This is a genomic window from Gimesia sp. (assembly GCF_040219335.1).
Lineage (GTDB): Bacteria > Planctomycetota > Planctomycetia > Planctomycetales > Planctomycetaceae > Gimesia.
On sequence record NZ_JAVJSQ010000038.1, the window covers coordinates 1 to 57671 of the forward strand.

34 protein-coding genes and 2 pseudogenes (1 of these 36 running past the window's edge) are annotated in these 57671 nt (G+C 51.6%); 12 read left to right on the forward strand and 24 right to left on the reverse strand.

Annotation, left to right across the window (positions count from 1 at the left end; all coding sequences use genetic code 11):
• The coding region (locus RID21_RS28075; protein ID WP_350194747.1) for a matrixin family metalloprotease at positions 1 to 283 on the forward strand (283 nt) is incomplete at its 5' end.
• 192 nt (positions 284 to 475) lie between these two features.
• On the opposite strand, the gene RID21_RS28080 is transcribed toward RID21_RS28075, so the two are convergent.
• Complete coding sequence (locus RID21_RS28080; protein ID WP_350194749.1) at positions 476 to 1177, reverse strand: 3-keto-disaccharide hydrolase; 702 nt, start codon at positions 1175 to 1177, stop codon at positions 476 to 478.
• Positions 1178 to 1322: 145 nt separating this feature from the next.
• Positions 1323 to 3089: an arylsulfatase gene (locus RID21_RS28085; protein ID WP_350194751.1), complete on the reverse strand. Its 1767-nt coding sequence runs from the start codon at positions 3087 to 3089 to the stop codon at positions 1323 to 1325.
• A gap of 279 nt (positions 3090 to 3368) precedes the next feature.
• On the opposite strand from RID21_RS28085, the gene RID21_RS28090 reads away from it, so the two are divergent.
• From RID21_RS28090 to RID21_RS28100, 3 genes are all read left to right on the forward strand, one after another.
• Positions 3369 to 4694 carry an MFS transporter gene (locus tag RID21_RS28090; protein WP_350194753.1) on the forward strand — a complete coding sequence of 442 codons (1326 nt, stop codon included), beginning with the start codon at positions 3369 to 3371 and terminating at the stop codon, positions 4692 to 4694.
• Positions 4695 to 4917: 223 nt separating this feature from the next.
• Positions 4918 to 7128 carry a sulfatase-like hydrolase/transferase gene (locus RID21_RS28095; RefSeq protein WP_350194755.1) on the forward strand — a complete coding sequence of 737 codons (2211 nt, stop codon included), beginning with the start codon at positions 4918 to 4920 and terminating at the stop codon, positions 7126 to 7128.
• 79 nt (positions 7129 to 7207) lie between these two features.
• A complete protein-coding gene (locus tag RID21_RS28100; RefSeq protein WP_350194757.1) occupies positions 7208 to 10516 on the forward strand; it encodes a DUF4838 domain-containing protein in 3309 nt (1102 codons plus the stop codon).
• Positions 10517 to 10527: 11 nt separating this feature from the next.
• On the opposite strand, the gene RID21_RS28105 is transcribed toward RID21_RS28100, so the two are convergent.
• Both RID21_RS28105 and RID21_RS28110 read right to left on the reverse strand, forming a co-directional pair.
• The gene (locus RID21_RS28105; protein WP_350194759.1) at positions 10528 to 11856 is read right to left on the reverse strand and encodes a sulfatase family protein; all 1329 of its coding nucleotides are present in this window, start codon (positions 11854 to 11856) and stop codon (positions 10528 to 10530) included.
• 11 nt (positions 11857 to 11867) lie between these two features.
• Positions 11868 to 13829 (reverse strand): alpha/beta hydrolase family protein, encoded by a 1962-nt coding sequence (locus RID21_RS28110; protein ID WP_350194761.1) that lies wholly within the window; start codon positions 13827 to 13829, stop codon positions 11868 to 11870.
• A gap of 270 nt (positions 13830 to 14099) precedes the next feature.
• Between RID21_RS28110 and RID21_RS28115 the strand changes: the two genes are divergently transcribed.
• From RID21_RS28115 to RID21_RS28135, 5 genes are all read left to right on the forward strand, one after another.
• Entirely contained in the window at positions 14100 to 16844 is a 2745-nt protein-coding gene (locus RID21_RS28115) for a sulfatase-like hydrolase/transferase (protein ID WP_350194763.1), read from the forward strand.
• Positions 16845 to 17082: 238 nt separating this feature from the next.
• Positions 17083 to 18723: a DUF1549 domain-containing protein gene (locus RID21_RS28120; RefSeq protein ID WP_350194765.1), complete on the forward strand. Its 1641-nt coding sequence runs from the start codon at positions 17083 to 17085 to the stop codon at positions 18721 to 18723.
• A 43-nt stretch (positions 18724 to 18766) separates the two neighbouring features.
• Complete coding sequence (locus RID21_RS28125; protein ID WP_145185782.1) at positions 18767 to 20026, forward strand: DUF1501 domain-containing protein; 1260 nt, start codon at positions 18767 to 18769, stop codon at positions 20024 to 20026.
• Positions 20023 to 21081: a WD40 repeat domain-containing protein gene (locus RID21_RS28130; protein ID WP_350194767.1), complete on the forward strand. Its 1059-nt coding sequence runs from the start codon at positions 20023 to 20025 to the stop codon at positions 21079 to 21081. Before RID21_RS28125 ends, RID21_RS28130 begins: the two co-directional genes overlap by 4 nt.
• Before the next feature lie 116 nt (positions 21082 to 21197).
• The gene (locus tag RID21_RS28135) at positions 21198 to 23567 is read left to right on the forward strand and encodes an alpha/beta hydrolase family protein (protein ID WP_350194769.1); all 2370 of its coding nucleotides are present in this window, start codon (positions 21198 to 21200) and stop codon (positions 23565 to 23567) included.
• 18 nt (positions 23568 to 23585) lie between these two features.
• On the opposite strand, the gene RID21_RS28140 is transcribed toward RID21_RS28135, so the two are convergent.
• Positions 23586 to 25604, reverse strand: coding sequence for a CehA/McbA family metallohydrolase (locus RID21_RS28140; protein ID WP_350194771.1), 2019 nt, complete (start codon positions 25602 to 25604; stop codon positions 23586 to 23588).
• Positions 25605 to 26113: 509 nt separating this feature from the next.
• Between RID21_RS28140 and RID21_RS28145 the strand changes: the two genes are divergently transcribed.
• Positions 26114 to 28387, forward strand: coding sequence for a peroxidase family protein (locus tag RID21_RS28145; protein ID WP_350194773.1), 2274 nt, complete (start codon positions 26114 to 26116; stop codon positions 28385 to 28387).
• A 138-nt stretch (positions 28388 to 28525) separates the two neighbouring features.
• Here the strand turns inward: RID21_RS28145 and zigA are convergent, their stop codons facing one another.
• The 13 genes from zigA to RID21_RS28210 all read right to left on the reverse strand — a co-directional run bounded on the left by zigA (position 28526) and on the right by RID21_RS28210 (position 46831).
• Positions 28526 to 29770, reverse strand: a complete 1245-nt coding sequence (zigA, locus tag RID21_RS28150) for a zinc metallochaperone GTPase ZigA (protein WP_350194775.1) — start codon at positions 29768 to 29770, stop codon at positions 28526 to 28528.
• A 163-nt stretch (positions 29771 to 29933) separates the two neighbouring features.
• Positions 29934 to 31472 carry a permease gene (locus RID21_RS28155; protein WP_350194777.1) on the reverse strand — a complete coding sequence of 513 codons (1539 nt, stop codon included), beginning with the start codon at positions 31470 to 31472 and terminating at the stop codon, positions 29934 to 29936.
• Between the two features lie 52 nt (positions 31473 to 31524).
• Positions 31525 to 31803: a hypothetical protein gene (locus tag RID21_RS28160; protein WP_350194779.1), complete on the reverse strand. Its 279-nt coding sequence runs from the start codon at positions 31801 to 31803 to the stop codon at positions 31525 to 31527.
• Between the two features lie 242 nt (positions 31804 to 32045).
• Positions 32046 to 33026, reverse strand: a complete 981-nt coding sequence (locus tag RID21_RS28165) for an AAA family ATPase (protein ID WP_350194781.1) — start codon at positions 33024 to 33026, stop codon at positions 32046 to 32048.
• A gap of 35 nt (positions 33027 to 33061) precedes the next feature.
• Positions 33062 to 35401, reverse strand: a complete 2340-nt coding sequence (locus RID21_RS28170) for a transglutaminase-like domain-containing protein (protein ID WP_350194783.1) — start codon at positions 35399 to 35401, stop codon at positions 33062 to 33064.
• Positions 35391 to 36677 carry a DUF58 domain-containing protein gene (locus RID21_RS28175; RefSeq protein ID WP_350194785.1) on the reverse strand — a complete coding sequence of 429 codons (1287 nt, stop codon included), beginning with the start codon at positions 36675 to 36677 and terminating at the stop codon, positions 35391 to 35393. Before RID21_RS28175 ends, RID21_RS28170 begins: the two co-directional genes overlap by 11 nt.
• Before the next feature lie 516 nt (positions 36678 to 37193).
• Positions 37194 to 38162, reverse strand: a complete 969-nt coding sequence (locus RID21_RS28180) for a DUF1559 domain-containing protein (protein WP_350194787.1) — start codon at positions 38160 to 38162, stop codon at positions 37194 to 37196.
• 301 nt (positions 38163 to 38463) lie between these two features.
• Entirely contained in the window at positions 38464 to 42903 is a 4440-nt protein-coding gene (locus RID21_RS28185; protein WP_350194789.1) for a cobaltochelatase subunit CobN, read from the reverse strand.
• Between the two features lie 35 nt (positions 42904 to 42938).
• Entirely contained in the window at positions 42939 to 43361 is a 423-nt protein-coding gene (locus RID21_RS28190) for a DUF2149 domain-containing protein (protein ID WP_350194791.1), read from the reverse strand.
• Complete coding sequence (locus RID21_RS28195; protein ID WP_350194793.1) at positions 43354 to 44016, reverse strand: MotA/TolQ/ExbB proton channel family protein; 663 nt, start codon at positions 44014 to 44016, stop codon at positions 43354 to 43356. Before RID21_RS28195 ends, RID21_RS28190 begins: the two co-directional genes overlap by 8 nt.
• Positions 44017 to 44052: 36 nt before the next feature.
• Positions 44053 to 44808 (reverse strand): hypothetical protein, encoded by a 756-nt coding sequence (locus tag RID21_RS28200; RefSeq protein ID WP_350194795.1) that lies wholly within the window; start codon positions 44806 to 44808, stop codon positions 44053 to 44055.
• 328 nt (positions 44809 to 45136) lie between these two features.
• Entirely contained in the window at positions 45137 to 45781 is a 645-nt protein-coding gene (locus RID21_RS28205; RefSeq protein ID WP_350194797.1) for a class I SAM-dependent methyltransferase, read from the reverse strand.
• A gap of 297 nt (positions 45782 to 46078) precedes the next feature.
• Complete coding sequence (locus RID21_RS28210) at positions 46079 to 46831, reverse strand: siderophore-interacting protein (RefSeq protein WP_350194799.1); 753 nt, start codon at positions 46829 to 46831, stop codon at positions 46079 to 46081.
• A 608-nt stretch (positions 46832 to 47439) separates the two neighbouring features.
• Here RID21_RS28210 and RID21_RS28215 point away from each other — a divergent pair.
• Positions 47440 to 48048: pseudogene (locus tag RID21_RS28215) on the forward strand (integrase core domain-containing protein); the annotation flags it as partial.
• A 702-nt stretch (positions 48049 to 48750) separates the two neighbouring features.
• Here RID21_RS28215 and RID21_RS28220 read toward each other — a convergent pair.
• Positions 48751 to 50205: pseudogene (locus RID21_RS28220) on the reverse strand (ISNCY family transposase).
• Positions 50206 to 50570: 365 nt separating this feature from the next.
• On the opposite strand from RID21_RS28220, the gene RID21_RS28225 reads away from it, so the two are divergent.
• Entirely contained in the window at positions 50571 to 51299 is a 729-nt protein-coding gene (locus RID21_RS28225) for a carboxylesterase family protein (protein WP_350194801.1), read from the forward strand.
• Between the two features lie 42 nt (positions 51300 to 51341).
• On the opposite strand, the gene RID21_RS28230 is transcribed toward RID21_RS28225, so the two are convergent.
• The 5 genes from RID21_RS28230 to RID21_RS28250 form a co-directional block, all read right to left on the reverse strand.
• Positions 51342 to 53126: an ArnT family glycosyltransferase gene (locus tag RID21_RS28230; RefSeq protein ID WP_350194803.1), complete on the reverse strand. Its 1785-nt coding sequence runs from the start codon at positions 53124 to 53126 to the stop codon at positions 51342 to 51344.
• Entirely contained in the window at positions 53126 to 54415 is a 1290-nt protein-coding gene (locus RID21_RS28235) for a hypothetical protein (RefSeq protein WP_350194805.1), read from the reverse strand. The genes RID21_RS28230 and RID21_RS28235 overlap by 1 nt, the downstream gene beginning before the upstream one ends.
• Positions 54416 to 54417: 2 nt before the next feature.
• Positions 54418 to 55716: a 3-keto-alpha-glucoside-1,2-lyase-like domain-containing protein gene (locus tag RID21_RS28240; RefSeq protein ID WP_350194807.1), complete on the reverse strand. Its 1299-nt coding sequence runs from the start codon at positions 55714 to 55716 to the stop codon at positions 54418 to 54420.
• A gap of 154 nt (positions 55717 to 55870) precedes the next feature.
• A complete protein-coding gene (locus RID21_RS28245; RefSeq protein WP_350194809.1) occupies positions 55871 to 56992 on the reverse strand; it encodes a DUF1559 domain-containing protein in 1122 nt (373 codons plus the stop codon).
• A 121-nt stretch (positions 56993 to 57113) separates the two neighbouring features.
• Positions 57114 to 57671: the 3' portion of a hypothetical protein gene (locus RID21_RS28250; protein WP_350194817.1), read on the reverse strand. The gene runs 159 nt beyond the window's last position; only the last 558 of its 717 coding nucleotides appear in the window; its start codon lies off the right edge, out of view; its stop codon occupies positions 57114 to 57116.

The following is a 57671-nucleotide window of genomic DNA, read 5'->3' on the forward strand; positions in this document are numbered from 1 at the left end:
TTACGGCTGGTTCGTCGATGGGACGCCGCTGGACAGCAGCGAGTTCACACTGCTGGACGGCAGCCTGCTGGCCGGTTCCGGCAGCGACGCCTTTGGTCAGATGGATCTGCTGACAGTCGTAATGCACGAGCTGGGTCACACACTGGGTCTGGAAGACCTGGACTCAGACGGTACCCTGATGAGCGAGTCGCTGGACGTCTCCGAACGTCGCCTGCCGAGTGCAGACGATCTCGACGACTTCTTCAGCGGCATCGCCGGCGGAGACAACCCGCTGCTGGACTAAATAAACCAGTCCAGCTGCAAACAGTCCCGACAGGCCCCCGGAAACTCAGGTTTCCGGGGGCTATTTTTATTGGGAGTAAAGTCTGATAGAAGATGCCGTAAACAGAGGTACTATCTTTGACTGGGGACACTAAAACAGCCACCTGAGTTCCTACCCAGATGGCTGTTCTGAAATATCAATTGTTCTTATGAACTATTTCAGTTCTTTGATTTTGATGTTTCGCCAGCTGACCTGTTTGCCAACTTTTTCAGGATGGTTACCAACACCATGTACCTGCAGGGCGATAAAGCCTTCAGAAGTGAGACCATCTTTGAGATCTGCAGCAGGGACGCCGTTGATCCAGGTCTTGATGGAATCCCCTTTGCAGACAATACGGTAGTGATTCCATTCATTCTGTTTGAATGCTTTCTGTGCCGCTTTGTTATCAGCCAGGTTGTTCAACCAGCCACGACGTGCTTCATCATAAATTCCGCCTGACCAGGCACGATCAGAGGGGTCGATTTCTACCTGGTAGCCGTGCACACGACCGGCGGGAATATTTTTCTTCTTCTCTTTGCCGTCCTCTCCGTTATAGACAATAGTTCTGTCTTCATCATGGACATTGCTGCGAATCTGGATCCCTGAGTTCAACAGCGGATCAACTTTGAAATCGACTTCGAGTTCAAAGTCTCCATAATTTCTGTCGGTACACAGAAAACTGTTGGGGGTTTTGGGGACCGAAGTGCCGACGATCGTGCCATCGACGACTTCATATTTGGCCGTACCACCTTTTTGGACCCAGCCGTCAAGAGTTTTACCATCAAACAGTGGTTTGAAGCCCTTGTCTTCAGCATAGGTGGTGATATTCATCAGGATTGCGAGGCAAAACGCAGAGAGTGTCAGTTGAACTTTCATAGTTTATCCATCAGGTTAAGTTTTTTAAAATTGCCAGAAAACGGTTGTCAGGCAGCATTATGACTGAGAGAACGGGAGGATACCAGTCATAAAACAGAGTTTCCTTCCGCGTCCGAGTCAATCAGCGTCGATAGATCAAGCTCTGCTAATCGATGCGGTTTAGAATCAGCAGACGAAAGTCCATCACCTGCTCACCAGGGATCTCAAGTGCCCGCAGGGTCAACTCACCAGTCCCTTTGGAAAGCTGGATGTTCCCTAAGACCAGTGGCTGAAAATCCTTGACCAGGGACTCTGATCGTTGCGCCCGGTCCTGTTCTGCACCAACGAGAGGAGGATCGTGCGCTTCAGTAATCTTGCCTGTCAGGCGACTGTCTTTGAAGCTCAGTTCGACGGTCGAACCGACATCACCTGCCGGGCAGGTATAATAGAGTATCGCCTCGTATGTGCCTGCCTGATCCACTTCTGCATCCCAGGTGATGCTGTCTTGTGGGCTGGTCCAGTTGTAAAAGAAGCTGCAGTTGGGATGCCGGGACGAACGTTTGATCTCACCGTGAGAAATGGCATCACGGGCAGGCAGTTGAGTCGATTTCGCGCCGCCATACCCAATCAGGAAAGGACGGCTATCTTGGGGATAGCCGTCAGGCCAGACTGACTTTTTCCAGTCTTTGACTGCCTGTTTGAGCTTCTGAGTAACTTCAGGCCGTTCACCGGCGATGTCTTTCCGCTGGCCGGGATCCTGAGTCATGTCATAGAGTTGTCCTTTCTCAGAGAGCCGATACTGATCGGTACGGACACTGACTCGCTGACGCAGGCTGGAGAAGATCATCCGGTTCGGCCAGGAATTGGCGTTCCCCATGATCAACGGTTTGAGGCTCACGCCGTCAATCGGCTTTGGTTCGGGACGTTTAATCCCAGCCAGATCGGTCAAGGTTGGCAGGAGATCAATCGCACCAGCGACCTGGTTCACCTGACGTCCTGCGGGGATATGTCCGGTCCAGCGGATCACAAACGGAGAGCGCACACCGCCTTCATCCAGCGAACCTTTCTTGCCTTTCATGTCCCCGTTCCAGCGAAAACCGTTGGGGCCATTATCGGAGAAGTAGAGCACGATGGTCTCATCTTGGATTCCGAGTTGATTCAGTTTCTTCAAGACGCGTCCGACGTTCCAGTCCACATTTTCACACATGGCCAGCGCAGCGCGGAGATGATCTGACTGTTCTTTCTCCGGGTCGCGATGATGCATCTTCAGCTTTTTCTCTGAAAAACGATCCCAGTATTCGTCAGGGACCTGCATGGGGGAGTGAGGAGTGCAGTAAGGCAGATAGGTAAAGAACGGTTTGTCGCGTTTTACCTGCTGATCGATGAAGGCAATCGCTTTGCTGGTGAGGTCATCGGTAATGTATCCCTCACCTTTCACAAACGTACCATTGTGATCGAGCATGGGGCTGAAGTAGTGTCCCCAGTGTCCTGAAGTGAATCCGTAATACTCATCAAAGCCTTTGGCATTGGGATGATTCGGATATTGAGTGCCGTTATGCCATTTGCCAAAAGCGCCGGTCGCATAGCCGGCTGCCTTGAACGCCTGGGCCACCGTAAATTCATCGGAATTGAAGCGTTCTTCCCCTTTGGAAACTCCGGTCGTCCCGGTGCGGGCGTGGTAGCGTCCGGTGAGAAAGGCAGCACGAGTGGGGGCACAGACCGCGCCTACATAAAAGTGATTAAACCGCACACCCTCTTTTACGAGCGAATCAATATTCGGAGTATGCAGATTCGTGTTGCCATTATGACTGACATCTCCCCAGCCCTGGTCATCTGCAAGGAAGACAACAATATTGGGATGTTTCTGATCGTTTGCCAGAAGGTTACCGGTCAGCAGGCAGGCCAGCAGACCGAGTGTAAGAATTGGTTTCATATTAGTTGCTCTTGAATAAGGAACGCTGAAGCAAGTCTATACGCTGAAGCAAGTCTATGTGGTTGGAATTCATGGTAGCGGATTTCATCTGGCAGTTCACGTATGTGGAGAAGGAAAACTGACAACGGGCTTTTTGATAAGAAGGTTTTTTAATTGCTTTCTCGAACCCACTTGTGCCATCATGAAGAGGCATGAATTGCGCTCACCCTGATTTGGTACTGATAACAGAGGCTACGGGAAGAAATACTCAGCCTCTGGAGTGGAGTGAAAATACCACTGATGGATTCTCCAGCAGACAGCCTCTCCCTGAATGATTCTAAACCGACACGGGTGCGTTATCTGGTACTGGCTGGTTTAAGCAGTGGTTTTCTACTGGCCTATCTGCCACGCGCGGGACTGGCTCCTCTGGCGACTACGATTCAGCAAGATCTCAGTCTGGATGATCTGCAGATGGGACGCGTGCTGGCTGCTTTTTATGCCGGTTATTTCCTGTTTCAGATTCCGGGAGGCATACTGGGACAAAAGCTGGGGAATCGGCTGGCGTTACCTTTGCTCCAGTTGACAGCAGGCATTGCGAATCTGTTAACAGCCCTGGCAGCTTCATTCGGACTGATCTGGTTTTCACGTCTGTTGCTGGGACTGGCCCAGGCCGGTATGGTTCCCTGTTCGGCACAAGTGATTAAGAACTGGATTCCCGAAGCGAAACGCGGTACAGCCAGTTCTCTGATGGGCAGTTTTATGTCCGTGGGGAGTATCATCGCCACAGGGGCGACTGCCGCATTGGTTGATCCGTTGGGTTGGCGTCTGCCCCTGGTATTGTTCAGCCTGTTCTCTGTCAGCTGGATGTTCCTTTTTTTTCTGTTGTTCCGCGATCGTCCCCAGGATCACCCAAAGACGAATCATGCTGAAGTGGAACTGATTAACGCAGCTGACAGGAATGCCGTCTCAGAAAACAAGGCAACAAGCTCAACGCCGATTCGTCAGTTATTCATGCGAATGGTCTCGAATACGAGTCTCTGGCTGTTCTGCCTGCAGTCCGTCTTCCGGGCGTTTGGATACGCATTCTTCATTACCTGGTTGCCCGCTTACCTGCAGCAGTCCAGTGGAGCTTCTGTGCAGAAAGCGGGACTGCTGGCGATGCTGCCGCTGACAAGTATCGTGTTGGGGACCCTCGCGGGAGGCCGTCTGATCGATCTGATTTATCAATGGACGGGCAATAAATACTTCAGCCGTTCGCTGCTCAGTGCCGGGTCCGCGCTGATCTGTGCCGTTTGTATTCTGCTGGCCAGTCAGGTCCCTGCTGAAGATGCCGTCTATCTGATTTCCTGCGGAACGTTTCTCTCCGGCATGGGGAATCCGGCGATCTGGGTGACGTCAATGGATCTGGGAGGCAAGCATACATCGGTCATTATCGCGATAGTGAATATGGCAGGCGTCGTGGGTGGCTATCTCTCACCCATCGCCGTCGGCGCCTTATTCACTTACATCAAAGCAATGCCGGTACCGGAGTGGAATCTGGTACTGTACCTCTTTGCTGGAATCTATCTGGGCGCAACCTTGAGCTGGGCATTGATTAATCCCCGTAATTCCCTGTCTGAAATCTGAGGACTGAGTTTCAGAGATAGTGAACGTTGTTTAAGAAGGGAAAGTCCCCTCAGGAAATTCCAGCTCAACTGTCGCCTTTGCCTGCTTGTCCGGTTAAACTAAGGGGACCACTTATTTCATTCCGGTAGATTATCTCCCCGTAAAATTTCTGAAACTGAGCCCGGTTTGTCTGCAACACGATCAAACCTCACATGCTCCCTGTGACTCTGGCGCGAGTCTGGAAATGAACCTCATGATTGGGAAATTCAAAAGTTTACTCCTGCTGACTGCTCTGCTTTTACTCTCCCTGGGAAAATCGGAAGCAGCTGAGCGACCGAACATTGTCTTTTTCTTCGCCGATGATCAAACCACCAGCACGGTTGGCTGTTACGGCAATCAGGTGATCCAGACACCCAACATTGATGAACTTGCCAAACGAGGCACTCGTTTTGAAAAAGCATACGTGAGCCAGCCAATCTGCTGGGTCAGTCGGACGACAATTCTGACCGGATTAACGGGACGCAGTTACGGAACTCCCTCGAATCCGGAACAGGCACGGCCCGACGCGGTGCAGACGCTGTATACAGATCTGCTGCGAGAGCAGGGCTATCGAACCGGTTTCTATGGGAAATGGCATGCGAAGATGCCAAAAGATTTCAAACGGGAAGGGCACTTTGATGAGTTCGAAGCGATCAGCCGCAATCCTTACTACAAGAAGCAACCGGATGGCAGCCTGCGGCATGAGACCGAATTAATCGTTGATCGTGGAATCGAATTCGTCAAATCGCAGCCCAAGGGGAAACCATTCGCATTGAATCTGTGGTTCAATGCCTGTCACGCTGAAGACAGTGACCGACGGCCCGGAATTGGACACTTTCCCTGGCCGCGTGCTGTCGATGGTATGTATGAAGACATTGAAATCGCGCCCCCTCGTCTGGGAGATCCCGAGATCTTCAATGCACAACCGAATTTCCTGCAGACCACGATCAACCGGGAACGTTATTTCTGGCGCTGGAATACGCCTCAGAAATATCAGACAAACATGCGGGCTTACTACCGCATGGTCAGCGGTATCGACGGAGCAATCGGTCGGTTCCGGAAAGCACTGGATGAAGCCGGGCTCGCTGATAACACAATTATCGTATATTCAGCTGATAACGGCTACTACATGGCCAATCGGGGTTTTGCCGGAAAGTGGTCACACTATGAAAATGCTCTCCAGGTACCACTGATTGTCATGGATCCGCGTGTTCCGAAAGAAGAACAGGGCAAAGTGACTGACGCATTGGCGCTGAATCTTGACCTGCCCGCAACGTTTCTGGACTGGGCCGGTGTGGACGTTCCCAAACGATACCAGGGACAAAGTCTCCAGCCCGTCGTGAAGGGAACGAAACCAGCCGACTGGAGGGCTGAAACATTCCATGAACATTTCGCAGTACGCAATCGAATTCCAGCCTTCGAAGGAATTCGTGACGGAAACCTGAAATATGTACGCTACTTTGACCACGATAACTACGAGTTTCTGCATGACCTAGAAGCAGATCCAGATGAACTGATCAATCTGGTGGGAAATCCCGAGTATGCAGAGAAGCTTCAGGCACTCAGAGATCGCACGACAGAGCGAGTCAAAGAGCTGGGAGGCCCTTTGGATCCACTGCGCGGTGGATTTCGGGATTCCACGGTTCCCTATCCGGTGGCTTCTGCAGCCGTTGGTGCCCGCGCGGATAAGGATGGTTTTGTTAGCGTCTTCGACGGCAAAACCCTACGGCACTGGACCGGCGATCCACAATACTGGTCTGTTGAACAAGGGGCTCTGACGGGTAAAACGGATGGTTCTCTGAAGATGAATCGTTTCATTACCTGGAAAGATTCCACGATTCGTAACTTTGACTTACGAGTCAAAGTGAAAGTGACGGAGGGGGGCAACAGCGGGATTCAGTATCGGGGAACCTCTCGTCCCGATCTCGGACTGGATATCGTAACCGGCTATCAATGTGATGTGGTGGCCAACAATCCGAATTACAATGGTATGCTCTATGAGGAGAAGGGACGCCGAATTCTCTCGCATACAGGCGAAAAAGTCATCATCGCACCTGATGGTCAGCCCTGGGTGGTTGGTAAGATGCCCGTCAAAACGTTTGCTCCCGATGAATGGCATGATTTCCGAGTGCTGGTACGCGGCAATCATCACGAGCACTGGATTGATGGTCACAAGACTGCGGACCTGATCGACCTCGATCCCAAAGGTCGGGCACTGGAAGGTGTGCTGGCCGTTCAGGTGCACGTCGGACCGAAGATGAAAATTCAATACAAGGATTTCAAAATCAAGCATCTGCCAGACAATCTGCCTTTAGAGCAGGCTCAGGATCATCCGATTCCCGCAGATGCTTACGGTGTTCGCCCCCAGGGACGCCTGCCCAAGAACTGGAAGCCGCCGGTTTATGGCAAACAGTAATCGGCTACCCGCTGTTTCTGAAAGAGTGCTCGCTACGGTTTGACAACTGATCCCACCTTAGACAGTGATGGAGTTCACAATGCGGATTTCACTTCTGCTGGCTGGCGTACTGTGGTGTTTCACTTTCGTGCTGGATACGGGAACCGCTGCGGAACAGTATCTGGTCAGGGAAGGGCAGGCAGAAGCAGAAATCGTAATTGATCCTGCAGCTCAGCGCAGCACGCGTCTGGCTGCCCAGGAACTTCAGAATTATCTGAAAAAGATTTCGGGAGCAAAACTAAAAATCGTCACTGAGACGACCGCTAATGTGCCGGTCAAAGTTTTGATCGGATCGAGTAAAGAAGCAGAAAAGCGGGGACTCACAGCTGCCGGGTTGAAAGCAGGAGCCTACCGGATCGTTGCCGGCGATAACTGGCTCGCAATGATTGGCGATGATACCAATTTCGTGCCGATTGAACCCTGGCCCCGTAATCATCGTGATCTAGCCAGTGGTAAAGTACAGGCGGCCTGGAATGCGATTACCGGTGAGCACTGGGGATATCCCCATTCACAACTCTACAAGCATTACACCGGTTCAACCGGTCTGTTTGGAACGCCTGACGAGCAACTGGTTGATAAAGCAGGTCAGGTCAATGTGTGGGGCTTTGACGAAAGAGGTTCCTTCAACGCGGTCTGCGGATATTTGCGGCGACTGGGCGTGCGCTGGTATCTGCCCGGAGAACTGGGCGAAATCGTTCCCCGCCAGAAAACGATTCCACTACCAGTGATCGACGAAACGATACAGCCCGATTTTCCACTGCGGACGATTAACTTCCGTTTTGGTGTCTATGGCCGCGATGCTGCTCTGTGGGCGATGCGACTGGGAGTACGACAGCCCTATGGTCGTCAGGCTGCCCATGGGCTGGATCATATGACGCACAATGCAGAGACGCTCGAAAAGCATCCTGAATGGTTTGCCCTTTATGGCGGAAAACGTGATACCCAACCGGGGAAACGTCTGAATCAGCTATGTTATTCGAATGAGGAACTGTTCCTGCAGACCGTGCGCTATGTGCGGGCTCAGTTTGATCATTTCGATATGGATGTTGTATCGGTGATGCCTCCCGATGGTTATACCGCGATCTGTCAATGTGAGCATTGTGCAGGCAAGGATACTCCCGAACGAGGTTACCGCGGCGCATTTTCCGATTATGTCTGGGAGTTTGTGAATCGAGTGGCCAGAGAGGTTCGTAAAACGCATCCGGATCGCAAAATCTCCAATTGTGCCTATGGAACTTATACGCAGCCTCCTGAAAAGATCGACCGTTTCGAACCCAACGTGCAGGTGATTATTGTGGGGGGAAGAAGACCGACGTCTGCAGACCGGGAAGAACTCCGCCAGTTGCGTGACGCCTGGGTAAAAAAGACAGCGAACCCGATCATTATCTTCGAAAACTATCCCTTTACCGGACGGGGCTTCTATCTGCCGGCCTTTATTCCTCACGTACTGGGGGAGAGCGTCAACGAGACCAAAGGGATTTCTAAAGGAGAAGACATCTGGCTCACGATGGATTTTGGCGAGAATGCGATCGGCTATAACCACTTTCTGATTTACTTCACCGCGCGGATGTACTGGGGGGGGAAAGACCAGGATGTCGATTCCCTGTTCAATGAATACTGTGAGCTGTTTTACGGACCTGCTGCTCAGGAAATGCGCACCTTCTTTCTATACTGTGAAGAACACTGGCGCGAGATGGAGCAAGAGGCCGAAAAGGCCAGTCGCGCACTGGAGCTGTTTTCTGTCGCGAAAGCGAAAGTGAAAAGTGACTCAGTGTATGGGCGTCGGATGGCACTCATCGATAATTTCCTCAACGGATTGAGAAATAAAAGTAATCAACTGGCACAGAAACGGGGGCCGGTTCCTGTTTTAAGGCTGGTGGGTGATCCCCGAGGCGAAATTGTAATTGATGGGCAACTCGATGATCCACTCTGGCAAAACTGCCCAACCGCTTCGACAGGAAGCCTGCGTGAACTGCAGACCGGACGCTTGCCCGTTTATGGAACTTCGATTAAATCACGCTGGGTGGGTCATGATCTCTATTTTGCGATCCGTTGTGAGGAAGCACCGGGCGAGCAGCCCCGCAGTACAACAACAAAAAATGAAGATCAGGCAATCTGGTTTGGTGATGCGATCGAAATTCTGCTCAGCACCGAGTCACATAGTTATTATCAACTGGCCATCAACCCTGCCGGGGTGCTGATTGACCTCGATCGAGGGGCTGATAAGGGAGACTGGTTCCGCTGGGATTCACAGGCTGAGGTCGCGACCCAGATCAAAGACGGCTACTGGACTGCTGAGGTGCGGATTCCCGTTGTGCAGGATGAAAACGATCCCCTGCATCAGGTAATCGGACATCGTCCTACAGTGAGCCTTCCCTGGCACATCAATGTCTGTCGTCAACGTATACGAGACAATGGTTCTGAATACTCGGCATTCGCGCCCACCGGAACTTCCGGGTTTCATCAGCCGATGAAATTCGCTTACTTTTATCGGGGACTGTCACACCAGTTCGAAGCCGACCCGAGTGTGACAGACTACCTGATTACAAGCAAAAAGGCAGAGACGCTGATGCGGCGTCGTAAGTACCAGGCCGCACACGACCTGTTTATGGCCCTGTCTGCAGAGAATAATGTCACGGACCTGCAGAAATCTGTGGCACTCCAGCAGGCGGCGGAATGTGCCCGTCACCTGAAACAGGAATCACAAGCGGAATCGCTGGCTGAAAAAATACCACTCGATACCGTGGCGAAGACAGTGCGGATGCAGAACCTGCTGGCACAGCGAAACTATGCTGAGTTGATTCAGCAGTTCCAATCTGAGAATTTTCAGACCTGGCCATTCAGTCAAGTCGGAGAAGCCGCTCTGGCGCGGGGAATGGCCCGTTTACGAATGAAGCAGGGAGAGGCTGCTGAGACCGATCTGACACTGGCGTTGAATTATACCCCGGATCCACGCATCCAATCGCAAATCCTCCTGTTGCTGGGAGAAAACAGAGAACACAATCTGGCGGATGAAGCTGGGGCTCTGAAGGCGTATCGTCAGAACTACGAGGGCGCAGGACGAGTAGGTTCAGCAGATCAGTTCCGCTCAATTGAGGGAGCGGCTCGAATTCTCACGAAACAGGGGAAATACGACGACGCATTACAGGCGCTGGAAAAAGCCGAGATCGATCAACTCAAAGGATTCTGGCGCCATGAAATGCAACTTGCGAAGGGACACACGCTGGCTGCTGCGGGTAAAAAGCAGGCCGCGGAGCAGATTTACCAGAGTGTGTTGCAGGACAAGACCTCATCTTCAGGACACCGCCAGCAGGCTGAGGAACAACTCAAACAACTGGGGGCACCCTGATTCTAAAGTGATCAAGGGGTTGGCTTTAAAGGTCCCTGCATCTTCTCAAGCGTGTCTTGTAAGGAAGCATAGTTGCGTTTTGCTTTTCCTGATAAAGCATCTGTTTTCAGGGGAGACTTCTCCAGCGGGTCCTGTTTGAGATCGAAAAAGCGGCCGTCATCGTAGAGTTTCCAGTTCAGCGAGCGAACACACCGTTTACCCCGGTGTTCAATAAAGATCCAATCGCGACGATCTTTTCCGGAAGCACCCTCGAGAACTTCAGCAAAACTGACTCCATCCCGGGGAACGCCATCATTCTTGAGTCCGGCGACATCCGCGACCGTCGGCAGGTAATCGGTCAGGTCGACCATGGTGTTGACTTCCTGACCTGCCTTGATGTGGCCCGGCCAGTTTGCGATCAGGGGGACCCGGGTTCCGGTGTCATCCAGTTTGCCTTTACCGCCGGGGACGATTTTGTTGTTTTGTACCGAAACCACTTTAGGGCGCACCATCTTTCCCTGTTCGTTAACATACAGGTAGCTCGCGGCGGGGGTTCCGTTATCGGTGGTGAAGAGGACCAGGGTATTGTCGCGGACTCCCATTTCATCCAGGGAAGCTACCAGGCGACCTACCATGTCATCCATGGATGTCATCATCTCAGCAAAAGTCAGCCAGTGCCCATCATGTGCGTAAGCGACATGCTTTCCTTTCAGGTCATCAGTCACATCATGACAGAGGGCCATAGGGTAATAGGCAAAAAACGGCTTCCCCTCTTTATGGCTCTCTTTCATGAAGTCAATCAGAAAATCGGTGTAAATATCCGGTCCATATTTGCCCTCAGTGTTTTTCAGCTGCTTGCCATTCTGGTAAATCAGTGGATCATGATAACGGCCCCCTTCATGCCAGCCAAACAGACACCACTTGTCAAAACCGACGCGGCTGGGATGATCCAGGTCGTTTTTCATGAAGCAGAGCTGCCATTTCCCGGCAACTGCAGTCGCATAGCCGGCCTGCTGCATGCGATCGCCAATACAGATTCCCTCAGCAGCGTCTGGAAAGTCTCCCCATTTCGAGCCTGCTTTACCAAACCGGAACGGATAACGGCCGGTCATCAGGCAGACACGCGAGGGGTGACAGACGGGCATCGAGTATGCTTGATTGAACTTAAGCCCTCCCTGGGCCAGCTTATCAATGTGGGGAGTCGGATAGCTCTGTCCCCCGTAACAGCCGATGGCGTCACTGCCCACATCATCTGCCATAATCAGCAGAATGTTGGGTTGGGACTCAGCAGCAGACAGGACAGCCGGGGAAATGAACAGCAGCGCGAACGCCAGTGTATAAACAAACTTCAGGGCAGGCATGGGGAAACTCCTCAGGGGGTAGTAGATATCAATGCTTTCAGATCGGGTAAATCATAATAACGCAATCCAGCATGAACCGCGTTGTGGATGTGCTGGTGTGCATCCGGTGTCTTCATTAACGATCTCCAGGACGGAATTCCGCCCCTGGCAGTTAATTCAGAAATCAGCGCTGGCTCAAGAGCGGCAGCATGAAGTCCCGCCGGGGTAAGTTCTCCCCCGGTAACGAGACGCAGCGACTCCGCCTGTTGTTGGGTTTTCAACCACCGGGCACAGGTCAACAGATCTTCTGTCCGCAAACCCAGCCAGGAACGTCCCAGCATGTAAGCGATGTAATAATCGGCGCCGAAGAACCGCCAGTTGCGGGTTGTGGTTTCGCCTGTGTCACGAACTTCGACGATGAGTACCGGATGCCCTTGGCGATGCAGTTGCCGCGCTTCTTTGACTGCGCTGTTCATTCCCGCTGCGGGAGCCAGCAGGACAGGCGGGGCGGATCCTCCGGGCCAGTACAACGCAGGGAGGACAATACCCGGCTCAGGATGGATGATCAGTCGCAGAGGTTCATCACGGTTCGAGCCAGGCTGCAACTGTTGTGACTTTGCACGTCTGCCATTCGAACCGACGAGTTCAACGCGCGGCTCTGGCAGGTGCTGCAATTTTCGAATTCCAGTTACCTGGCGGACCAGGTCGCGCGTCAGGGGAGATCGCTTCAGGGCCAGTCGCCGTTCTTCAGCCTGATTTACTTCGAGCAGCGAACGGGCCAGAGGCAGTTGTTGTACCTGGCCGCTGGGTGTGACCTGCAATTCCCGATCTGTATAGATCTTGACAGGGGACTCTTCGAAAACGTTGATCTGACGTCCCTGCAACCAGCGTGCAAAGAAACGGGCGGCTCCTTCTCTGAGTCGTTGGCTGAAACCATGTTTTTCATTGGCTTCGATCAGTGAAATCCGTTCCGGATATCCGAGCAGGGTGTAGGCCCGCTTGGCCTGTCTGAAGGCATCCCAAGTGCCTTCAATCGGCACAAAATCATGCGTCGCAGCCAGGATGAGTGTTGGTTTAGGGGCACGACTGAGGATGAAGTCCGGGTGATCAAAACCTTCGCGGATTTGGGCATACAGATTCTGCTCGGCATCACCGGGACCGGGGCTCTCGTTTTTCTCGCGATGGGTGGTCATGAAACAACCGGGGGCTGCAGCCTGGATCCGTTCATCATAGGCCATCAAAAAACTGGTGAGGTTACCTCCTCCGGAATTGCCTGTGCAGCCAATTCGTTGCGCGTCGACATCGGGACGACTGCAGAGATAATCAAGAGCACGGACTGCATCCCAGACCATGTAGCCACCAAGGCTGCGTCCCAGCAGTATCGGCGCGACTCCCAGTTCCTGGTGTTCATGACTGGCACGATGTGCTGGTTTGCCGTCGGAATCGATGATCTGTTTGCGTTCTCCCTGACCGATGGGATCAAAGCAGAGCACTACGAAACCCTGTTTAACCAGCAACTGGTTTGCTTTCTGGTAAGATTCGTACGCTTTCCCGTTTTCACTATGTCCCAGGGGATGCAGGATGGCCGGGAAGGGGCCCGGTCCATCGGGACGATACAGGTTCGCGGTCACATAAAAACCAGGCTGGCTCTCAAAGTAGAGTTTTTCGATCGTGAATCCATCGGCTTCTATCGTGCCGGTAACCATGGGATTCAAAGGAGTCCGTGGCGGCATCTCTCCCAGACACATACGTAATGTCTTTCGCCGTTTCTGCTGATATGCGGTGAAGCGTTCTGGTGAACTCAGTGCCTGCTCGAATTCTGTTCGACGTTCATCGAGTGCCCGATGACTCTGTCCGCGCAACCAGCTGCGCATCATCTGCTGTGTTTTGTCTGCATTGAAATCGGGAGGCAATACGCGATAGGGTTTCTGGGCCAGGCTTTCGCTGCAGATGGAGCTTAGAATGATGACCAGGCTGAGAATAAATGACTTCACGGAAGTTTCCGTTCTGACAGGTTGGACGCTGGGGTAAGTTGGGTCTGACTTCATCCTAACAGCTCACTTTCACTCAAGTCCAGTGTGATTGATGTCCCGCTATGAGAGGACCCGATAATTGAAATCGGTGTCGAGAGTCAGTTGCGCATTTGTGATACCCGGTACCTGATGGCTATAATTAACTTTCAATCTAGTGTGTTACCCGTCTAAGTCAAACCTTTCTATCGACTGTTTTATGTCATCAAAGAGCCACATCAGGGGAGTTAACAGATGCGCTTTTCTGGAATTACCTGCCTTATCCTGGTACAGCTGTTCGTATCAGCTGTCTTAGCAGGAACGCCTCGACCGGATATGGTCATCTTTCTCTCAGACGATCATACCTGGCGTGATTCCTCAGTCTATGGCTCTCCCGATATCAAAACTCCCAATATGGATCGCCTGGCGGCCCAGGGGATGACGTTCAACAACGCGTTTGTTGCTTCTCCCAGTTGTGCCCCCAGTCGCGCCGCGTTGCTCACAGGATTGTATCCTGCCAATAACGGAGCAGAACCGAATCACTCACGGCCACGGGCCGAAATCAAGAAGTTGCCCGCGTACCTGCAGGAACTGGGATACGAGGTCGTCTCATTCGGCAAGGTCGGCCATTATAAACAGACGCCTGAATACGGGTTCGACATCGCCCGTCATTTTCGCTATCACGAAGACATCGCCATTCTCAAAGCCATTGAATGGCTCCAGCAGCGCGAGAGTGAAAGGCCACTCTGTCTGTTTGTCGGTACCAACTGGCCTCACGTACCCTGGCCGGAAGAGATTGGCGACATCGATCCCGCCGCATTGCAGGTACCTCCTCATCATGTGGATACGCCGGTCACGCGAGAGTGGCGGGCGAAATACATGGCCGCCATTCAGACTATGGATCGCGAACTGGGGCAAGTCTATGACGTGGCTCGACAGAAACTGGGAGATGATGTCTTCTTTCTGCATACCAGCGATCATGGCGCACAGTGGCCGTTTGGAAAATGGAATCTGTATGACGAAGGGATTCGCACCCCATTGATTGTCAGCTGGCCGGAGCAGATCAAACCGGGGGTTCGTACAGACGCGATGGCATCCTGGATTGATATTCTTCCGACACTGATCGATGTCGCCGGAGGCACGCCCCCTGACTCCATTGATGGCCGCAGCCTGCTCCCCGTCTTGAAAGGGGAAACAACCACACATCGCGAGGTTATCTTCACCACGCATTCGGGGGACGGTGATAACAATGTCTACCCGATGCGGGCTGCTCGAACGCTGGATGGCTGGAAGTACATCCGTAATCTGCATCCCGAGTTCCGGTTTACCAGTCACGTGACGAATGCACGTGCCAAGAACGGCTATTGGGACAGTTGGGTTCAAAAGGCAATCGCCCATCCCCAGGCACGACAGAAGGTGCGACGTTATCTCGAACGACCGGATGAAGAATTGTACCAGGTCAATACTGATCCCTATGAGCAGCAGAATCGAGTCAATGAACCTGAGCAGGCGGAACGTCTGCGCATGCTGCGAGAACAGGTCGATGACTGGCTGGCGGAAACGGGAGACCAGAAAAATGTCTATGGCCGACCACAGCGGATTGCCGCTGAGGATAAACCGAATGTGATCATGGTCTTCATTGACGACATGGGCTGGTCTGATCTCTCCTGCTTTCAGGGAACTGCTGTCAAAACAGATAATATTGATCGGCTGGCTGCCGAGGGAATCCGATTTACGAATTTTTATGTGAATTCACCCATCTGCTCTCCGTCGCGGGTTGCTTTGACCACAGGACAATATCCTCAGCGCTGGCGAATCAATTCTTATCTGGCGCAACGCAAAAAGAACCGGGAACGCGGGCTGGCGCAGTGGCTGGATCCCAAGGCACCTGTGCTGGCGCGGGAACTGAAGCATGCGGGGTACGCGACAGGGCACTTTGGAAAATGGCACATGGGCGGCCAGCGGGATGTGGGAGAAGCGCCTTTGATCACCCGCTACGGTTTTGATCATAGCCTGACGAACTTTGAAGGCCTCGGCCCACGTGTTTTGCCTCTGAAGGACGCCTATGATGGAAAGCCTCCCCAGAAACATGATCTCGGTTCCGCCAACCTCGGACATGGTCCCATTCGCTGGGAAGATCGTTCCGTCGTAACGGCCGCTTTTGTAAAAGACGCTCTGAACTTTATCGATCAGGCTGAAGCGACGGGCCAGCCTTTCTATCTGAACCTCTGGCCCGATGATGTCCATTCTCCATTCTTTCCGCCCGAAGTCATGCGTGATGCGACGGACGGAAGTAAACGGGCCCTCTATTACGCGGTTCTCAAAGCCATGGATCAGCAGTTGGGGGCATTGTTTGATCGCATACGAAATGACGTGAAACTGAAAAATAATACATTGATTCTGATCGCGTCCGATAATGGTCCTGAAACCGGCGCTGGTCTTGCCAATCCATTGAGGGGGGCCAAGACCTGGCTTTATGAAGGAGGTGTTCGTTCGCCGCTGATCGTCTGGGGGCCGTCGCTGATCAATCCAAAAGCTGCTGGCACAACAAACAATACGTCCGTACTCAGTGCCTTGGATTTAAACCGCTCGCTGTATTCACTAACGGGTACAGAACTCCCACTGGGAGTCCAGCTCGATGGCGAGGATCTGGCTGATACGTTGCTGGGAAAAGAAATACAGAGCAGACAGGCACCGCTGTTCTGGAGACGTCCCCCCGATCGACCGGGGACCAGGAAAGAACCAAATCCGGATCTGGCCGTCCGTGAGGGGAAATGGAAGTTTTACATGAACTACGACCAGACAGGGATTCAGCTCTACGATCTCCAACAGGATGTCTCGGAAACCACGAACCAGGCATCACAACAACCAGATCTGGTCAAACGCTTGCAGCAGGCGGTCAACGACTGGAATTCCAGTCTTCCTGCAGACGCCGGAGATCCCAACTGGCGGCCGAAAAAGAAACCTGCCAAGACAGGAAAGGCAAAGGCCGCAAACTGAATTTTGAGTCTCATTATTCTCTCCAGAATGCCTGTATTGAGTGATGATCTCACGCTTGGAGTGGATCTGCTGAAAAAAGTTAGGATTCATAAGAAAAGATTGAATTGATCGAATTCATCGGCTAGAATCAGACTACCGATCAAGATATGTTCATGCGTCGGTCCCTGCTCGCATCATCCTACCCAAATAGCGTGACCCTATGAGATTACGTTCCTTCCACACAATGGTAGCGTGTCTGGTGTTGTTTCTGTCAGGAATCACATCGACTGTCACTGCCCAGACTCCACTGCATCAGCAGATCGATCAGCTTATTGCTGAAGGAAAGCCGCAGTTTGAAAAACAGGCTGCTCCTCTGGCCGATGATGCCACGTTCCTGAGGCGGGTGACCCTGGACCTGACCGGGACCATTCCCACAGCTGATGAAGTTCGAACCTTTGTCGCGGATTCGTCTCCCGACAAACGCAGCCAGCGGATCGACCAGTTACTTGCCTCACCAGAACACGCCCGACGGTTACAGTATCTGTTCGACACGATGTTGATGGAGCGTCGACCGGGCAAATATGTGAAGACAGCTGAATGGGAAGAATACCTGCGTCAATCTTTTCTGGAGAACCGTCCCTGGGATGAACTGGTTCATGAAATTCTGACTGTCGACGGAACAGATAAGACAACACGACCCGCGGCCCGTTTTCTGTTGGATCGGGAATTAAAATCCGAAGTCGTGACGCGCGATCTGGGCCGTATTTTTCTCGGACGCGATCTGCAATGTGCCCAATGCCATGATCATCCCAACGTGAATGATTACCTGCAGCGACACTACCATGGTCTGGATGCCTTCCTGAGCCGCAGCTATCTCTTCAAAGATCCCAAGACCAAGCAGGCCTCGATCGGTGAAAAAGCCGAAGGCCAGGTCTCCTTTACCTCCGTGTTTACCAAAGAAGAGGGGATGACCGCCCCCCGGGTACTGGATCTTCCCGAAATTCCAGATCCGGCGGACGCGAAAAAAGCGTACAAAGTTAAACCCGCAAAGAATGTGCGTTCGGTCCCTGTTTACAGTCGACGTTTGCAACTGGCGGATGCACTGACCAGTCAAAATAACGGGGCGTTCCAGAAGAACATCGTTAACCGTCTCTGGGCCATGATGATGGGGCAGGGCCTGGTTGAACCACTCGATATGTGGCACTCGGATAATCCTCCGACCCATCCGAAAATCGTGTCGCTTCTGAGTGAAGAGCTAGCGAATCATGAGTTTAATCTGCGGTACGTGATTCGTGAGCTGGCACTGACCCAGACCTACCAGCGCAGCAGTCATGTTTCAGCTGAAACTGAGATCCCCGAGCGATCAGCTTACCAGATGGGTCTGCTCAAACCATTAACGCCCGAACAACTCGCCTGGTCCATGATGCAGGCCACCGGGGTGACCTCAGCGACCTTGGAACGTCTGCAGACGAAACAGCGCAAAGTCGATGAGAAACAGAAAACCAAAAAAGCTGATGACACTCTCTGGCAGGAAGAGGCGTTACACGGCGCATTGAAAGGGAACGTGGCTGCCTTTGTCCGGACATTTGGGATTGTCGGCGCACAGACCACACGTTTCGACGCCTCGGCTGATCAGGCCCTGTTTCTGCTAAATGGTAACACGATCCAGGCCTGGCTCGCTCCCTCTGGTAATCAATTGACGGCCCGTCTGAAGAAGCTGGATCAGCCGACCGCTATCGCAGAAGAGTTGTATCTTTCCGTATTTTCACGGTTCCCCACCGAAAAAGAAATCAAACAGGTGGCCCTGTTCCTGGAAGGTGGCCCGAAGCCTACCGACCAGGATCTGCAACAACTGATCTGGGCGGCACTCTCTTCTGACGAGTTTCGTTTCAATCATTAAACCCATCACCTGAGTTTCTCACTGAGAGGCAAAAGGACATAGTATGAAACGCAATCAAGGATGCCATTCTCTGGATCACCAGATTGCCCGGCGACAATTCCTGGCGGGGGCCGCTGGTGGAGCAGTCTGCCTGGGGCTCTCGGATCTGTCTGCACACGCCGAGACGGTGAAAAGCCAGCATAAACGGATTCTGCAGGTGTATCTCCAGGGGGGCGTCAGCCAATTGGAATCCTGGGATCCGAAACCAGGAACTGAATTCGGTGGACCGTTCCGTGCAATTCCGACCTCAGTTCCAGGCATGCATATTTCTGAGTTGCTGCCTCATACTGCCCAGAGGATGCATCTGCTCTCAATCGTTCGCAGCATTAATATTAAGACGAACGACCATTCACAGGGACGCCTGTTTATGGAGAAGGGGAGGCGGGCCGGCGAGTATCCCTATATAGGTTCGATCGCCTCAAAGTATCTCGCGCCTGCGAATAGCGAACTGCCGGGATATATTCACATTTCGACAAGAGGACTCAGCGATGCGACGGCTGCTTTCCTGGGAGCACAGCATGCCCAGCTCAAATTTGAAGGGGTGAAGCCACCTCAGAACCTGGGATTACCCAAAAACCTGAACGCGACCGCAAACACACGCCGCCTGCAACTCCGGCAGCAGTTCAACCAGCAGTTTCGACAGGGACGCCGTAAGGCACAGACGGAAACCTTCGATGCTTCGTTTCAGCAGGCTTCCAAATTGATGGCCCGCAAATCGTTCTTCGAGAAAACACCTGATGCCAAAGACCTGGAACGCTACGGCAAACATGATTTCGGCCGGAATTGCCTCCTGGCAAGAAAGCTCCTGGAGAATAATGCCACCTGTGTCAAAGTGACTCATCATGGATACGATTCTCATGCTGAAAATTTCAATTTTCATCTTGAGCAGCTCGGGGAATTCGACAAAACATTTTCCATGCTGCTCGATGATCTCCATGAGCGGGGCATGCTGGAGAGTACGTTGGTGATGGTCTATTCCGAATTCGGCCGAACCCCGAAAATCAATGTCCGCTATGGACGTGATCACTGGGGAACCGCTTGGTCGATCGCCCTGGGAGGTTGTGGTGTTCAGCCGGGAGCTATTATTGGTAAGACCAACGAAAAAGGGACTGCCGTCGCAGATCGAGAAGTCGACGCCGGTCACCTGTTTCATACCTATCTGCAGGCACTGGGCATTGATTCGACCCGCGACCATGAGATCGGCGGACGTTCGATTCCCATCGGTGATCCCACCACACAGCCCATTAAGGAGTTGTTAGCATGAAGCCGCAACAGACCACCGAACCACTTGTTGCCTCCAAACCGGTAATTGACTACAACGCCGTCGATCCGGTGCTGACCCACCAGACGGCTGAGTTCAAGCATAAATTCTCTCTGACCTCCTGCAAGGTGGATCCCACCGGAACTCATCTGGTGGCGGGAGCGGAAGATCTGGAAATTCAGGTCTGGAACTTAAAGACCAAAGCACAGAGAACACTCAAAGGACATACCAGTTGGGTGCGCTGTTTTGATTTTTCCCGAGATGGAAAAACTCTCTTTTCAGCCTGTTGGGGAGGAGAGATTAAAGCCTGGAATCTGGCGGATGCAGAACCCAAACCTACTTTGAGCATACAGGCACATCAGGGCTCGGCTCGCTGGGTCCGTGTATCGCCCGACCAGACGAAACTGGCGACCTGTGGCAATGATCTGCTCGTGAAAGTCTGGAACGTCAGTGATGGCAAATTACTGCATTCCTTTAATGGACACGAACGACACGTATATGCGGTCGATTTCCATCCGGATGGTCAACAGCTGGCCTCTCAGGATCTGATGGGCACCATTCACGTCTGGGATTTACAGACCGGTAAGAAGGTACGCAGCATCGATGCCGGCGTCATGACCGGTTACGACAACAAATTTGCCGCAGATATGGGCGGCGCCCGCGATTTCAAATTCAGTACCGATGGGTGCGAACTGGCCAGTGCAGGGATTACAAAAGTCGTGAACTCCTTTGCTGGAGTCCAGGATCCCATCATTATGTTGTTCGACTGGAAGTCCGGTAAAGCCAAAGCGCAGCTCAAGCCTGATAAAACATTCCAGGGTATCGCCTGGGGGGTTCGTTTCCATCCGGAGAACTTCCTGATTGGCGCTGGTGCCAACAGGAGCGGTAAAGGCGAACTCTGGTTCAGAAAGCCGGGTGAAGAAGAGTTCTTCCACACCATGAAGCTTTCAACGGCAGCCCGGGGGCTGGACCTGTTCCAGGATGGCAGGCACCTGGCCGTCGCTCATTCAGATGGGGCGGCACGCGTTTATCGCATGACCGAAAAACAACCCGTCTAGAACACCAATGCACGGTGACGGATCTTCCTTCTCGAAGATTAACTGTAGTTAAACGGGCGACAGCTGACTGAAAATACTCCGAGATAGACCACTCTGACTTTCAACAAAGGACGATCATGAATCGACTGAACCTGTCTGCTTTCCTGGTACTGACCCTGCAGGTCAGTCTGATGTTGAATTCGAGTCAATTGGTACTTCAAGCGGAGGATGTACCACCTTGGGCAGTTCTGAAAGCCGCTCCCGATCAAAGCCCCTTACCAGGCACGCAGCAGTTAACCGATCAGAGTGATCTGAGTTCAAAAATGATACAGGGCATCGATCAGTTTCTGTTAAAACAGATCGCTTTGGCCGCAGAGAATCGAGCTCAAAACTGGAATCGCGATTTAAGTTCACCCGCCGCATACGAAAAGTCCATCGTCCCTCAGAAGCAGGAACTGGCTAGTATTCTGGGACTGTCAGATCCGCTGGTTCCAGGACGTTTTGCTTCTCTGGAGTCTGCTCCTCAAAAAATTACAAATGACTTTGCTGTTTATGAGGTGACCTGGCCGGTTCTCGATGATCTGCAAGGGGCCGGGTTACTGCTGGTTCCCTCGGGGAAGATCCACGGAGACATCATTGCGGTGCCTGAAGCGTCTCAAACACCGGAAGATCTGATCTTCTCAAAACTGCCTGGTGGCAGTTACGCTCAGCAACTGGCTCGCTCCGGGTTTCGCGTGCTGATTCCGACTTTGATCAATCGTGAACTCAACAAATGGAATCTGAGTCAGCGGGAATGGCTTCATCGGGCAGGGTTCGAACTGGGACGGACTCTGGCGGGTTATGAAGTTCAGAAAATTCAGGCCGGCGTAAAACTGCTCCAGCAGACCAGCGGGGACTCCACTCGTCCAGTGGGAATTATTGGCTGGGGAGAAGGAGGGCGACTGGCTCTCTACGCGGCTGCGTTGGACTTAGAAATTGATGTCGCTGCTGTCTGTGGTTATTTTGGTCCCCGGGAAGAACTCTGGCAGGAACCAGCGGACCGCAATGTATTTGGTTTACTCAATTCTCTGGGCGATGCAGAGATTGCCAGTCTGGTGGCACCTCGCACCTTGATAATCGAGAATGGAATGTATCCAGAATACGGTTATCGCACGACCGCAGAGGGGAATCTGGAGGTCATTGACGATCACTATCCCAAAATGAAGGGAAAACCAGGCAAATTACTCGTCCCCAGTCAACAAGAGGTCCGGGATGAATTCGCACGTGCCCGTCAGTTTGTGGCTGATTTGAAGACACAAACTCCCTGTCTCACATTGATTGAAGCGAATGAGGCTGTTGGTGACAAAACGCTGCAGGCATTGATTTCCAGCCTGGATACTGACGCGACACTCTCTACTGAAGTGAAACCAGTCGAGTTGAAAACTCGCTCGTACGCGGCACAGCGACATGCCGGGCAACTGGCAGAAATTGAGAGACACAATCAGCGGCTGCTGCAACTGGCTTATGAGTCACGTATCGAATTCATGAAGAATCTCAAGACTGGCTCTTTAGATGAATTTAAGAAAACGGTCGAACCATATCGTGATATTTTCAAGAAAGATGTCGTGGGCGAATTTGCTCTAAAGCTGCTGCCCGCCAATGCCCGGACTCGCAAGTATCAGGAAGGACCGAAGACCGTCAGCTATCAGGTCGAAATGGATGTGTTTCCTGATGTGACCGCATATGGAATTCTCACAATTCCCAAAGATCTCAAGCTGGATGGTTCTGAGAAACGTCCAGTCGTCGTTACCCAGCATGGTCTGGAAGGACGCCCCCGGCACACGGTGGGGGAAGAAAAATATGCCGCTTATAAATCCTTCTCAACCCACCTGGCGGAACGGGGCTTTATTACATTCGCGCCTCAGAACCCATATATCCTGTTCGATCGTTTTCGAACCTTGCAGTTCAAGTCGCAGTCGATTGGTCGGACTCTGTTTTCCATTGCGGTTCCGCAGCATCAGCAGATTACAGACTGGCTGAAAACACAGCCCTTCGTCGACGGCAACCGAATCGGCTTTTATGGGATTTCCTATGGTGGAAAATCAGCTATGCGGATACCGCCACTCGTTGAAAATTATGCACTTTCGATCTGTTCAGCTGATTTTGGAGAATGGGTCTGGAAGAATGCAGCCACCGATCAACGATCCCTGCGGTACAGCTATGTCAACAAAGGGGAATATGAAATCTTCGAATGGAATCTGGGGGGGACTTTCAACTATGCGGAAATGGCAGCCTTGATCTGTCCTCGGCCCTTCATGGTTGAACGCGGTCACTTTGATGGTGTCGAACCTGATGATCGGGTCGCCCAGGAATATGCCAAGGTACGTTTTCTGTATCAGGCCCAATTGGGGATCGGTGATCGAACCACCATTGAATGGATCAAAGGTCCACATGCGATCCACGAACAGGGCGCTTATGATTTCCTGCACCAGCATCTCAACTGGCCAGAGCCCGAAAAGTCCGAGTGAAACTGACAGGCCTGCGATTTATTCATCTTTATCGTTGGTTGTCTCTTGAGTGAGCAGGTCCTCGACATGCAGCATAACGGCGGCATCAGCCTTTACCGCAGATGAATCAAGCAGCGCTTTTCGTTGAGCCGGAGAGAAGGAACCGTCCTCTTTTTGAGTTTTCGCAATCAGTCTTTGGGCCGTCTCGCGTGGTGCGCTGTATTTACCATCACCGTCCACATCCAGAAAAATGGGATTAGTGATTGCCTGAGAAGCCTTGCCATAAGTTGTCCAGCCGGGCAGGGTAATAGCATCTCCCAGTACAAACGCAACGACATAAGCGTCGTGTGGAGTGAGTCCCAGTGAAAAGGTCAGCGTCTGATCGGTAGGCTGGTTTGATTTCGTCTTGATGGTCTGGTGAGCAATCTGTTTTCCATTCACATAGATCATTGCTTCGCGCGGCTGAACCCACGATGGGGAAGCGACTCGTAACGTTGCGGTCAGCTTTGAACCTGTTTTTTTATCAGCGTGGATGGCATTCTCAGGTACCAGGTCTCCCATCTGATACTGTCCTTGCAGTTTGAGGTCTGCAAAGATTCCTGCTGATGCCACGGCCCGACCCTGTGTGAAAGCATCATACACCTCTCGGGGAACGATCTCAGAGACTTTGTCAGTTGTACTTTTCAGGTATGTCCGAGCCTGTCCTACCGGATCATTCACGGTGTGGGAGTCTGTGGCTCCGACAGCGGTCAGTTTGGAACCACGGTTCAGCAGTGACATCCAGTCTTCCAGGGCGTAGAAAAAATCGGGGATTTTATTTGCAGGCTGAGCAACTTCATAACCGTTGAAGTTGAATTCAGGTCCCTCACCCCGGTTCCCCGTGCGTCGATTGAAACGAAACCGACCGAATGGACCATCCGGAATACTGGGCCAGTAGGGGTGGTTCAGGATAATTACCTCGGCTCCTTTGAGACGCATGTCGGCAATCAGCTCACTCCAGCTATCATTCTCCAGAAACAGGGGATTACGTCCCTTTACGCCACCGGGGACGGCCTTGTCCGGATCGAAGGGAAATGCCGTAAAATGTCCATTGCGGGTTGTGACTTCATCACCCGAAATCGCATGGAAGTGTGACTGTGTTCCCGTCGATTTCTGAAACGGACGGTAGTCCGAAATATGATTGTGATCGGTGGCTACAGCGACTTCGATTCCTTCGCCGGCGATTGTGATCATGCGTTCTTCGAATGTGGCATTACCGTGACCGCTGCCGGGTAAGGTATGGATATGGCTGTCACAGGCAATAAATCCCGTGGTATCTACTTCACGTGAAATGATCAAAGTATGTGACTGGGGCTGATCGTAATTTACGACGATCGACTGTTTATCGTATCCCCATTCCATGCCTCGCGTGGCGTACAGCGTATACTTTCCCGGTGGTAATTCGAAAGAATCCCCTGTCCCCAGCGTATAAAGAATCCCGGGACGGACGGCGGTCATCGGCTGACTGGCATTATAGAGGTGGGGCAGTTCACCTGATTCATTCACAATTGTCAGCCGTGCGGGGACAGGCTGATCTTCCGGTGTTTGGACTTTTACGGTCACAGATCCCAGCTGCAACGCCTGCTTCAGAGGTCGAGGATCTAAAACGATATTACGTAGAACGGAAGGTTGTCCTCGACCAGTAATTGCCAGGGTGTTTTCACCTGTTTTGAGAACTTCTGCAGGAACCGTAAAACCGATCCGCTGAAAACCGTCTGCCTGTTTATCAGCCCCAATCTGGCGGGTGTTTGCTTCCAATCGACCCAGGTCCTGGTCATTGATGAAGACCTTCCAGTATCTGCCGGAGCTTTGTTTCAGTAGCTTCAGATCAAACAGCAAAGTAAATTCAGTCGGATTGGCGTGAGCAGAGAATACTGTCTCATAAGTCTTTTTTCCTTCAACCTGATGCGACTTTGCATCAATGACAAGAGGAGATTCAGCGGAGCGGAGTTCGCTGGTAAAAAAGGCCGTGATGCAGACGGTTAATAGAATGAATGCATTATGACGGGACAGGTCCATGAAGAGGGAATCCTAATGAGTGAGCGAGTTACCAGGTGGGCGGGAGAATCAGAAGTATTTACAACAGACACAATCTGCAATGAGAAGTGTTCCTGTCTGTAATCTGATTATAAACGACCGGTTCAAGAACTTCGCAGTGACGATGTGTGAATTTTCTGTGAACAGACTGAATTTCTCTGATGAATGTCACCGTCGATTAATGCACCCTCAGTCAGTTACTTCATACTTGTCTTCGACTCGTACTCCAGGCAACTGCAAAACTGTACGGCTTTATCGCTCAGGAGGGGGATGAAAAAATATTGTCAAAAGCGGTGGATTTCCGCGGCGGGTTTACGTTTATTTCTTAGAGACTCTGAAAGGACGACTCGAGGTTTTGAGCCGTCCGGTTGATCAACTTTTTTGTAGGGCGGGCCTTCGTCAATACAAAAACAACCACGCGCCTGGTGACTGGTGTAGCGCTGTTCGTTCGAACTGTGCGCCAGTGGCCTCGCGCCTCAGGAGATCCCATCATGCTCTTTCGAAAAACCAGTCATCAACGCAAGGCTTCTCGACTCTCCTCTCATATCTCAGTCGTCGAGCACCTTGAAACCCGTCAACTGTTGTCCGCGACGAATTCACTCATGACAGAACCTGCTAATCATCATCATTCGATGTCCGATACAACTCCCGAATATCCGTCGATCGACGGAACAGGGAATAATATCGACAACCCGGAACTGGGCAGTACCGGGACGCAACTGATTCGACTGGCCGAAGCCGCTTACGGCGATGGCCTGTCAACTCCCGCGGGAGAAGACCGGCTGAGTGCCCGGGAAATCAGTAATGTGATCGCAGCAGCTGAGACTTCCCAGACAAATGCCCGTTACCTGACCGATCTGTTCTGGGTCTGGGGACAGTTTATTGATCACGATATTACTTTGACTGAAGCTGCTCATGATGAATATGGTGACCCGTTGGAAGCTTTTCCAATCGAGGTTCCGACAGGTGATCCCTACTTTGATCCGGACGGCTCTGGAGATGATGTGATCAGTCTGAATCGGAGTGCCTTTGAAGAGGACGAAAACGGCATACGTCAGCAGATCAATCAGATTACGGCTTTCATTGATGGGTCGATGATCTACGGTTCTGATGCAGAACGGGCCGACCAGTTGAGAACTTTCAGTAGGGGACAGCTGAAAACCAGCGATGGAGATCTATTGCCTTACGGAGATGATGGATTCTTTCTGGCGGGTGATATTCGGGCTAATGAAAACGTGGCCCTGACGTCAATGCATACTCTCTGGGTACGTGAACACAATCGAGTCGCAACTGAACTGTCGCTGGAGAATCCCGACCTGACCGATGAAGAACTTTATCAGCAGGCGCGACAGATTGTAATCGGTGAATTGCAGGCGATCACGTTTAATGAGTATCTACCTGCGTTATTCGGAGAAGATGCTATCAGTAAATACATGGGATACGATTCCGGTGTTGATCCCAGTATCGCGAACGAGTTTTCCAATGCCGCCTATCGTTACGGTCACACAATGCTGTCGTCTGAACTGCTCCGGTTGGATGCAAATGGAGATGTTGCTGCCGAAGGTAATATCTCGCTGGTCAATGCCTTCTTTAACCCGGGAGAACTGGAAGCCAATGGGATTGATTCCCTGTTACGAGGCGCCTCAGTCAACCTGGCACAGGAAATTGACAATCAACTGGTGGATGATGTGCGGAACTTCTTGTTTGGGCCTCCCGGATCCGGCGGTTTCGATCTGGCGTCGTTGAATATTCAACGTGGGCGTGACCACGGGCTGGCCGATTATAACGCGACCAGGGTTGCTTTGGGCCTGGAAGCAGTGCAGAGTTTCTCAGATATCAGTTCAGATCCAGAAGTGGCAGCAAAACTGGAGGCCCTGTACGGCATGGTTGATAATATTGATCTCTGGGTCGGGGGACTGGCAGAAGATCATCTACCGGGCTCGAGTATGGGGGAGACGTTCACCTCTATCATCGTCGATCAGTTCCAGAGACTGCGGGACGGCGATCGTTTCTGGTATCAGAATATCTTTTCTGGTGATGTATTGAAAGAAATACATGATACGACACTCGCCGATGTAATCGAACGCAATTCAGAGGTATCCGGTCTGCAGGAAAACGTATTCTTTGCACCGTCGGTGCTTCAGATCGACCTTGCAGATCTCGGGAGTAATGATGTTACCATTCGCGAACGAAACGGAAATCTGGAAGTGGTTGACAACAGAACCAGAACCTTGATCAGCAGTCAGTCACTGGAAGGGATTGAGCGTTTAATGTTGACCGGCAGTCATCACGAACCACAGCAGATCACCATTGCCAATCTGAGCAGTGCCATATTACCGGGGGGAATGGTTGTAGAATCAGGCAGAAGCCATTCCGACACATTAGTCTTGAATGGGACAAATCAGAGTGATTCGATTGCGGTGAATGTAAGTTCTGTAGACATATCCGGCCTTCAGATTGATTATACAGGACTGGAGCGGATTGTGCTTCAGGGGATGGACGCGAATGATACGATCGCGGTTGCCGGTGGGTTAGAAGTAGCTGTCAGCATTCTTGATCACCAGGATCGCGATCGACATCATGAGAGAAGAGGAGATCAGGATCATCTCAAGGCGAAGCGAGACAATCACCATCCCAGACAGGAGCCCGTTCGAAACGTAAGGCGGGATTCAATCGAACCCGGTATGATTGTGCTTGATCAGGTATTTGCTTCCAGTGAGCTGGACCAGATTCTAGACCAGCCACCCAAAAGACGTAGACGTTAACCGATAATGAGCGCTGGTTAAGATGGGATTCAATATATCCGGATCCAGGATCTGGCTCCCCAATTCGGGACTGGATCCGGAATATTGTTTCTTCTAGTTGTAATATTCTGACTAAGATAAATACACCAGCCTCATTTTTTATTCATGTGACGATATCGGAGTCTCCTCAGTCACTTGAAATGGATCGGAATAGGTCGACCAGACTTCGGGACCATCGATCCATTCAGAGTCCTGAAGCAGGCAACGGTCCAGGACTTTACGAATCAGGGTCTCATCCATGTCACGACCAATAAAGACCAGTTCCTGACGACGGTCCCCGTACTGTCCCTCATATCGGGACAGAATCTCCCTCTTCTGGTTTTGATCAATGTTCCACTCCTCCGGCTTTGTGGCAGCCCACCAGTAACCAGCGGGATCAAATCGCACGGAGATACCGGCGTGTGACCAGAGATTGGCAATATTATGCTGCGAAGCGAGCCAGGCAAAGCCTTTACTGCGGAGAACATGCTCCAGCCAGGAATCGTCTCTGTCCAGTGCCCGCCAGAGACGTTCCGGATGAAAGGGGCGACGGGCCTGGTAAGTGAAACTCTGCACTCCATATTCGTCGACTTCCGAATGAACTTCACCCCGCGGTGTTTCGAGCCAGCCTGTATGCGTAGAAGCCGAATCCATGTCAAACAGGCCTGTTCCCAGCACTTGTTTTAAATCGACTTTTCCGAATGAGGATTCGAGAATATGAGCGTTGGGATTCAGGTGCTGAATGACTGCATGCAGTTGTTCGAGTTCCTGCCTGCTGACAAGGTCTGCTTTATTGATCAGAATGATATTCGCAAATTCGACCTGATCGATGAGCAGGTCGACAATATTCCGTCGATCGTCTTCGCTCAGTCCCAGCTCCCGGTCAACCAGATCTTCGTGGGACTGATAGTCACGCTGAAAATTAGCGGCATCAATGACTGTTACAAGAGTGTCCAGCTGCGCGAAATCCGAGAGGCTTCTGCCTTCTTCATCTGCAAACGTGAAGGTCTCGGCGACAGGCATTGGTTCTGAAATGCCCGTCGATTCAATCAGGAGATAATCGAACCGCTGTTCCTGTGCCAGGCGACTGACTTCCACCATCAGATCTTCTCTGAGGGTGCAGCAGATGCAGCCATTGGACATTTCCACAAGCTTTTCTTCCGTACGGCTCAACGCCTGATTTCCTTCTCTCACCAATGCGGCGTCGATATTGATCTCACTCATGTCGTTGACGATCACAGCCACTTTCAGCCCGGCCCGATTGGCCAGAACGTGATTGAGCAGTGTGGTTTTTCCCGCTCCCAGGAAACCGGAGAGCACGGTCACGGGCAGTTTGCGAGGAACGTTTTCGGAACTCTGAATCATGGGTAAACTCCATTCTGTAAAATGTGATTCGTATTATTGATTCCCGTGCTGTCAGAGACCTGACAGAGAGGAAGGATTTCAAGCAGCGATCAGACAGTGGCTTCGTGACGAAACCTGATGTGCGCAAGCTGAGGGTAATGATCCGGGACTGGAGGCGAGGAACTCAGTTCATGTCCCTGAGATAAGCGTCCACCATGCGGCGATGTGTATGTTGTATATCCGCGACCAGACGACGTATCTCTTCATGTTCTTCGTCCTCAATCTCGTGGGCCAGCAGTTCCAGCTTTTCCCGCAGCAATTGAGCCTTCCAGTGATGGTATTCACTAAGATTCAGGTTTCGTAAATAGACGCCGACTTCCAGTTTGCGGGTCCAGTCATCATAGATGTCAATCCAGTATTTCGAGTGGGAGACGTTTCCAGACAAAGCGCCGGAAAGCGCTTCCGTCTTGGCAATCGTCATCTCTTCGCACACCACATCCGGTGAGGGGTAATAAGAAAAACAGCCGACTCCACTGGCAACGATCAGGCCGACCAGAATCAAAATCCCCAGGACGGGACCGGGAAGCACAATGTCATATTTGCCGGACTTCACGGGTTCCACTTTTTTCAGCCAGTCTTCGATTCGTCCACGGCGATCCACTAACCTCAGAAGAAAACCGATCAGGATCACGCCCCCCAGAATACCTGCCGAATAGATTTCATAGGGATCAATGACATGCCCCAGCTTCTGTTTCGCTGTTTGATAGAAGCTGGTCGTGCCCGGACTGAAAGGCTGGCAATAAATGTCGAACGCATGCGTGTGATCTGCCGGTTCAATATTGGTTGGGAAGAGCGGTTTCTCCACTCCATAGGCCAGCCCGATGATGACCAGCAGCAGGAGGCCAAACCAGACCATCGTTTTTTTCCAGTTGTAATTGCGAACGATCCAGGCCACCAGGCCCAGATTCACACCCGCACCGAGTACCAGCAGAATGAAGGCGGCACCGACCGAGTTGGCATGCTGAAACATTGATCCCAACTGAGACATCGCCAGCATGGGAGTCGCATAGACGGGAATCGCTACACCGGTCATCAGCAGGGGGGCGTATGAATTATCGTAGTTGACGGACCTCTGCAGACTGGCTTGCGGCAGAAATGCTCCCAGCAGAGCGACTCCTGCCAGACCGATCAGGATATATACCAGGCTGGCTCCAGATGCTTCTTTGGCTGCACTGTAACCGACAGATAAAACGCGTTTGATTCCGTAGGGGATTACCTGGTCATCGGCTGGTTGTTCTGTTTTCTCAGGGAACAGTCGGTCCCAGATGGTTCCCACCAGGGTGACGATGAGCAGCGAGAAGAGTGCGAAGGTCAGGATCGTGACCGGCTCGGAAAGGGTCAGTCCGTAGAGCAGAGAAAGCGGGTTAAACAGCGGGGCAGACATGGCGAAAGCAATAATCGTGCCTCCTGCCAGTCCTGCTTTCTTTAACTCTCGGGCAACGGGGATGACGCCCAACGAACAGACCGGAAGCAGCATCCCGATCACCCAGGCCCGGAACAGAGAGGATCGGGTGCCTTCACCAAACAGCCTTCTGGTTTCTACGGAACCAAAGAATCGCTGAAAGATAGCTGCAATAAACAAACCTGCCAGAATGAAGGGAGCGGCTTCCAGCAGGCACTGTACGAAGCGGAGTGCGAAGCCCCAGAGATAGTATTGAATCATGACGAAGTTCCGAATCAGAAAGAGAAGTCAGAAAAAATGAGCCTTGCGTCGGTTAACTTTGAAACTTCTTTGTTTCTGAGCGTCCCGTATACTGTTTTAATTTGTCGACCAGGAGAAAGTAGCGGCCGACCAGAGTGGCGTCGACCTGGGAGAAATCCGTCTGTTGAAAGACCGATTTAATCTCAGTGGAAAGCTGTTGGACCTCATTCCAGTCCTTGTGTTTCAATTCGCTGTCGGCTGCCAGTTCAGGGATCCAGTCAATGATTTCCCCCAGTTGCTGTTTTTCCTCCTGGTTCACCGAGGCCGGACTCTGATTCAGCAGAGTTCTCATCCGGCTGTCCAGTTCTCTCACAGTCTGGGTATAAGTTTTAGGCTTATGTTCCGGAATATGATGTTCCAGGTGATCTTCTTCCGTAGCTGATTCCCCAGTCTGAGTACATCCGGCCTGAATTGAACTCAGGAGACTTCCCAGACACAGTACGGTAATGACCGGGAATCGACTTTTGAAAAGAGGCTCATGTTGCATTGGTCTGCCTGTGATTACGAAAGAGAAGAAACCTTTGAGTAATGAATTCAGTTAGAGGACGGCAATGTATATTCGGGCAGCTTCACCGATTTGAGTATCTCCTCAATCAGTGCCCGGCTTTCAGACTGATCCACGCCCAGGCGAACACTGAGCACGGGCAGGGCCGTTTCCAACAGATCGTCAGGGATGACATAACTTCTCTGCTCCAGAAAAGCGTGTGCCTGGGCAACCCGCTGCCAGGTCAGTAAACCACGCGGGCTCAATCCCAGGCTGACCTGCGCGTGTTTACGGGTCACATTTCCGATCTGAACCAGATAGCGTTGCACCGACTCTGCTACGGGAATCGCCACAATCTTGCGTTGCATGTCCAGAAGTTCCTGTTCGCCAAACACCGGTTCCAGTTCAGCGATTACATCCGTATTTTGATCGATGGCTGCAGCCAGCATGCGGATTTCATCGTTTTCTTCCGGGTATCCGATGCTCAGCTTCATGGAAAACCGGTCGAGCTGTGCTTCGGGCAGGGGGTAAGTACCATGCTGATCGATCGGGTTCTGTGTGGCGATCACGAAATAATCCTGAGATAACTGGTAGCGAACCGCATCCACGGTCACCTGCCGTTCTGCCATCGCTTCGAGTAACGCACTCTGGGTACGGGGAGTCGCTCGATTGATCTCATCTGCCAGCATGATGTCGGAAAAGACGGGCCCCTGACGAAATTCAAATTCATGTGTCTTCTGATTGAAAATATTGAAGCCGGTGATATCGCTGGGCAGTAAGTCGGGTGTGCATTGCACTCTGGCAAACCGGCCCCCAATCAGTGTGGCGAGTGCTTTGGCCAGCATCGTCTTGCCCAGACCGGGGTGGTCTTCCAGCAGCAGATGACCGCGGGAAAGCAGGCAGATGATCACATTGTCGATGACATCCGCTTTCCCTTTGAGCACCTGATTCAGTTTGTCTCGCAGTTGATCGACTCTGGAATATTCCTGTTGTAAATCCATCTGGATGTTTTTTTCTAATAGAGATGCCATGCGTGCCTGCTTATAAAAATGGATAAATGCGTCTGTCAGGGCGTCCGTTTAACCCAGCGGGCTTCGTTTATGATTTGATAACAGCAGTCGCTGATCTGTTCTCTGCCGGGAGACTGAACCTGATCAGCGGAACTGGGAGCAAAGGCGGCCCAGTTCACATAGTAAGCCAGATCCGCCAGACAGTTTGCGTTGACCGATAAATGTTCTGATTGCTGCCTGAACCACTGGTTGAGGGACATTGTCAGTGGTCGCTTCTGTCCCTGGCCTCTGATGCGTAATTCGAGCAGCCAGAGGGTTCTGAAAATCAACCGGCGGGTATCGCGGGGGCGATAGAGTCTGAGCCAGCCCGTGATCAGGCAGGCACTGATCTGATACCGGAAGAGGCAGACGCCGATGAGGCTTGCGAGTGCGATGAAACAGAAAACGAAGTGATTGCAAATCCAGTAGGTAGCAACCAGGATCGCTTCGACGGTTCTCTCATATAAAGACAGGGGGGGTCCCAGTACCGCATAACCGGCTGTGGGCTCGATGGTACACCAGTCATCAGGCCCCGGTCCGACTTTCACCTCTACCCAGAAATGGACATCGTCTGCACAGACCGGAGTGTGGTCCGATTTCAAATCATAGTCAGCCGGACTGGCGTAGAAGCCACTGACCAGCCTGGTCGAGTATCCCAGGGAACGTAGCATCAGGGCGGCGGATGAGGCAATCAGGTAATCTGGGCCCACCTTGCTTTCGAACAGGAATTCATCCAGAGGCAACTGTTGCTTTCCATCAAAAGCGACTGAGCGATCTTGCTCGAAGTGTTCGCGGTGATACTGCTCAATTTTCTTAATTCGATCCCAGTCATTCTCCGTGTCAGCGACCAGCTGATTTGCCAGTCTGCGAATTTTGGGAATCAGCGGTACTTCAGGTAGCGCGATGTAATGCTTCTGCTGATGCGACAGGGCAGCGAAGCGGGCATCGCGATACTGAATCTGTTTTTGATCGGGAAAATGGCTGATCAAATGCATGGGAACCAGGCGGGGCAACTCTTTGCGTTCGAGTTTCACAATGCTGTCCTGATACCAGCCAAACAGGTCCAGGCGATCAACCAGGTCAATATGAATCTCGCGCAGGTGCAGGGGAGCCGGAAGCTGATTCGATTTCAGGTGGTTATTGGTAATGACGTGCAGTTCGTTCCTGCACTCCTGGGACAGCGTATGGGCTTTCCCATTCACAACGATCCAGGGTTTTTCAAAGCGCTCTTTGAGAGTAATGCTCTTCTTAAAGTCTGTTTTTAATGGTTCGCTGAACCAGTTCACTCCATCGAAAATATCGTACGTCTCCATGCGCAGGTGCAGGGGAGTCCTGCCCGACACATGCAGTATTGCATCGGATGAAATACCATCTGACGATTTTTCTTCAGCTACTTTCTGGTCTCTCGCCGTCGAAAAGTGACGGTTGATATTCTCGGCATCAGGCAGCTCTTTTTCCTCAATTTTCTGATCCTGCAGTTTCAGTCCAATCGCCCGATCGATGTTCTTCGAGATTTCCCCTGGTTCTTCGTACGTATCAGACATGATGTCGTAGAGGCTCGGGTCATCCGAAGACATGAAAGGAGCGTTTTCGATGGGAGCAAAGCTGCGGATATCGTACTTGCCGGCCACCAGCAATTCTCCGTCGCCGAGTCCATCCCTGGCATGAAGATCACCTCGACTGTCTCCACCGGAACTGGGGATGAACCCCTTAAAAGTGTGAACTATCGGGTTCTCACCGGAAAACGAGACGATCATAAAGAGCAGCACTGCCATTGCAGACAGCAGCAGATACTTGCCCAGATTCTGTTTTTTGACCGCCGGAAGCAGGGCCACTTTCAGGCTGTTCCAGTGAGAATAGAACAGCCAGAAAAAACCCAGCACGAGTTCCAGACCCGCGAGTGCAATCATGTCCGGGCCGGAATAAGTGGTGGCGGCACAGATCATCAGAAAGATCGATCCCCAGGCAGCAAAACGCTGGTACTTTCCCCAGCAACCGGCTGCAGCCATCACCAGAATGGTATTCTTGACCGCAAACATCAGGATCAGTTCAAAAGGCCTGCCAGTGCCAAAAAAGATACGTTGAACAGGTTCCCAGGCCAGGCTGAGCAGCATGACGGCCAGCAGAATCAGGTTCACCGTCGATTCTACACCGCCCCGTTTTTTGAGCGCGAGGAAGTACCTGGCTCCCAGAAAAGCCACCGTCACTTCAATGAGTGTATTGACAGCGATCCAGGTGCGGGAATATCTACCATGAGAGTCTGAAATACAGAGCGCCAATGCCCCCGTCAGGACCATCGCGATACTGACGTAATGCAGGATCCGGCTCTCCGCAGAATTGGTTCGTTCAGCCGGCATAGCACGCTTTCTTCCAACTGTCAGTAAATGCCTTTTGACGACTTTCTTCCGGGCTGTCCAGGTGTAACCAGGGTTCGCATTCGCACGTTGGTTGATTCCCCGATTGTCGGGCAGGGGCATCCTGAACAACGATCATTCGGGAACGAAGACGGTTCACTCCCTGATTGACCCGTTGCGCGAAGCCACTGCTGTTCGTAACAATGAATTCAGGCAGGGGAGAAGCAGCCTGCTTTCGTACGGAATTCTCGAGTCCCCCGTTGGGGATGGAAGCCAGTTCATCAAGAAGTTTATGCAGGTCTCTCTGATTTCCATCGCAGCGAAACAACTGATCGCCCACGAGGCATTCCACTGAAGCATGCTGATTTAACAGTGAGTGACAGATACTGGCTGTGATGCGAATCACCGCTTCCAGGGAGTCGTCGTTCCCATGCCGGTAATGCGATCGCTGGAGATCGGGAATCACACGCAGAGCACAAACCGCCGCTGCCTGGCGTTCGGTGACAATCATCTGGCCCTGCCTGGCGGATTGCGACCAGTGCACCCGCCGCAGGGAGTCGCCCAGTCGGAAAGCCCGGGTGCCAATCACATCGCCGTAATCTCCTGCCCGGTGCGAAGTAAAGCGGTCTTCGCTGGAAGTGACTTCTCGCAGCTCAGGCATAAAGGCCAGCTGGGAGATCTCCGGCCAGACGATCAATACGGAATCGACGGACAACGGAATCTTCTTTTTGTATAACCCGAACGGAAAGGCGGTCTCCAGGAAAGCAGTGCTGGTTGAATAAATACCTCGTTTCCGGGGACTGAAATCCCAGATATACTCACTGGTTTTCCAGCCAGGAATACAGTCGATGGCAACTTCACACAGGTGGTCATCATGTTCTGAGAAGGGATGCCGCAGGTAAACACCCCAGGCGGGCCAGGGCCAGCTGTTTTTGACGATCAGTCTGGCACCGACAGGTTCCCCGCACCGGGTACGAACTTTGTTAAAGGAGAGTTCTGCAGAAAGTCCCTGCACGCTGATCCAGGGCCACAAGACGCCGACCAGAATGATCATCGCCAGGGCAGCCGCGATATACAGAATCGCCGTATTGACCAGCAGCCCGCAAATGAAGGCGGTCAAAATGCTGATCGCCAGGCACCAGAACGGGTTTCTGACCCAGTAGACCCATTGATTGAGCTGGGGGCAGAAATCGTAATGGAGCATCGTGTTGACGGTGTCTAACCACGAATGAGCAGTCTCTGACTGCTTATGAACATTCAGTTTATCTGGTTCATGCATAGTTCACCTCATATGCCCGGAGAAATATTATTGATGATTATTTAAAGGGACTTCCCTGTCCCTGTGATAAGTGAAACGATCCGTCCTGATATTCCACACAAGTCCATACGGTCTGATTTATCTGGTGTTTAATCCAGTAAAAACGCCTTTTTCGCTGCGTACCATGATAGACTTCCGGGAAACCCTGCAGTTCCGGGCTACCAACCATACTTGGGTTGGCTTTGAAATAGTGTCCCAGGAGGTCGCTGTCTGACTTGCCAATTGAAGTCTCTCTTTGCCACTGCACCCCATCAATTTCCAGAACCGCAGGCGGGTCGACAATTGCGGGGCCCTTCAGGTCTGTTCCCTCACCGGAACAGGCGGTCCACAGAGCTGGGGCTGTCAGCAATAGCAGTACAAGGGGTCGTCGAACAATAAGTTGAGAGTTAACAGGCATGGGAGAGGTCAGTGCATTCATCGGAAAAATAAAACATCATTTCTAATCAGACTGTCTTAGGAGCAAGGCTATACGAACGGTCAAAATTCACCCAAAACCTGGCCATCAGCGCGACTGAACAGATTACGCAGCGTCTCCAGATGGATGTTCTCGCCCAGAAACCGCACGCTTCCGTCACAGAGTAGGACATTGGCACCGCCAACATGCAGGCTGCGGGCTCCTGAAACGACCTCCCCATGATGAACCACATCAGGTGATTGTGAATTAGGGGAGTAGTATCCGTGGACAAGCGTGGTGTAGCCAAGCCCCCGAATCCACATCCCGGCACGGCCTCCATCGTAGGCCGAAGCAGCTTGGGAAACGAGAGCATCGGAATTCACACTACAGGCCCCCCCGCCAGAGACGCGTTTCATCTGCCGATTCGGATCCAGGAGTGTTCCTGTGTCAGGTCCTCTGGCCCCAAACAGAGTTTCCGCCATGAAGATCGTATTCGTGGTTCCATCAGTAATATCGCGCAGTCGCGTCGAGGAACCACGCCAGAAGAGGCCATCATTGGCTGTTGTGCAATACTCCAGGTTGAGCCCGGAGCCACCATTGACAAGGTAGTTTGACCCCGCCCAGACAGCTCCATTTGAATCGGTGTAGAACACATTTCCCGCATCACTGGGGCACATAAAGATCGGAATTGTCTGTTTAACGACATCCACCAGACCCGGGTTGAGAGTGGCCGCCCAGGGGGGACCTGATAACAGTGGCTCACTGAAATCGATCAGATTGTGCAGATTAGCCTGATCAATGTAAGGCAGCAACTGAGCTGAAGGGGAGTAGCCATACAGCGAGTCGGCGGCCATCAATGGGAGACGCGAATGTGTGGAATAGTAATTATGGAGCGCCAAACCAAGTTGTTTCAAATTATTTTTGCACTGAGTTCGTCTGGCTGCTTCACGTGCCATCTGGACTGCAGGCAGCAGCAGGGCAAGGAGAATGGCGATGATGGCAATTACCACCAGTAATTCGATCAGTGTGAAACCACGATGTTTGCGTTTCATGTTCTTTACTCCAACGGATTTTGAAAAAGTAGTATCGAATCCGGCGTTAGGCGGCGGCTTGCCTGAATCTATGACTGAATACGCACAATACATTTAATATACGCATTAATGCAAATGCAAAACAATTGCAATTATACGTTTTTTTGAAAATTGCTTAGGCTGTAATACGCGCAGAGAAAATGTGCGTTGGAAACCTGTGAAGGGAGGGCGTACAAAGAGCGTTGTTCCCGAGGGGGCATCCCCTGGGCACAGATCAGGAACTGATGCATTTGTCGTTGTTGTAACTAAGCAGACTGTTGATTCATGTGATTTGTCGTTTTTCTCTATGCAGAATGCTGGAACCCAGGACGAAACAGATCATTCCAAAGCAAACGAGGATCACCAGTGCAGGGCTCTGTTCGGGAATCACTTCCGCTTCCGTGGACTCTTGCTGAACTTCACTCATTTCGATCCCTTCGACTTCGGGTAATGACTGTGTCGGCTGGAGAGCCGCTGACAATGCGAGCTGATAGTCAGAGAGAGTGGAGGGACTGGCTTCGTTGCCGGGAGCATTTAATTGCTGATTCAAAAAATCATGAAATGCCTGATTGCCACACGTTTCGTAAGAACAGGCAGCACCATGTTCGGCTACCAGTTCAGTATGCACTGCAGCCAGTTTCTGCAGGGTTTCTTTGTTGGGAGTCCAGTACCCTTTGCGGGCCGTCTCCAGCATCACCGCAGTCATGTCCTGCAGTGCATACGGGTTTTTCTCTTCAAAGTATTCGCGCATCTTCAGGTTATGTTTGTCTTCAATATAAACCTGAAACGTTTCGTCCCACATATCCTGGCTGATGGCCGCTGGTTGCATGACATTCCAGCCATACATATTGCGTACATTTTCAGTAAGTGAAGCAGCAGCGGAAGGCCCCTCACGCTGCATACTCTGAATAAAGCGGGGATTCCACAAGGATGTCCGGGCTTCTTCGCGAATGGCGCCGATGGATGTGGTGACTTTCGCACGACCGGGTTGTCTTAAGTCACTGAAATAGCCTGTAGGATCAGTCCCCGTTGTATCGCGAACAGCCAGGGTAATCCCCCCCATAAATTCATAAACGTGATCGAGTGAAAGTGGCCCCCACGTATTCGATGAGCGGGGATGTACGACCGCTTCGACTCCCTGCATTTGTGCTTCCAGTAGTCCCGGCAGAACCGTGCCCCAGCGGTCACCGTCCCGATAGACTCCCGACATGTTCTGAATGTAGCGTTTCGCGACCTGACTTTCAGACTCCCAGGTATCTCCCCGTTCGACCATACCCATGATCTGGGTACCATAACTGCTGTTAGAGGCGGAGCCAAAGATTCGGGCCGTAGCAAAATCCCGGGCATCTTTAGCTGATACGCCACCTTGTTTCAGGGCCTGCTCTGTCTGTTTAGTTCCTTCGCGTACGAAGTTCGGGAATTTTTCCTGTTCCAGATTACTGGCAATCTGAACGGCATCATCAATCAGTTTGATCCGGGAAGCGGCAGCGTCGCGAAATTGACCTGACGTCTGGACCAGCACATCGACGCGTGGCCTTTGGAGTTCGTCTGAAGGAATGACTTCGACATCGTAGACGACACCACGCGAATTCCAGACAGGACGCATCCCCATGAGATACAGGATCTGAGCGATTGCGGTGCCTTTGCCTCGAATGAATTCACCTCCCCAAAGTGAGATTGCAACCTGACGGGGATAATTTCCAGCGTGTGAGGCCTGATGCGCTGCCAGCATCTCATCTGTCAGTCTGACACCAACCCGCCAGGCTTCCGGCGTGGGGGTCTGTTCTGCATTGATCGAATACAGATTGCGTCCGGTGGGAATAGCATCCGAATTGACCAGCGGATCACCACCACTGGATGGCGCGATATAACTGGCATTGAGAGCAGCGGTGATCTGCTCCAGTTCGCGTTCCGGAGAGATTTGCAGATTCCGGGCATTCAGTTGTGAAGTCTCGATGAGCTCAATCAGTTTCTGCTGCTGTAGAGGAGATTTGACAATCATTGCTTTGAACTCGTCCGCAGAGTTCCAGAGTCGTTTTGTTTCAGACTCATCCTGGGGTTTTCTCGCGACTACGGGAGAGTCCGTTGTGACCTTCACTCTTGGAGCGAGTTGCGGATCGTCGGTGGACTGAGCATCAGCACCAACGAACTTCACTTGTGCACCCGGGAGTGGACGCGAACTATGATCATCTGCTGGTGAGTCGTTTACCGAGGACTGTTTAGAATCAACTGGCTCTGTGCCTGCTGGTTGAGTCCCTTGTTTCTGTTGTGGATCTTTCGGATGGGATGGGGAACTGCTTTTGCCGGGGGATGTCTGCTGTTTGTGTTTTGCTTTCCCTTTCTGAGTGGCCCCGGAGAGTCCATCTGGTTTCTGTCCCGAGGCGGGAGACGTTCTCTGTTTTTCGGCTGCCACAGCGGCTTTGATTATCGCCTGCTTGTCTGCACTGAAGAGTAAATCGGTTTTCAGTTTGCCTGTGAGTACTTCGGAGACGAATTGTCGGGCCAGGTCCTGTCGATATTCCATGGAGTCATCGTTCACCGGTTTCCCCAATGCCGTTAGTAACTGGTCGACACCTTGTTCCCCGAGCATCGCGGTCGCCGTCTGCTCAATCTGTTTCTCTCCCAGGTTACGTCCGATGACATGGAGCCCGTCGGTGATGCTCTGATCTTTCAACTGATGAATATAGTTGTGAACTTCAGTCAGTTCTACTTCGGTTAATAATCGATTGGTCAGTTCTTCACCATTCAGACCCAGATCTTCTGCCAGGTTGAGTTCAGTCACCAGTTCCGTGACCGAACGAAGCGTCTCCTCGCGCAACAGGGGATCTTCTACCTGTTCCCAGTCATGAATTTTATCGTGCAACAGAGAGAGAGCACCGTAGAGTCCCGCCTCCATGAAGGGAGGCGTTAAATGGGAAACAATGACAGCATTGGAACGCCGCTTGGCAACCAGGGCTTCGCCGACGTTATTGATCACATAAGGATAAATATGAGGGACATCTCCGATGAGAATATGCGGCCAGCAGTCTCGGCTCAGGCAGTTTGATTTCCCATACGTAAATTCCAGGGAGCCATGCGTGCCGAAGTGCATGATTGCATCTGCCTGGAATCCATAGCGGGCCCAGAGGTAGGCACCGAGATAAAAGTGTGGGGCAGCCTGGTCTGTCCCATGGATTGAGCTGATCTCGTCTTCCGTCTCGCCGCCTCCACCTGCGGTTGGCTGGGGCATAATCACGACATTCCCCAACTGAATGCGGCTGATACCCAGGTGGGGTTGACCATCGATGTTGGTGACCATTTTTTCGCCGGGTAACTCTCCCCAGAGATTGATGGTCTCCTGTTGCCGCTTCGGTGAGAGTGCCTGCTGGAACCATTCCGCATAGCGGGTGGCTGGAACCAGTTCCGGATCAGCTTCTTTGAGAAAAGTCTCAAAGGCACCCAGGGCCCATTGGCCGAGTGTCTTACCTTTTGCCTGGATGAGTGCGAATAATGCGTCGGGGGATTCCGGGAGGGAACCGCCGAGATCATAACCTTCAGACTGTAGACGCTGTAGTGTGTTCCAGAGTGCGGGAGCGACTTCCAGACCGCCGGCAGACAAAGCTGCCATGCCGGGGGACTTGTAATAAACTATGACAATCCGTTTCTCTGAATTTGGTTTTTTCCGTAACTTAAGCCAGTTCAAAAGCAGATTAACGCGGTTTTCGATCTGATCGTCCATAGGAGCCCGGACATTGAGCCCGCGTGCATTAGGTTCCATGGAGGAGACGACGATGGGTTCGATGATGCCATCCAGCTCTGGGGCCGTGATCGACTGACCCATGAAGCCTCCTTCCATTCCGCGTTCGTCGTTGAGCCAGCGTTCACGGTTCGAGAGTAACGGAAGCGCGCTGACGATCGGGCAGTTCAGCTCGCGGAGCAGTTGATCTCCCTGTCCACCATACGAGAAGCGGCCGTGTGGGAAAGTCAGTATCAGATCGGGCTGGACAGCCTGCAGAAGAGGGAAAGCTTCCGTACGACCAAAAATGGGATAGACTTTCGCACCGCCTGCTTCCAACTGTCGAATGATGACATCCACCGGTTCCCGGTTCATTTTGTCCTGTGGATCCATGAAACCCGCTAACAGAGCCACTCGAGGTGCTTCAGTATCTCTGGCTGATGCTCTGGACGAAGCAAACGCTTCATAGTCCGCCAGTGACTCAAAGATATTTCCATCCAGGTGGAAAAAACCATACTGAGGAACTTCAATCAGCGCGGGGACTTCGACTTCCCGGCCTCCCAGGTGATGAGCTGCATAATGAGCCATACCGATGAGATTTTCTTCTCCGCCATGCGTTAAAAAGTCGGCTATCTGCTGACGATGTGTTTCCGGCAGACTGTTCTGCTGGTTAGACAGGGCATTGGTTGCGGTTCGGATATAAAAGTGCGTTCCCGCTGCACGGGCACGTGTAATTCGTGCTACCTGTTCGGGGGTGAGGTTCAGACCCTGCCCGCGAATGAAAACCAGATTGTAATTCTGGAGGTTGGCAGTATCGATGCCTTCATCGGGATAACGGTGCAGAGAGTAGGGGGTCTGCTGCAAAGCGTTTTCCCAGTTTGCCCAGTCGGTGTCGGAAAAACCGACAGTGGCAATCCGAAAGGGGCGGAGATATTCATAGTACGCCCAGAGTCCACCTGAAAAACAAAGGGCCAACAGTACAACAGAGGATAAATATTTCTTGAACATCGTTAATCTTCATCCATATAGAATGTCAGTAGAAATTACGGGGTACCAGTCGGCTCACCCTCTGCAGGCACATAGATCACACGCCCGTCTGGTAACTGGTAAGCCTGTCCCAGCAGTTGACCTTTGCCCGCTCCCTTCGATTGGGAGGCCTCATACTGTTTAATTTCCTGCCCCTCTTTGACGATGATTTCCATCTCAGGTGTGCCTGGATCTGTGATGATGGTGTAATCCTTATCCTTGAGCAGGGCCGGGACCTGCAGATAGGAAATCAACGAGACCATCAGGGCTACCGCGAAAACCATGGCGACATCAAAGAGGTTGGCCAGTGCTGCCAACGGGTCATCCTCTGTGTCGTCTGCCAGCCGGGAAGATGTTCCTTTTCGCAGGGTACGAAACTGCTGCAGTCGGTTCCCCTGTTGTGACTGATTCGTGGAGAATGGATGACTCTGATCAGACATGGATACGGTCTCCTGCGTCTCGAGCCGGGGTGTTGATCGACTCTTCTTCCTGTTGCTGTTGATATTCAGAAGGCTCTGGCAGTCCGCAGAGTCGTTCTGCAGCAAAATTGAGTAAAGAGAGATCAGCCTGGTACCAGTGTTTGTGGATCGTCACCAGGTAACCAGCGAGCATGCCGACGAACAGACCGAGTACGGTGGTTGAGAAGGCAATGACCAGATTATTGCTCATCGTCTGAATATCACCGACCGCCAGGCCAACCAGTGCTGGTCCGAGTGGAATTAAGGTTCCCATCAGACCCAGACTGGGGCCCAGTTTCACCATTCCTCGAAGCAGGTCAACTTTCCGTTGCCAGTGCATTTCAGATTGGGAAATACTGTAAGCGATCCGCGGTAGATCATCTCCTGCATTACGAATCTGTTGCAACGTCCTGAGAAATACCTCATTACCAGAGGTTTCAGGCCATTCTGCCTGGTTTTGTTGGATGGCCAGCTCGACCGTCTGACGCTGCTCGCGATGTTGATTGCGACTCAGAAATTCCTGTAGAGTCCGTCCGCATTGGGTCAGGACTCTGATCAATGAAAATAACAGCAGCAGCATGACCGGGATCAGCAGAGCATTGGACAAGATGTAAAATACATGGGTGATCTGATTCATAGTATTAAAACTTTTGGATGTGTTGAGTGAAAAAAACTAGGATGACTTATCCTCTGACGGAACTTGAAACTGACGCGACTGCTGGTTGCGTTCCAGCAGGAAGCCAGCTGCGACTAAAGCCATGGTAATCAGTACCGCCAGTCCGGATTCCTGAATTAACTGCCGGAACGTTTGAGTCGTCTGGACGGCAGGCAGGGATTGGCCGAGAGTGGTGAGTAATCCAGCGAGAATGCAAGTAGTCAGACAGCAGTCAAGGTGAAAGCGTAATACGAAGATCTGTTTCAACCAGGCTCCCAACAAGCAGAGCAGAGACATGCTCAATGCCAGAAAGACGCCAACGCCGATACCTGCCAGTTCAGGCCGGGCACCTGCTTGAGAGGACAGCCATTGCAGTTCCAGCAGGAGTGCAAAGACGATTACAGCAGGTGATGGAATACAGCTGAGAAACCCCAGGGCTGTTCGCCAGCGCTCGGGGCAGGAACTGGAAACGGAGTGAAGAGCGGCCACCAGGCAGCTTGCTGTCAGGAATAGCTGTCCCCCACAGAGCAGGAGCAGCGAATCACGGGACAGCAGGGCTGATTTAATATCGAAGAGTGTTCTGGAATCAGCAATCGGATTCAGCAGAAAGCCTGTGAGTCCCATCAGCCCCACAGCAAATGGTACCAGGTACCACTGACGCGAGACGACCAGACCTGCAGACTGGCTGCCCCAGGCGACGATATACAGCACAAGCAGCAGGGCCATCTCGGAACTGTTTCCCGCAGACGGCACGATATGGTTCAGGTAATCCATGTAGAATCTCACTTCAAGTACTGTTTGTATCTGACGGGTGAGAATCGAATATAATCACGCTTAAGTGCAAATGCAATACTATTGCAATAAAGGGGTGTGTGTATTAAAATGATGTTAAGAGCTGACAGTGATTCGAATGGCTCAGGGTTCTGTGTGAGATCCTCCCAGGCAGGTGATGCTCCAGACGTCTGCAGACTCAGGACTGGGGGAGGAGAATTGGGTTGCAGCCTGGGTAAGAGTGATGCCCCCTGGTCTAGTGGAAAAAGGCTGCTGACAGTAATCGAAACCAGGAATGAAATCTGTTGAGAGGGATGAAACTCCGATTGCCTTACAGGGCTTCGGGCGACTCGCTTACCTTTCGTCTTAATCGCATTGTTTCAGGGTAGTCGTACGTCAGTAACAAAGCTCCATCAGCGGCATGCTTCTCGAACAAATTAGCGATCAGATGGTCTTCACCGGGCCACGGGTAGGAAAAAACAAGATCAAAATCTTCGAGACGGCATTGGAGCTCATCGTATCCATCTTCCGCATCTGTGATGAGCCAGGAATATTCAGAGTTGTTTTCGACATACGCTTCTTCGGTAATTAATTCCGCGCCCGAGGGAATGAAACTACCTAAAGCGAACTCTACAGGCAAACCAAAATCATCTGCCAGCCTGCGAGCTGCGTCAACCAGATCCTGGTCAACTTCAATGCCACAGGATGTATACTCTAGCATTGAGGCAAGAGATGCCACGACTCCGAAACCGCTACCCCATTCGCACATCATATCGCCAGGGGCAAGATTCTCATCGGTGATGGCTTGCAGAGCGTGATAAACGGTTTTGAAATCACTGGGAATAAAGCTGCTGGTGCGACGTGGATTATTCTCAAGAAACTGAGTGACTCTCAAATCAGCTTCACGAAGAAAGCGATCAATCTCATGGGGCAAGATCGAGCCGTGATTTGAAATTTCAATTTCCACTAAAGGCACAATAAATAATCCTACAGGGAATTCGACTCAGTGAGTTAATCTGGAGTGGCTTTCATTCTGTATGAATTTGGTCTCCTGATAAGACTCTGGGGAGACCAACCCACTACTGAGACGAATAGTAGTTGAGGGGAAGTTGTGAGGTCAACTGGCAGAGACCGTGTTTGTTCTGGGATCCAGGATTAAAGCGATGTGTCTGAACAGATAATTCAGAAGTGTTATTGATGGCGACGTTAAGATACGCGCTCTGATGCTATGAAAGTGGCGGTACAGACTCACGGCATATCCGAAATGGGTCGACTAGCCGGCCCCCGCAGACTGTTCGTTATCAACGCGTTTCGCCTGTTTGTGCCCTTCATCAGATTGTCCGAGTTTCCAATAGCTCGACAAGTATAAGTGACTGTCAGGAAGCTTGTGTTCTTCCTTAAAGAAATGCCTGAGTTTCCGCATGCTGTTGAATTCGCAGGCGGACCAGACGGCTGGTTGGCCTGCCTGCCAGGGTAAGGCTTTGATCTTCGAAATCAGAAAACCACCCTCAGGATCCGGCTGGGGGTTGATTTCCCAGTGGAATTTCAGACCAGCGGGTGCTTTCAGAGTCTGGATCTCTGTTTCGCTGGGAATCTCGATGACTACATGTCCGGTGGCATCGTCAGGTAACTGCTCCAGGTTGACGCTGATCGCCGGTAATGCGGCCATGTCACCGACCAGCAGAAACCAGTCAGCGTCATGGTTGATCAATTTTTTCGGACCGGGATCGCCGACCTGAATCCGGTCTCCCGGTTGCGCCTGTTTCGCCCAGGATGACGCGGGCCCCAGGGGATCATGTAGTACAAAGTCGAGGTCAATTTCCATCGGACGCTGTTGTCTGATGGTATAGGATCGTTTCTGTGGGGGCTGGTCATCCGCTTGCGGAAACATCAGTTTCACGTATGCACTTTCCTGATTGCTGGGATAACCAGCCAAGGCGGTGCCGCCCAAAGTGATTCGCAACATATGCTCGGTGATTCTGGTTGTGCGAATGACTTCTAATTCTCTGACGGGTCGATTAGCCATGGGATTATCTCTCGTTATCTGGAAATGCTCAACGATGCAGATTCAATCATAGCGCATGCAGTCTCGGGATACAAAATGAGGACATGCAGATAAAGGTTGCGGTCACTGGGGGCGTTTTTAAGCAGCCCGGAGCGGTTTGATAATGGGTATCAAATTACAACAAATAAAGACCACTTACTGAAACAGAATCTGTTTCGATAAGTGGTCTTTTGTGTTTGACTTGAAAGTCGGGATGACAAGATTTGAACTTGCGACCTCTGCGTCCCGAACTTGCTATTTCAAAAATAAGTTGTTGTGTGGTAAGGGGTTGCGTCGTCTCCTGGTCCGTTATTACAATGAAAACTGCAGAATAACGTACCATTTAACGGACCAAAAGGAAATACCAGATGGCTCGGCATTCAAAATTGAACTGGGAAAGTGCCCGCGGAAAGTGGAAGGTCGAATATCGAATATCGCGGTAAGAAATATCGCTTCGATGGCGGCCTAGGGAAGAGTGATCGCGAAGCCAAGAGACATGCTGAGTCTGAGTGGAAGTGGCTTAAAGCAGAGCTTGATCACGAGGCCTTCAGAACTAAGCCCCACAGGCTTGAATACGAAGCAGTAATAGCAGAATGGAACAGTGTTCTAACCTGGCCCGTACCCGCGTGCATTACGGTTATCGGCGATTGCATATCCTGCTTTCGCGAGAGGGTTGGCACGTCAATCACAAGCTGGTGTACCGGCTCTATGTCGAAGAATGCCTGCAAATGCGTCGAAAACGTCCCCGGCGGAATCCAAGCTGTCAGGTTCGGAAAACACGGCAGCAAGCCAGTCGCACCAATGAGAGTTGGAGCATGGACTTCATGGCCGATCAGCTGTTTAACGGGCAGCGGTTCCGGCTGTTGACGTTAGTCGATAACTTTAGTCGTGAGAGTCTGGCCATACAGGTGGGAACACGGCTGACTGGAGATGATGTGGTGGCAGCTCTGGATCGAGTCAAAGTAACTCTGGATTTCAGTCGACTGGGAAAACCAACCGACAATGCGTATATTGAATCGTTCAATGGGCGAGTTCGCCAGGAGTGTTTAAACCAGCATTGGTTTTTAAGCCTGGAAGACGCTCAGGAACAAATCGACTAGTGGCGGCTGGACTACAACGAAAACCGCCCACACAGCTCACTGGGAAATCAGACCCCGGTAGAGTTCGCGAAAAATTCATCCCTGGCGCGCCAGGGATGAATTTACCTTGGATCTCTAACATTCCAACTGGTACAGAGTTGGGGGCAAGGTCAATCCTATTGGTAACTCTCATGACAAATGGATCAAGTTAAGGGGAGCATGCCAAAGGCAATCGAAAGAGGAGCGACTCGATCGTCCGCTGTTCATCTCGACTTCGTTCCTCATCATATGACTGCTGAAGTTGTAAACAGAAATCGACGGCATCCTCCAGGCTTACCAGGAAAGTCGGTTCCTGCTGACCGTCTATGATTAATGACTGTTATCCAGGAATATTCTTCTGTAAAATCTGATTCTTTTGATAGATCGCATTTAGACGTTCTTCACCGAGAATCAGCCGAAATTCAGCCAGAGTGACTTCTGTCTGGCCGATGTAAAAGTATCGGAGGTTAACAGGCTCACTTAACTTATTTGCTGACGCAGTCGACTGCGGCTTTACGGGGCGAATGGTTCCTGTGGGGCAGTAGCGAAACTTGAGCTCCAGCTTTCCCTGCAAAGACTCAGGTTGATAGCTAGTGGGTGTCCCGAAAGTGGGTTCGTACAGAATTTTATGTGGTAACGCGGCGGTAGTGCTCGTGGAGATTGTCGCTATCGGGTCTCTGCTGGCTGCGTGCGGGTGATTTTGGCGGGGATTTCGACTTCATCAGACAATGCCGCGCGTATGGTCTTCCCTGGTTTCCCTTTCTCGTATCGATCGCGACTGTCTCAGGCCGCTTTGCGGCGACTGTGAGCGGCGGCCGCGTTTTGATTCTCCCGGGCGATGAGCATCCGACCGAGCGTGTGCAGGTTTCGCCCCAGAATGCCCAGTTGCAGGTAGCGTTCAAAACCGATCTCCGAACGGTCGCGACATCGCTTCAGCGCGTTCCCGCTCTGCAACGCTCCGATCATTGATTCCACTCCCGAATGATTCTTCTGAGCCGATCGAAACTCGTTATCGTCCAGTTGAACCGCCTACTGCTTGACGCCGGTTCTGGGAAGACACAGATGATCGACAAGCTCAGACATTTCCCTCTGGTTGTCGGGTGAATGGAACCCACGGTCGAACGACAGACGCTTCACACCGTTTTGAAAGTCATTTTGCAAAGACTTCGTTTCACGGACTGCCACTTGTTTGTCGCCTTCATCGCGTTTCATCAAAATAGCGCGCACAATGAAGCCAGCGGCATCTTCGAACACCAGAACCTGCCGACCAAACTGCATCGGTTGACCGGCCTTGCCACGTTTGTAAAGCTGAGTATGCGGCTCGAAAATACTGAAGAGCTTGTCGCTGTTGGCAACTGTTTCGCCGTGGAAGATACGACGCCGGGCCGTGTCCGCGACGCGCTCTGTGCATACGATCAACGCCTGCAGCGTGTTCGGCCCGAACAGGTCGGCGATCTCCGGCAGCCGCTGGCCGGTGACCAGGCAGAGGTCGCGCGCACGCTGCATCAAGGCGCCCGTTTTTTGCAGGAGTTCGCGATAAAGCGGCTGGAGTCGCTTTTTGTAGCGGGAGCCTTTCTTTGTCGCGATGCGATTGATGTCTCGATTGAGTTGTTTGATTTTTTTCAAGAGGTGAGCATACTGACGCCATCCGTTCACGCCGTGTGCTTCGGCCAGCCTCACGCACTGAGGAATGATTTTCTGCAGCCCGTCGTACAGCAAACTGCTTTCCGTGGGATAATGAATGTTCGTTTCCATCACGAACGAATCGGCCCGCACCTTGTCGATCGCAGCGGGATCAAACGCGTGTCCTGCACTGACGATGGCCTGGTTGATGCGTGCAATGGTTTCCGGTCGCAGGAGTCGAATGTTGTTGCGGATGGTTCGCCATTTGAAGGACCTGTCATCACAGTCGCCGACTCCCATGATGCCGCGCAGCTTGCGGTGATTTTCAGCAAGGTCCTGCAATTGATCGAAGGTGAAGTTGCAGCCCAGTCGCACGGCTGCCAGCACACAGATATGCCAGTATTCCATCCCCGTTCGACCTGTGTCAGTGTGACTGTCGCTGTTAACGTCGGCGGCAATCCACTGCAGTATTTCATCGATAAGTTTGCGGTCCGAATACAGGAACTGCAGAGCGCGAAAAATAGGAACGATGCGGTCCCGCGATTCCAGATTTAACGCTACCTGTTCGATCGGAATGCTGTCCAGTCGCAGCTGATTCGAGTATGATTTTCTCATCATTGGCTCCTCGAAGATTGAATGTGTTGATTCCGTTTTACTGGTCTTTTCAACAAGTGAAACGAATCAATGCTTCATCTTCGAGGAGCGTTCTTACAATTTCACGCTATTATTTACGAACCAAAACGCTTTTGGGTCGGACACTAGCTAAGTCTAATTCTGTAGTAAAATGGTTGAAATAATTTCTCAGAAAAAGTCGGTGAAGTATGACAGCAGATCAAGTGGATATGAAATGTGCGATAATGCCTGAACGTAGTGGTACTAAATTATTTCAACTACATTCGGTTCGGCGATTTCTTACGCTCGCGTTCTTAATTCAAATTCTAGCGAATCTACTCATTCTATTCTTTTACTGGGGAGAGGGAATGGATGAGACACTTAATAATCTTCCACACGTTGATGAAAAGATAAAAAATAAATTTGTAGAAGATCAGATCTCCCGTGAGTTTCAGAATGGAATACTAACAATTCCCTATCGAATTATGTCACCAGAGAACCTGTCAACGGGACGAAAGTACCCTTTAGTTGTTTTTTTACATGGTGCGGGAAGCAGGGGAAGTGACAACTATCAGCAGTTGCAGACCCTGCCCAAACAGTTGGCAACGCCACTCTGGCGGAAAAAGTATGAATCATATGTTATGGCGCCGCAGTGCCCATCTGAATTCTGGTGGGGGATGTGGCAGGTAACAGATCAAGTCGCGATACTAATTCAGGAAACGATCCAGTCTCATCCACAGATTGATCCTGACCGTGTTTATCTGATAGGTCTTTCGATGGGAGGGAGCGGTTGCTGGAGTCTAGCGACACGTCACCCAGATCTCTTCGCTGCCATAGCCTCTTTCTGTGGGCAGGGAAATCCCGAAAATGCTTCCACAATGTCAGCGATTCCCATCTGGGTGGTACATGGAGATGATGATAGAGTCATCAATGTTTCGTATTCCAGAGAGATGGTTCATGCACTGCAGAAGGTGAATGCTAAAGTTGTCTATCACGAACTACCGGGTATTGGTCACAACTGCTGGGAGGAGAGTTATCAGGAACCCAGTCCAATGATGAACTGGATGTTCCAACAGAACCGGTATAAGAGACGTTGAGATTTGATGGGGGGAATCACGTTTCCAGTTTTTTCATGACTATCACCTTAAATCCGATTCTGGTATACGATAGATGTAGATTGAGTACCCAGCTGTATCGACCGGTTTATATTTTTGGAAATAGGCAAAACCATTTTTGGGGTATCGCCAGCCGTACCCTTTCATGTAGTTTACACTGATGGCATACCAGCCCGGTGGCGGTTGGAAATTAGTGCTCTGTTCTTCATTCACGGGAGGCAATAGATAATCCATACCCAGGTCCCGTGGATCAAAATAGCTGTAATAGCACATGTAGAAAGGTTTTGCCTCAGGGTGGTCCCTAATCCATTGCTTTAAAAAAAGTAAGTCTTGTCCCCAATCGATATTACTGTGGAGCAAGTGCTGATGACCGTTATATGGACCTCTAACAAGTTCGTTGAAATAAGCTAGGGAGTGAGGATAGATCCATATACTGCAGCCAAGAGCCCAAGTAAGACTAATACTGGTTACTAAAGCAGCAATCTTTTTCTTTTCAATAAACCACAAAGCTGATTGCCCCATCCAGATAAAGGCGAAGGGAAAGATTGGCAACACATAGCGCATGTGATGATTGAAACCGGTCTGGGAACTGACCAGGATGAGAACGGTCAGTGCTGGAACTGCCAGAACGAAGCCATTCTGCCAGGTTGTCCTGACAGAAGAGCCAAGCCAGCAGGCATGGACCATAGTGAGACCAAAGAGAATCCAGTAACCCAAGGGCACTTTGATCGTCAGGGCATATAGATAGTAGTACCACCAGCCCTTGTCGCGAAATTCGCCACGTAAGTAGGATTCGCGGCCGAAATCTTCGAAGTCCTTTTTCTGCACATCAATCCCTAGCAAGTAATTGCTGGGAAGCGGAACTGGTAGTGCTCCGATCCAGGAATCCTGGAAACGGTTCTGCCTCTCCGAAATCACTCGCTCCTCTTTGTCTCTCTCAACGTCGGTCAGCGTTTCGCTGACAAACTGGAATGCTTTGAGTTGAGTGAACGAACCTTCGAAACCGTAGCCCAGATTTAACAGATAGACGCCCAGCAACAGGATCGTTCCCAGTTGCAGGGCCTGTCGGTGCCAGGGAGTGTTGGGGGAGGTGGCCCTGGTAATGAACCAGACCAGCCAGATCAGTGGCCAGAGTCCAAACAGAATAATCCACGTCGACTTGGTCAGTTCTGCCAGCCCCAGTACGACGCCAGCGATGACCATCTGCATCCAGTGGGGGGACTGCAACCATTTCCAGAATGCATAGGTGGCGGCGAGGCCCAACACAGTTGCGCCGCAGTCTGGGGTAATGCATTGTCCGTGGGCAATGATATTTGGAGAAAAACACCAGAGCGTCAGAGAGAAGACTCCCGCCCAGGAGCCATACAGGTCTTTCGCCCAGCGGTAGCAGAGATAGCCTCCGAGGAGAGAAAAAGGAATACAGGCCCAGCGGGCTAGCGTCAGGTACCAGATGAACCGAGCGCCGTTCACGTGAATGAACTCTGGTCCCAGGGTGAAAACCGGGCGAGCTCCGGGCGATTCGTAAAAGCCGCTCCATTCGTATTTCGCATCTGAGAATAGGACGGGCAGGGCAGCCACCATGCGCACCAGGGGTGGATTGACCCGATAGAGTTCAAATCGAGCAAACTTCCAGTGACTGATACCGGCAACCAGATGGGCGTGTTCATTCAGATTGGGGCTGTGCTTTGTCGCACTCCAGGCTAACAGGCCCGCGTGTACTGTGAGCAGCAAGGCTACCAGGGCTTTGACGGTGGTCGATGCCGCGGGTTGCGTTTGATCTTCTGGGTTGTGCATGCTTGTCTGGGGCATCAACCTGCCTCCGAACTCTGACTCTGTGTGGAATTTCGTTTCCTGGGGGAGAAACGACGCTTGAGAGATATCAGTCCGACTGCAGCGAGCAGTACTGCTGAGATCAGTAGCCAGAGAGGCAGGCCGCCTTGATCTGGTCTGCTGAAGTGATTCAACAGGTCCAACTGCGCTGTTTCATGAACGGCGAGGGGACGCGGCTTTCCGTTTTCCTGTATCAGTGAATTCCGCTTCTGAATTTCATCGATAACATAAGTGCCCGGGGGATAGGTCAGTTGGAACGCATTCGGATCAATTTGCTCTGGGACTTCGAGTTCGACGTATTCACAATGCACAAATTGCATCGAACGCCTGCGTCCCGGATAATCTTCGAAATGGCTCTTTAAGATCAGGGTCCAGCTCTCCGGCAGCCAGCCATGCTCGGGTGTATTCTGGTATTGAATATCGACCTGTTCCATGATCTTTCCCTCCCGTAAGAGAAGATTTCGTAGAATGCTGGCGTCGCGCTGCTGATCCACCCAGCAGCGTCCCGTCATCCCGCAGGGACCTGGATATTCCAGGACGACACAGCTGCGTCCCCGCAGGCGGGCATCGGTTTGAATAAGCTGAAATGCAGAGGGGGAAATCGGATTTTGTTCCAGACCGAACGGACGCACGGCCAGAAGCCAGGGACGATAGAGAGACTGTGCCACCCAGGGATGCCGGCCTTCACTAATCTGATCGACTGCTGATAACCGGGTGAAATCGGTGCCACCCGCAGCTGCATGAAAATAGTCTGTCAGTCGTTTGCCGTCGAAGAGGCTGGTCAGTTGATGCGGCGGTCTCAGTTGCGGATGATCTTCCGTAAAACCCTGTTCTCGTGCGAGCGCAAACGCCTTGCTGTTATCACTGCCGGAAAGTCCCTTGTGGCGGACTTGCGAATAGCCGGAGAATTCCAGCTGTGCATCCTGATGCAAGCGCGGCGATTCAAAACGAACCTTGCCTTCTGAGAGTGAGAGCCGGTGCGGTTCGCTGGAAGTAGAACGGGAGGGACTACTATCGTCTGTTTGATAAGTACTCCAGACGAATTCCGGTTGCCCGCGATCGATTTCCCAGACGACATTCAAATAGCGGATGGATTTCTGGCGGGTCTGCCAGATCGAGAGGATTTCGGAAAGGATCTGCTTTTGATCGGAAGTCTCAGCCCCATGTGCCGACTGGCCTAATAGTGCGGCACTACAGGCTGCAAAAGAAAACAGTACCCCCATCATCAGCATGGTTCGTCTTGTTCGCCCGAGGTCCAGTGCTTGCATGGTTATTCCAACTCCCGGATGCGAAAATATCTCCATTCCACACTTCCCGCTGCTTCCGGCAATCCCAGGGACAGAGTTCCATTCAATTCCTGAGTCTGCACTGGAGAAAGGGAAAACAGCTCCCAGCCATTGAGAAGTACCTTCATTCCCGAATAGTCCACTTTGATTCGAAGGTCATTCCAGTCATCTGGCAGGAGTGCATGTTGGGCCAGGTTGTCAGAATCGGTCAGCCATTGCTCACCAGGCTCATCAATGACCGAACTGCTGCCTGTCTGGGGCAGTACGATCTTCATTTTGAAGAATCCAGGATCGTCGTTCTGATCGGCTTTATAGAATTTCAGACAACAACCAGAGCCCCGTTGAATCTTAAATTCAAAGTGCAGTTCATAGTTTCGGTAGGGGTTTCGAAAAAGGGCATCAGCTTCAGTAGCCGACGCTGTTCCTGCAGAATTAAGTATGCCGCCCCCGGAAAGATTCCAGGCAGGAGAGGGGAGTTGCCAGTGTTCAGGGGACGTTTCGGGAAAAACCGTTTGAAACTTCGTCTGATTCAAATTCTCCGTACGGTTCTGAGCGAGCAGCCAGCGGAAGACAGCCGGGCAGCGATTCGTAAAATTCCAGGCATCATGCTTCCACCATTCCTCGGACAGATTCCCGTTCAGCTCAGTAAAATGGGGGCTGAACCCCATTTCCAGCAGATCCTGAAACAACTTTCGGTACTGTTGCCCTGAGCGGGTATTATCGCCCCGTACATACACATTCCAGACGGGGGTCTGAGTTTGCACGACTCGTTTCATCAGTTCCGGCTCACAGCTGGCCGAAATGGGGACTGTTGCTGCGAAACGCTCCGGATGAGCATCCACAATAGACCAGCTTTGATCGCCTCCCCGGGAGATTCCTGTCACCGAAATTCGATCTGGATCGATATGATATTCCTCTATCATGAAATCCAGCATTTGATCCACATTTTGAAAAAATGCTTTCTGACTGTAAGCAGTGTTCGCAGGTGGTTCCTGAGGAAACAGGACCACAAACGGAAAGTTGCGTTTCGTTTCCCAGATCGCAGGGCCAATCCCGGCAACGAGAGACTTTGTGCCATCGGTGCCCCGTTCTCCCGCGCCATGCAGGAACAGGATCAGCGGAGGCTTTGACTCTGGTGGCAGATCAAAGGGGACATAAACAACATAATTGTGTGTGACACCTTGATCGTCGGTAAATTCCCGTTTCACAAAGCCCCGTTTTCCGCTGTTCTGAAAGCGTTCCCACTTTTTTGAAAACCAGGTGCTTGAGGCAGGCTGAAGCAACAGAAGACCTGCATTTATCAATAGTAGAGCCACTAAAATTATGATGACGAGATAAAATCTGCGGAGCATGGCTTCTCTTAACGTAAACTTCTATTCGACAGTCTGATTGGAGAAATGAACTTTGGTCAGAGAGAGGATTATATATTCGCTGAAATCAGGGGGCTGAAGAAGTCTGACTTCCATCACGTGTATGCATCGAGTACCAGGTGTTGATATCAACAGAATCATTTATGAAATGCACACTACCATCACCCATCAGGACAAATACGCCACCAGGATGCATGCTGCGGGCCGTTGCCTGAGAATTGGACTCGATCGGTTTATTCACGTGGCAGGGCATTCCCTGAGCTATGAGTTCTGAATCACTGAATAGCGAGCCTTTCAGTGCACTGCAGCCGACAATATCGTCGGCTCCTGCACTGTTATTATTAGGACCATATGAATCTTCTCTCCGCCCTACTATCCCATGTCGAGCTGTTGCACTGGCCCCGATATACCCGAGTGCCCAGGTGCCCCGCGGGTCAACGGGATGTATGCCGGCTCTCACTTCTTCGGCTACGACCACATTGGACTGACCGGCTTTGAAATCTTTAAACTGAAACGATTTATTGAATCCGCCGGCCCCCGATCCCCAGAGCACGCTGTTTTCGTTTGCCAGATCCGCAGAGTCGACGAAGAAGCCATCATCACAATCAGGTTGCATCCCGCGTGCACATGCTCGATCGGGCCCGAAGTTCATCGCATAGTTTCCACGAGAGTACATATTATTGGCAGTTCCAGCCAGATAATCTCTCTGATATTGATTGCCGGATTCACTTTGAGGGTCACTCGGACACTTCAGTATCGAGAGCTCAGCAGTTCGAACTTCGACATTGTCACCATCTGCCACAGGCCGGTTAAACTGATACTGGTTGTAGAGCGTAGACTGTTCGAGTTGAGGTAACAGCATGACCAGCCAGTTGGCGTACATCCGGCTCGGCTCATTTCCCGGGGAAGCTCCTATCGCCACGCGATCGTAGAGCCCGATGGGGAGTTCTCCTCCTCCAGCCGGTTCTCCGGGAGAGCCTCCCCAGACAGCCAGTGGGGGAAGTGTCTGAAACTGTTCGTGATAATTGTGTAGTGCCAGTCCAATCTGCCTCAGATTATTCTGACATTGGGTTCGACGAGCTGCCTGACGCGAGGCTTGAATTGCTGGTATTGCCAGGGCAATTATAATACCGATCACGGCGATCACGACCAGAAGTTCAATCAGGGAAAAACCTCTTCGATGTTTCATGTTCATCTCCTGCTGGTCAGTAGTGCTGACACTTAAAGCATCTCATTTAAAGGAAGGTCACAATTTCATTTTATCTCTGGCCGTTCTGGCATGCGGGGCATCAGAAATTCACTGTTCCCTGCTAAGTTCTTATTTTTTTGACAACAAACACAGCCCCTAATCCAACGAGGGCAACATCGAGTACTATGAATACCATACCGAGCAGGCCCATCATATTCACAGGCAGAGGCGTTCCCGAAGCAGAATGTACCAGCCGTTCTGCTTTACTCATATGAACGGCGAACTGCTTCTCAGACGAACTGGGGATTTCTCGTGCATCATCCAGCATCCGAGGCAGGCAGTCCCTGCCCGCTCTGAGGAGTTCCATTGTGTAAGGATCATTCGTGGTTGCGACTTTCTCGATGCTCTGGTTGATCTGCATGATTTTCGGTTTGACGCCTGCTTTAAACTCATCCCACTGTCGAGCATCCAGATCCATTTCTCGTAGCCTCCGTAAATCGAACCAGATATTGGAATAGGTTTCATAAGCAATGCTGCGATGGTACCAGTCAATGGCATAGTAATTGACTGTCAGTCCAGAAATTATCATCAACAGCAGAGGGACAAGAACCCAGGGACGAAAAACGTATTTGAAGAATTCCAGCTTCTCTGCCAGAAATTCTGTAATATTGGAGACGAG

What these genes read in the sequence shown, in the direction of transcription:
- RID21_RS28115 (WP_350194763.1), top strand. Translation starts at nt 14,100, where the DNA reads ATGCGCTTTTCTGGAATTACCTGCCTTATCCTGGTACAGCTGTTCGTA.
- RID21_RS28090 (WP_350194753.1), top strand. Translation starts at nt 3,369, where the DNA reads ATGGATTCTCCAGCAGACAGCCTCTCCCTGAATGATTCTAAACCGACA.
- RID21_RS28170 (WP_350194783.1), bottom strand. Translation starts at nt 35,401, where the DNA reads ATGCCGGCTGAACGAACCAATTCTGCGGAGAGCCGGATCCTGCATTAC.
- RID21_RS28230 (WP_350194803.1), bottom strand. Translation starts at nt 53,126, where the DNA reads ATGCCCCAGACAAGCATGCACAACCCAGAAGATCAAACGCAACCCGCG.
- RID21_RS28085 (WP_350194751.1), bottom strand. Translation starts at nt 3,089, where the DNA reads ATGAAACCAATTCTTACACTCGGTCTGCTGGCCTGCCTGCTGACCGGT.
- RID21_RS28210 (WP_350194799.1), bottom strand. Translation starts at nt 46,831, where the DNA reads ATGGCTAATCGACCCGTCAGAGAATTAGAAGTCATTCGCACAACCAGA.
- RID21_RS28245 (WP_350194809.1), bottom strand. Translation starts at nt 56,992, where the DNA reads ATGAAACATCGAAGAGGTTTTTCCCTGATTGAACTTCTGGTCGTGATC.
- RID21_RS28175 (WP_350194785.1), bottom strand. Translation starts at nt 36,677, where the DNA reads ATGCATGAACCAGATAAACTGAATGTTCATAAGCAGTCAGAGACTGCT.
- RID21_RS28105 (WP_350194759.1), bottom strand. Translation starts at nt 11,856, where the DNA reads ATGCCTGCCCTGAAGTTTGTTTATACACTGGCGTTCGCGCTGCTGTTC.
- RID21_RS28160 (WP_350194779.1), bottom strand. Translation starts at nt 31,803, where the DNA reads ATGAGAACTCTGCTGAATCAGAGTCCGGCCTCGGTGAACCAGGAGGAA.
- RID21_RS28080 (WP_350194749.1), bottom strand. Translation starts at nt 1,177, where the DNA reads ATGAAAGTTCAACTGACACTCTCTGCGTTTTGCCTCGCAATCCTGATG.
- RID21_RS28130 (WP_350194767.1), top strand. Translation starts at nt 20,023, where the DNA reads ATGAAGCCGCAACAGACCACCGAACCACTTGTTGCCTCCAAACCGGTA.
- RID21_RS28145 (WP_350194773.1), top strand. Translation starts at nt 26,114, where the DNA reads ATGCTCTTTCGAAAAACCAGTCATCAACGCAAGGCTTCTCGACTCTCC.
- RID21_RS28135 (WP_350194769.1), top strand. Translation starts at nt 21,198, where the DNA reads ATGAATCGACTGAACCTGTCTGCTTTCCTGGTACTGACCCTGCAGGTC.
- RID21_RS28190 (WP_350194791.1), bottom strand. Translation starts at nt 43,361, where the DNA reads ATGTCTGATCAGAGTCATCCATTCTCCACGAATCAGTCACAACAGGGG.
- RID21_RS28200 (WP_350194795.1), bottom strand. Translation starts at nt 44,808, where the DNA reads ATGGATTACCTGAACCATATCGTGCCGTCTGCGGGAAACAGTTCCGAG.
- RID21_RS28195 (WP_350194793.1), bottom strand. Translation starts at nt 44,016, where the DNA reads ATGAATCAGATCACCCATGTATTTTACATCTTGTCCAATGCTCTGCTG.
- RID21_RS28165 (WP_350194781.1), bottom strand. Translation starts at nt 33,026, where the DNA reads ATGGCATCTCTATTAGAAAAAAACATCCAGATGGATTTACAACAGGAA.
- zigA (WP_350194775.1), bottom strand. Translation starts at nt 29,770, where the DNA reads ATGATTCAGAGTTCCGAAAACGTTCCTCGCAAACTGCCCGTGACCGTG.
- RID21_RS28125 (WP_145185782.1), top strand. Translation starts at nt 18,767, where the DNA reads ATGAAACGCAATCAAGGATGCCATTCTCTGGATCACCAGATTGCCCGG.
- RID21_RS28140 (WP_350194771.1), bottom strand. Translation starts at nt 25,604, where the DNA reads ATGGACCTGTCCCGTCATAATGCATTCATTCTATTAACCGTCTGCATC.
- RID21_RS28095 (WP_350194755.1), top strand. Translation starts at nt 4,918, where the DNA reads ATGAACCTCATGATTGGGAAATTCAAAAGTTTACTCCTGCTGACTGCT.
- RID21_RS28185 (WP_350194789.1), bottom strand. Translation starts at nt 42,903, where the DNA reads ATGTTCAAGAAATATTTATCCTCTGTTGTACTGTTGGCCCTTTGTTTT.
- RID21_RS28225 (WP_350194801.1), top strand. Translation starts at nt 50,571, where the DNA reads ATGGATGAGACACTTAATAATCTTCCACACGTTGATGAAAAGATAAAA.
- RID21_RS28100 (WP_350194757.1), top strand. Translation starts at nt 7,208, where the DNA reads ATGCGGATTTCACTTCTGCTGGCTGGCGTACTGTGGTGTTTCACTTTC.
- RID21_RS28155 (WP_350194777.1), bottom strand. Translation starts at nt 31,472, where the DNA reads ATGATTCAATACTATCTCTGGGGCTTCGCACTCCGCTTCGTACAGTGC.
- RID21_RS28235 (WP_350194805.1), bottom strand. Translation starts at nt 54,415, where the DNA reads ATGCAAGCACTGGACCTCGGGCGAACAAGACGAACCATGCTGATGATG.
- RID21_RS28180 (WP_350194787.1), bottom strand. Translation starts at nt 38,162, where the DNA reads ATGAAACGCAAACATCGTGGTTTCACACTGATCGAATTACTGGTGGTA.